This is a genomic window from Halomonas bluephagenesis (genome assembly GCF_054790765.1).
Window position 1 is genome coordinate 1,094,645 of the sequence record NZ_CP133631.1, and the last position, 57,671, is coordinate 1,152,315.

At 52.9% G+C, this 57,671-nt stretch carries 49 protein-coding genes (2 of these 49 running past the window's edge); 17 read left to right on the plus strand and 32 right to left on the minus strand.

Translation table 11 applies throughout. The features are described 5' to 3' along the window. Positions 1-294: the start of a N(2)-acetyl-L-2,4-diaminobutanoate deacetylase DoeB gene (doeB, locus tag REH51_RS04950; protein ID WP_498937018.1), read on the minus strand. Its footprint begins 738 nt before the window's first position; only the first 294 of its 1,032 coding nucleotides appear in the window; it begins with the start codon at positions 292-294; its stop codon lies off the left edge, out of view. A 27-nt stretch (positions 295-321) separates the two neighbouring features. Beyond that, on the minus strand, positions 322-1,521 hold the full coding sequence (gene doeA, locus REH51_RS04955) for an ectoine hydrolase DoeA (RefSeq protein WP_498937020.1): 1,200 nt from the start codon (positions 1,519-1,521) through the stop codon (positions 322-324). A 222-nt stretch (positions 1,522-1,743) separates the two neighbouring features. On the opposite strand from doeA, the gene REH51_RS04960 reads away from it, so the two are divergent. From REH51_RS04960 to REH51_RS04980, 5 genes are all read left to right on the plus strand, one after another. Beyond that, positions 1,744-2,679: a 2-hydroxyacid dehydrogenase gene (locus REH51_RS04960; RefSeq protein ID WP_009721363.1), complete on the plus strand. Its 936-nt coding sequence runs from the start codon at positions 1,744-1,746 to the stop codon at positions 2,677-2,679. Between the two features lie 88 nt (positions 2,680-2,767). Next, positions 2,768-3,505: a hypothetical protein gene (locus tag REH51_RS04965; RefSeq protein WP_009721362.1), complete on the plus strand. Its 738-nt coding sequence runs from the start codon at positions 2,768-2,770 to the stop codon at positions 3,503-3,505. Beyond that, positions 3,506-4,438, plus strand: a complete 933-nt coding sequence (locus REH51_RS04970) for a LysO family transporter (protein ID WP_009721361.1) — start codon at positions 3,506-3,508, stop codon at positions 4,436-4,438. 120 nt (positions 4,439-4,558) lie between these two features. Beyond that, positions 4,559-5,788 (plus strand): nucleoside recognition domain-containing protein, encoded by a 1,230-nt coding sequence (locus tag REH51_RS04975; RefSeq protein ID WP_498937022.1) that lies wholly within the window; start codon positions 4,559-4,561, stop codon positions 5,786-5,788. 59 nt (positions 5,789-5,847) lie between these two features. After that, positions 5,848-7,083: a DUF3422 domain-containing protein gene (locus REH51_RS04980; protein WP_009721359.1), complete on the plus strand. Its 1,236-nt coding sequence runs from the start codon at positions 5,848-5,850 to the stop codon at positions 7,081-7,083. Between the two features lie 8 nt (positions 7,084-7,091). On the opposite strand, the gene REH51_RS04985 is transcribed toward REH51_RS04980, so the two are convergent. From REH51_RS04985 to REH51_RS04995, 3 genes are all read right to left on the minus strand, one after another. Then, positions 7,092-8,102 carry an asparaginase domain-containing protein gene (locus REH51_RS04985; RefSeq protein WP_498937024.1) on the minus strand — a complete coding sequence of 337 codons (1,011 nt, stop codon included), beginning with the start codon at positions 8,100-8,102 and terminating at the stop codon, positions 7,092-7,094. Positions 8,103-8,141: 39 nt separating this feature from the next. Next, positions 8,142-9,605, minus strand: coding sequence for an alanine/glycine:cation symporter family protein (locus tag REH51_RS04990; protein WP_498937026.1), 1,464 nt, complete (start codon positions 9,603-9,605; stop codon positions 8,142-8,144). A 260-nt stretch (positions 9,606-9,865) separates the two neighbouring features. Beyond that, positions 9,866-12,049: an OsmC domain/YcaO domain-containing protein gene (locus REH51_RS04995; RefSeq protein ID WP_498937028.1), complete on the minus strand. Its 2,184-nt coding sequence runs from the start codon at positions 12,047-12,049 to the stop codon at positions 9,866-9,868. Between the two features lie 176 nt (positions 12,050-12,225). Here REH51_RS04995 and REH51_RS05000 point away from each other — a divergent pair, with 176 nt between their 5' ends. Next, positions 12,226-13,029, plus strand: coding sequence for a helix-turn-helix domain-containing protein (locus REH51_RS05000; protein ID WP_498937030.1), 804 nt, complete (start codon positions 12,226-12,228; stop codon positions 13,027-13,029). Here REH51_RS05000 and REH51_RS05005 read toward each other — a convergent pair. After that, on the minus strand, positions 13,026-13,634 hold the full coding sequence (locus REH51_RS05005) for a TetR family transcriptional regulator C-terminal domain-containing protein (protein WP_498937032.1): 609 nt from the start codon (positions 13,632-13,634) through the stop codon (positions 13,026-13,028). The genes REH51_RS05000 and REH51_RS05005 overlap by 4 nt on opposite strands. Before the next feature lie 218 nt (positions 13,635-13,852). On the opposite strand from REH51_RS05005, the gene REH51_RS05010 reads away from it, so the two are divergent. The 4 genes from REH51_RS05010 to REH51_RS05025 are packed head-to-tail and all read left to right on the plus strand — an operon-like array spanning position 13,853 to position 20,327. Further along, positions 13,853-15,055 (plus strand): efflux RND transporter periplasmic adaptor subunit, encoded by a 1,203-nt coding sequence (locus tag REH51_RS05010; protein ID WP_009721353.1) that lies wholly within the window; start codon positions 13,853-13,855, stop codon positions 15,053-15,055. Continuing rightward, on the plus strand, positions 15,052-18,150 hold the full coding sequence (locus tag REH51_RS05015; protein WP_009721352.1) for an efflux RND transporter permease subunit: 3,099 nt from the start codon (positions 15,052-15,054) through the stop codon (positions 18,148-18,150). The genes REH51_RS05010 and REH51_RS05015 overlap by 4 nt, the downstream gene beginning before the upstream one ends. Continuing rightward, positions 18,150-19,574 (plus strand): ATP-binding protein, encoded by a 1,425-nt coding sequence (locus REH51_RS05020; protein WP_498937034.1) that lies wholly within the window; start codon positions 18,150-18,152, stop codon positions 19,572-19,574. The genes REH51_RS05015 and REH51_RS05020 overlap by 1 nt, the downstream gene beginning before the upstream one ends. 33 nt (positions 19,575-19,607) lie before the next feature. After that, on the plus strand, positions 19,608-20,327 hold the full coding sequence (locus REH51_RS05025; protein ID WP_009721350.1) for a response regulator: 720 nt from the start codon (positions 19,608-19,610) through the stop codon (positions 20,325-20,327). A 44-nt stretch (positions 20,328-20,371) separates the two neighbouring features. On the opposite strand, the gene REH51_RS05030 is transcribed toward REH51_RS05025, so the two are convergent. After that, positions 20,372-21,286 (minus strand): alpha/beta hydrolase fold domain-containing protein, encoded by a 915-nt coding sequence (locus REH51_RS05030; protein WP_498937036.1) that lies wholly within the window; start codon positions 21,284-21,286, stop codon positions 20,372-20,374. 187 nt (positions 21,287-21,473) lie between these two features. Between REH51_RS05030 and REH51_RS05035 the strand changes: the two genes are divergently transcribed. Both REH51_RS05035 and betT read left to right on the plus strand, forming a co-directional pair. Next, complete coding sequence (locus REH51_RS05035; RefSeq protein WP_143759675.1) at positions 21,474-21,902, plus strand: hypothetical protein; 429 nt, start codon at positions 21,474-21,476, stop codon at positions 21,900-21,902. A gap of 204 nt (positions 21,903-22,106) precedes the next feature. Further along, positions 22,107-24,155, plus strand: coding sequence for a choline BCCT transporter BetT (gene betT, locus REH51_RS05040; RefSeq protein ID WP_498937038.1), 2,049 nt, complete (start codon positions 22,107-22,109; stop codon positions 24,153-24,155). Between the two features lie 110 nt (positions 24,156-24,265). On the opposite strand, the gene REH51_RS05045 is transcribed toward betT, so the two are convergent. The 3 genes from REH51_RS05045 to exaC all read right to left on the minus strand — a co-directional run bounded on the left by REH51_RS05045 (position 24,266) and on the right by exaC (position 27,814). Then, positions 24,266-24,880, minus strand: coding sequence for a methyltransferase (locus REH51_RS05045; protein ID WP_498937040.1), 615 nt, complete (start codon positions 24,878-24,880; stop codon positions 24,266-24,268). A gap of 263 nt (positions 24,881-25,143) precedes the next feature. Beyond that, positions 25,144-26,172 (minus strand): alcohol dehydrogenase AdhP, encoded by a 1,029-nt coding sequence (gene adhP / locus REH51_RS05050; protein ID WP_009721345.1) that lies wholly within the window; start codon positions 26,170-26,172, stop codon positions 25,144-25,146. A 121-nt stretch (positions 26,173-26,293) separates the two neighbouring features. Further along, complete coding sequence (exaC, locus tag REH51_RS05055; protein WP_009721344.1) at positions 26,294-27,814, minus strand: acetaldehyde dehydrogenase ExaC; 1,521 nt, start codon at positions 27,812-27,814, stop codon at positions 26,294-26,296. 119 nt (positions 27,815-27,933) lie between these two features. On the opposite strand from exaC, the gene REH51_RS05060 reads away from it, so the two are divergent. Then, the gene (locus REH51_RS05060) at positions 27,934-28,617 is read left to right on the plus strand and encodes a response regulator transcription factor (RefSeq protein WP_009721343.1); all 684 of its coding nucleotides are present in this window, start codon (positions 27,934-27,936) and stop codon (positions 28,615-28,617) included. Between the two features lie 14 nt (positions 28,618-28,631). On the opposite strand, the gene REH51_RS05065 is transcribed toward REH51_RS05060, so the two are convergent. The 11 genes from REH51_RS05065 to REH51_RS05115 form a co-directional block, all read right to left on the minus strand. Next, on the minus strand, positions 28,632-30,026 hold the full coding sequence (locus REH51_RS05065) for an ATP-binding response regulator (RefSeq protein WP_498937041.1): 1,395 nt from the start codon (positions 30,024-30,026) through the stop codon (positions 28,632-28,634). Beyond that, on the minus strand, positions 29,998-31,188 hold the full coding sequence (gene nosP, locus REH51_RS05070) for a nitric oxide-sensing protein NosP (protein ID WP_050801074.1): 1,191 nt from the start codon (positions 31,186-31,188) through the stop codon (positions 29,998-30,000). The genes REH51_RS05065 and nosP overlap by 29 nt, the downstream gene beginning before the upstream one ends. Beyond that, entirely contained in the window at positions 31,142-33,394 is a 2,253-nt protein-coding gene (locus REH51_RS05075; RefSeq protein ID WP_498937043.1) for an ATP-binding protein, read from the minus strand. Before REH51_RS05075 ends, nosP begins: the two co-directional genes overlap by 47 nt. Further along, positions 33,384-33,992: a putative pterin-binding protein gene (locus tag REH51_RS05080; protein WP_009721339.1), complete on the minus strand. Its 609-nt coding sequence runs from the start codon at positions 33,990-33,992 to the stop codon at positions 33,384-33,386. The genes REH51_RS05075 and REH51_RS05080 overlap by 11 nt, the downstream gene beginning before the upstream one ends. Positions 33,993-34,145: 153 nt before the next feature. Continuing rightward, positions 34,146-34,964, minus strand: coding sequence for a DUF2189 domain-containing protein (locus tag REH51_RS05085; RefSeq protein ID WP_498937045.1), 819 nt, complete (start codon positions 34,962-34,964; stop codon positions 34,146-34,148). 323 nt (positions 34,965-35,287) lie between these two features. Beyond that, positions 35,288-35,716 (minus strand): universal stress protein, encoded by a 429-nt coding sequence (locus tag REH51_RS05090; protein ID WP_009721337.1) that lies wholly within the window; start codon positions 35,714-35,716, stop codon positions 35,288-35,290. An 11-nt stretch (positions 35,717-35,727) separates the two neighbouring features. Then, a complete protein-coding gene (locus tag REH51_RS05095) occupies positions 35,728-38,322 on the minus strand; it encodes a TRAP transporter permease (RefSeq protein ID WP_039868373.1) in 2,595 nt (864 codons plus the stop codon). Between the two features lie 137 nt (positions 38,323-38,459). Next, positions 38,460-39,434 (minus strand): TAXI family TRAP transporter solute-binding subunit, encoded by a 975-nt coding sequence (locus REH51_RS05100; RefSeq protein WP_498937047.1) that lies wholly within the window; start codon positions 39,432-39,434, stop codon positions 38,460-38,462. A gap of 430 nt (positions 39,435-39,864) precedes the next feature. Then, complete coding sequence (locus REH51_RS05105) at positions 39,865-41,166, minus strand: TRAP transporter large permease (RefSeq protein WP_498937049.1); 1,302 nt, start codon at positions 41,164-41,166, stop codon at positions 39,865-39,867. Continuing rightward, the gene (locus REH51_RS05110) at positions 41,156-41,635 is read right to left on the minus strand and encodes a TRAP transporter small permease (RefSeq protein WP_498937051.1); all 480 of its coding nucleotides are present in this window, start codon (positions 41,633-41,635) and stop codon (positions 41,156-41,158) included. Before REH51_RS05110 ends, REH51_RS05105 begins: the two co-directional genes overlap by 11 nt. A 62-nt stretch (positions 41,636-41,697) precedes the next feature. Further along, on the minus strand, positions 41,698-42,708 hold the full coding sequence (locus REH51_RS05115) for a DctP family TRAP transporter solute-binding subunit (protein WP_498937052.1): 1,011 nt from the start codon (positions 42,706-42,708) through the stop codon (positions 41,698-41,700). Between the two features lie 246 nt (positions 42,709-42,954). On the opposite strand from REH51_RS05115, the gene REH51_RS05120 reads away from it, so the two are divergent. Then, on the plus strand, positions 42,955-43,821 hold the full coding sequence (locus REH51_RS05120) for a DMT family transporter (RefSeq protein ID WP_498937054.1): 867 nt from the start codon (positions 42,955-42,957) through the stop codon (positions 43,819-43,821). Positions 43,822-43,865: 44 nt separating this feature from the next. Here the strand turns inward: REH51_RS05120 and REH51_RS05125 are convergent, their stop codons facing one another. From REH51_RS05125 to puuE, 9 genes are all read right to left on the minus strand, one after another. Continuing rightward, the gene (locus tag REH51_RS05125) at positions 43,866-44,390 is read right to left on the minus strand and encodes a DUF192 domain-containing protein (protein ID WP_498937056.1); all 525 of its coding nucleotides are present in this window, start codon (positions 44,388-44,390) and stop codon (positions 43,866-43,868) included. Further along, on the minus strand, positions 44,387-45,577 hold the full coding sequence (locus REH51_RS05130; protein ID WP_498937058.1) for an ABC transporter ATP-binding protein: 1,191 nt from the start codon (positions 45,575-45,577) through the stop codon (positions 44,387-44,389). The genes REH51_RS05125 and REH51_RS05130 overlap by 4 nt, the downstream gene beginning before the upstream one ends. Beyond that, on the minus strand, positions 45,570-46,238 hold the full coding sequence (gene modB, locus REH51_RS05135) for a molybdate ABC transporter permease subunit (RefSeq protein WP_009721328.1): 669 nt from the start codon (positions 46,236-46,238) through the stop codon (positions 45,570-45,572). Before modB ends, REH51_RS05130 begins: the two co-directional genes overlap by 8 nt. After that, complete coding sequence (gene modA, locus REH51_RS05140; protein WP_009721327.1) at positions 46,238-47,005, minus strand: molybdate ABC transporter substrate-binding protein; 768 nt, start codon at positions 47,003-47,005, stop codon at positions 46,238-46,240. The genes modB and modA overlap by 1 nt, the downstream gene beginning before the upstream one ends. Before the next feature lie 3 nt (positions 47,006-47,008). After that, the gene (gene pyk / locus REH51_RS05145) at positions 47,009-48,493 is read right to left on the minus strand and encodes a pyruvate kinase (RefSeq protein ID WP_498937060.1); all 1,485 of its coding nucleotides are present in this window, start codon (positions 48,491-48,493) and stop codon (positions 47,009-47,011) included. 99 nt (positions 48,494-48,592) lie between these two features. Next, positions 48,593-49,441, minus strand: a complete 849-nt coding sequence (locus REH51_RS05150; protein WP_498937062.1) for a glutathione S-transferase N-terminal domain-containing protein — start codon at positions 49,439-49,441, stop codon at positions 48,593-48,595. A gap of 92 nt (positions 49,442-49,533) precedes the next feature. Further along, positions 49,534-50,025: an ureidoglycolate lyase gene (locus REH51_RS05155; protein ID WP_009721324.1), complete on the minus strand. Its 492-nt coding sequence runs from the start codon at positions 50,023-50,025 to the stop codon at positions 49,534-49,536. A gap of 98 nt (positions 50,026-50,123) precedes the next feature. Further along, on the minus strand, positions 50,124-50,948 hold the full coding sequence (locus tag REH51_RS05160) for a bifunctional allantoicase/(S)-ureidoglycine aminohydrolase (RefSeq protein WP_498937064.1): 825 nt from the start codon (positions 50,946-50,948) through the stop codon (positions 50,124-50,126). An 11-nt stretch (positions 50,949-50,959) separates the two neighbouring features. After that, positions 50,960-51,907 carry an allantoinase PuuE gene (gene puuE, locus REH51_RS05165; RefSeq protein ID WP_009721322.1) on the minus strand — a complete coding sequence of 316 codons (948 nt, stop codon included), beginning with the start codon at positions 51,905-51,907 and terminating at the stop codon, positions 50,960-50,962. A gap of 293 nt (positions 51,908-52,200) precedes the next feature. On the opposite strand from puuE, the gene REH51_RS05170 reads away from it, so the two are divergent. From REH51_RS05170 to REH51_RS05180, 3 genes are all read left to right on the plus strand, one after another. After that, positions 52,201-52,956, plus strand: coding sequence for an aspartate/glutamate racemase family protein (locus REH51_RS05170; RefSeq protein ID WP_498937066.1), 756 nt, complete (start codon positions 52,201-52,203; stop codon positions 52,954-52,956). Between the two features lie 170 nt (positions 52,957-53,126). Then, positions 53,127-54,497 (plus strand): NCS1 family transporter, encoded by a 1,371-nt coding sequence (locus REH51_RS05175; protein ID WP_009721320.1) that lies wholly within the window; start codon positions 53,127-53,129, stop codon positions 54,495-54,497. Between the two features lie 63 nt (positions 54,498-54,560). After that, positions 54,561-56,027 (plus strand): NCS1 family nucleobase:cation symporter-1, encoded by a 1,467-nt coding sequence (locus tag REH51_RS05180; RefSeq protein ID WP_498937067.1) that lies wholly within the window; start codon positions 54,561-54,563, stop codon positions 56,025-56,027. A gap of 93 nt (positions 56,028-56,120) precedes the next feature. Here REH51_RS05180 and REH51_RS05185 read toward each other — a convergent pair whose 3' ends face one another. After that, entirely contained in the window at positions 56,121-56,837 is a 717-nt protein-coding gene (locus REH51_RS05185; protein ID WP_498937069.1) for a GntR family transcriptional regulator, read from the minus strand. Positions 56,838-56,861: 24 nt separating this feature from the next. After that, positions 56,862-57,671: the 3' portion of a urate hydroxylase PuuD gene (locus tag REH51_RS05190; RefSeq protein WP_498937071.1), read on the minus strand. 390 nt of this gene lie beyond the right edge of the window; the window shows 810 of its 1,200 coding nt (coding positions 391-1,200); its start codon lies off the right edge, out of view; it ends in the stop codon at positions 56,862-56,864.

Genomic DNA, 57,671 nt, shown 5'->3' on the forward strand with positions numbered 1-57,671 from the left:
GTTCATACACGGCACAATAATTACCCGCCCACTCACTTCTTCCGCTTTCAACGTGGAAGAGAGCTTCAACAGCGACGTAATCCCCTCGTATTCATCGCCATGATTCCCACCGGTTAACAACGCCGTGGGGCCTTCGCCATTTTTGACCACGGTGATAGGTATCATCACCGCCCCCCAAGCAGACTCATCGGTTGAAATCGGTAGTTTTAAAAAACCGTGCTGTACACCATCGGCGTCGAAATCAACGGTGGCAGAAATAGGGCTTGGCCGCAGTTGGTTCGGTTGAAGCGTCATCGTATGTCCCTTGTATTGTTTAGACAGCTACTTAACAAACAGCTGGCGCGGAAAATTGGCCAGGGTTTCACAGCCTGTCTCGGTAATCAGAATGCTTTCGGTAATTTCCAACCCCCAGTCCTCTACCCACAAGCCGGGCATAAAGTGGAACGTCATACCTGGTTTAAGAATAGTCTCGTCCGAGGGGCGCAGACTCATCGTGCGCTCGCCCCAATCCGGCGGGTACGAAATACCAATAGGATAACCACAGCGCGCGCCGCCACGGTCAAAACCATACTTATCCATTGCCGCACCCAGCGCCATCGCAATATCCGCCGTACGATTGCCTGGCTTAGCCACTGCTAGCCCATTTTCAATACCTTCCAACAAGGCAGATTCCGCACGAATAAAGTCTGTCGGTGGCGTACCTAAAAACACGGTGCGTGACATGGGCGCGTGGTAGCGCTTGAACACCCCAGCAATTTCGAAGAACGTGCCTTCCCCTTTGCGAAATGGCGTATCGTCCCAGGTAAGGTGCGGCGCAGCAGCGTCTTTTCCGGTTGGTAACATCGGGACAATGGCAGGGGAATCACCACCAAACACTTTGCCGTTCTCGTCGATAAACCCTTCAATGCCCACGCGGTAAATTTCCGATACCAGCTTACTTTTTGGCAGCCCGGGCTCAATAACCTCCAAAATGCGTGTGTGCATACCCTCAACAATTCTTGCCGCCACGCGCATATAGGCAATTTCTTGAGGCGACTTAATCGCCCGACACCAGTTCACCAGAGCGTTGGCATCCATAAAGCGCGCATGAGGAAGTTCACGCAGCAAGCTTTGGTAGGCTTTAGCAGAGAAATAATAGTTATCCATCTCCATGCCCACCACACCGGTATGCCAGCCGCGGTCTGGCATAATCGATTGGGCAAGATACTCCATCGGATGCATGTCCGGATTTTGAACATAGTAATCCGGATAGTAGGTAATATTGTCGGGGTCTATCCAGCAGGTGCGCAGCGCGCCGTTGGCATCCATACGGCGGCCAAACCATACAGGTTCGCCTTCTAGGCCCACCAATACGCATTGATGAACATAAAAGGACCAACCGTCGTAGCCGGTCAACCACGCCATGTTGGAGGGGTCACTGACGATTAGTACGTCAATGCCTCGACCAGCCATTTCTGCACGCACCTTCCACAAGCGATTTGCATACTCTGCACGCGTGAAAGGCAGGGAAACCTCAGTCATCGGGCAACTCGCCATCAAAGATCACTAAGAACCAGCGCCATCTATTGTAGGTTAGGTACGCTGGGCCACAGGATCGACCTGGCCACCCCCGCAGTAGGCCTGCCAATGTCGTCTTAGGGCGATACTAGCACCGACCCTCGGTTGCCGGTCAAAGCCTTTATGACAAAAATTGCGGCAAGCCGTGGTAGCGTAACCATAGTTAACATACAGTCAGGAGGAAAAATGAAAATAGTCATCCATATTGACGATTCAACCCAGTGGCAAGCAGCACTGGAGAAGGCGTTGCCTCAGGCCACGGTACTAACGAGTGATGCACCAGCAGATGAGCGGAAAAACGCCGACTACCTCGCCATTTGGAAAGCACCAGAGCATTTACTGCAGGAACAAAGCCAACTTAAAGGCATTATCAATCTTGGGGCGGGCGTCGATTACTTACTGAAAACACCTGGCCTACCCAGCGATGTTCCTATCGTTAAGTTACGTGATGCTGGCATGGGCGAACTCATGGCTGATTACGTGCTATATGGTGTACTGCACTTCTACCGCAGCATGGACCGCTACGCTTCCCAACAGCAGAGCGCCACCTGGAAGCCTCAAGCCGTGCCTGAAAAAACACAGTGGCCAGTTGGAATATTAGGCCTTGGCGCAATCGGCAGTTTCGTCGCCTCCCACTTGTCGCAAGCTGGGTTCCCCGTACTTGGCTGGAGCCGCTCGCCTAAAGAGATTAATGGCGTGCGCTGCCTACACGGTGACGAAGGTCTTGATGAACTGCTTGCCCAAGTGCAGAGCGTGGTCACCATTTTGCCCGACACCGCGGCCACTGAGGGTATTCTTAACGCCGAGCGGCTAGCGAAACTACCCATAGGCGCCAGCGTTATTAACCCCGGCCGTGGCAGCCTAATCGATGAGCAGGCGTTGCTTGATGCGCTCGGTGACACGAAGAATCCAGGTCATCTGCGTGGTGCTCTGCTAGACGTTTTCTGCGAAGAACCTCTTCCTACCGGCCACCTCCTTTGGCAGCATCCAAACGTGATAGTGACGCCCCATATGGCAGCGCCTACGCCGCTGAATGACGCCATTGATCAAGTCATTTCGTATATTAAGGCATTTGAGGCGGGTGAAGCGTTAGCAACGATTAGCCCAGAAGCAGGCTACTGACGCTTCATCATGTGCACGCTATACTGCTCAGGGAACCAAGCGCTAGCTAAAGGCTCTTAGGAAAACACTTTAGAAGGAGGAAGGGCCTTTGCGTCATGTCACAATTGGCAACAGACAGCGTAAGTCTGCGAGCGCAATGTTGGGCGCTTGCATGCTTTCTCTGTGCGGCTTAGCGGCAGCAAATACTCATCAACAAGATGAGCAGGCTCTGCAAGCGCCACACCCCTTCCAGGCCCAATACCGCTTAGAAATACGCGGTTGGCCAGGTGCGACCATTACCCATACGCTCAGTAATGAGGGGCTTCACTGGTTAAGCAATATGAATTTTGCTGTCGCGATTGCCCGCGGGGAAGAGCGTAGCCGTTTTTCGATAGACGACACCACAACCCGCTCTTTGCTCTATAACAGCAGTTATTCACTATTGGGTGTAGGCGACAGCTACCAGCTCAATGAAAGGGATATTACTTCGCTTGATCGCCAAGCTGCTCTCTTTGACCTTTCCCGTCGCGCGGGTCATGAAAGCTGCACGATTAGTACCCCCTGCGATATCGAGTTTGTTGATCACCGCGGGCGTGACGAACACTTTCGATATTATGTCGATCAGCAGAATGCCAACGAGCCCAACACCATTACCGTACCTGCAGGTGAGTTTAAAGCCATGCGTGTCACGCTAATTGATAAAGAAAAGCCCGACCGGCACCTACAAATAAACTTCCACCCAGACTGGCCAGGACTGATCCTCTCCGCGGAATATCAAAAAGAGGGGCGCCGGCAAACTTACCTAACCATGACCCAATTCAACCCCGCTGGGGGTAACGCACCTTAAATGCTTTCTGGATTACTGATTGTTTTATTGCCCCTCTTGTTGGGCTATTTAGTACGCGTTCGTTCTCCCCGCTTACTTAATCTCATCAACCGAGCCGTTAATGGCTCAGTTTATTTGATTCTATTATTTATGGGGGTCAGCCTTGCGGGCCTTGAAAACCTGGGCAGCCAACTTTCACGGTTAGGGGGGAACGCGCTACTGCTGTTTAGCATTACCACGGTGCTCAACTTGGGCGCCCTATGGTGGCTATCACGCCGAGTGGCTTTGAAGGCCGGTGGTTCACCGGTGGTGAAAAATGCCCCTACCAGCAAACTCGCCGCCATGCAGGGCTCGCTAATGTTGGTAGGCGTGGTGGCAAGTGGCGTAGCGGTTGGGCTACTGCTCGGCCCGCTTATTGGGGAAGCGCTGTTTACCACCGCCGACTGGCTGGCGGAATGGGTGCTATACGCATTGCTGGTGCTGATTGGCTGCCAGCTACGCAACTCTGGCATGCCACTTAAACAAATTTTGCTCAATCGCCTAGGGCTTGCCATCGCGGTAACCCTTGCTCTGAGTTCGCTACTGGCCGGCTTGTTAGCCGCCCCACTTCTTTCGCTGAGCTGGAATGAAGGCTTAGCCATGGCGTCAGGTTTTGGCTGGTACTCACTTTCGGCTATTTTGATTGGCGACCAGCTTGGTCCGTTAATGGGCGGCGTGGCGTTTTTCAACGACCTTACGCGGGAACTGCTGGCCTTTATTATGATTCCGCTCGTTATCCATCGCCACACCGCGTTAGCCATTGGTTATGGCGGCGCTACCTCCATGGACTTCACTCTGCCGGTGATTCAACAGCACGGCGGTGTGGCCTGTGTCCCTATTGCCGTGGTCAGCGGATTTATCCTGTCACTGCTCTCTCCACCACTGATTCTGTTTTTTCTTTCACTGTCGGGTTAGCGATAGCAGGCAATCATTGGGTAGGATAAGCAGCGTTATTTGTTTAATACGTACTCTTTTTTTAAAAAGTACTCACTGTTAAAAACGCGACTGCTTCACTGCCCAGGATGCCTGCCCACCATGCTAAACGGAATTTGGTTAAGCTTTTTCATTGCTGCGTTTGCAGCGTCCTTGTGGCAGTGGCTAGTTGGTGGCGATAGCGAGGTTTTTGCTCGCTTAGTGCAATCGCTGTTCGATATGGCGCGGGTCAGCGTGGACATTATTTTAGTGCTATTAGGCACTATGACGCTTTGGCTGGGCTTTCTTTCGATTGCCGAGAAGGCAGGCATGATTCGCCTACTAGGCCGCGTGCTTGACCCGCTGTTTTCCCGCCTAATGCCAGAGGTGCCACGTGACCACCCCGCTATGGGGCTAATTAGCATGAACTTTGCGGCCAACATTCTAGGTTTAGATAATGCCGCCACACCGATTGGCATTAAAGCCATGCAATCGCTGCAAAGTCTCAACCCGAGCCGCGATACCGCCAGCAACGCACAAATTCTGTTTTTAGTGCTGAACACGTCATCACTGACGCTGCTACCCGTCACGATCTTCATTTATCGTGCTCAGCAAGGCGCGGCAGAGCCCACCCTGGTTTTTCTTCCGATTTTGTTGGCTACCAGCGCCAGCAGCCTGGCAGGACTTCTGGCCGTGTCGCTTATGCAGCGCTTAAAGCTTTGGCAGCCCGTAGTGCTGGCCTATTTAGTTGCCGCTGCGCTGGCGCTCGGGCTATTAATTACCACCCTGGCGGGCATGTCGGCCCAGGCACTAGCGGCAGCGTCAACACTGGTGGGCAACCTAACGTTATTCAGTATTGTCATGATGTTTTTAGTGGTCGGCGCACTGCGTGGTGTGAGGGTGTATGACGCTTTTATCGAAGGTGCAAAAGAAGGTGTCAGTTTTACTGTCACCCTACTGCCGTATCTTATTGCCATGCTGGTGGCGGTTGGTGTGCTGCGTGCTAGCGGCGTCTTGGATGCGGGGCTAAGCGGCATTCGCTGGTTGGTGGAAGGGATTGGCTGGGACACTCGTTTCGTAGATGCGCTGCCTACCGCCTTTGTAAAACCCCTTTCTGGTAGCGGCTCGCGGGCAATGATGATCGAAACGATGAACACCTTCGGTGTCGATAGTTTTCCTGGTTTGCTGGCCGCTACCCTACAAGGCAGTACTGAAACAACATTTTACGTGCTAGCGGTCTACTTTGGCGCGGTCGGCGTTACCCGTATTCGCCATGGCCTGGGCTGCGCGCTCATCGCTGACGCCGCGGGCATTATCCCCGCCATTGCAGTCTGCTACTGGTTCTTTGGCTAACGCCGCTTGGCAATTAATTTACAACACTCGTAACAACAATAGATCAGGTAATTTGCTTCATGCATGCTCAACACACGACATTACATAACGAGCTTCACGCGAGGCCTCCCATCTATTTTGAGGGGCCTGCTTGCCTTCATCACTACGCTTTTACGCTTGAAGGCGATGATGTTACTAGGTTGCTTGACCGCCTAGCAGAGGTAACAGAGGTCACTGTCACACCCGATCAGGTGCAACAAATAGTCAGTTGTCAGGGCTGCTCGGTGAAATGGGAGCGCCACACCGAGTTTTTTACGCTAACCATCAAGCACGACAACAACAGTAACCCTCGACTATGGCCAACACCGCCTACTTTTTTAGCCCGTGTGCTAGCAGACTTTGCCGATCAAATAATCAGTGCCAGCGTATTGCGTGTAGAAACTGCCAATCGTTGGGCAGGCAGTGTGGACGCCTATGGATTAGATCAGCCAGCGGGCTCCACGGTGGGCGGCGGTGATGCCACAGTTTGGAGCGATTTCAATCTGGATGATCAGCAAAGAAACCGATTGCTAATGGTTAACGATAATCTGGATAGCTATCGACTGGGCAGGATGGCAAGGCGCTTATTTGATATTGAGACTTACCGCATAATGGCGATGCTGGCGCTACCGGAAGCCAAAGCACTCAGCAGTGAGCTACAACACTATGAAACGGAGCTGTCTGCGCTCTCTCATCAACACGCCGAACAGCACACTTCGCCTGCTGAGCCGTTGCTTAACGCCTTGACACTGCTCTCGGCAAAGCTCGAGCGTTGTGGCGTACAAACACGCCAACGATTTAGCGCGACTGATGCCTATGCCAACATCGTGTTGGCGCGTATCAATGAGCTGCGCGAAGAACGTATCGGTAATTATCCTCGGCTTGGCATGTTTATTTTGCGTCGTTTTGAGCCTGCCGTGCGTTACTGCGATGCCATGAACCGACGCGTTGAAACGCTGGCCACCAGTGCCACACGATTAAACGACTTGCTGCGTACCCGCACTCAGGTCGAAATCGAGGGGCAAAACTACAAAATTTTGCAAAGCTTGGATGCCCGCGCTAGCAGTCAGCTAAAAATTCAAAAGGCCGTTGAAGGCCTTTCGATCATCGTCATCAGCTACTACATTTTCAGCTTAATGAAATTAGGGCTGGAAAGCTTAAGCGCACTAGGTGTCGATATTGAACCCAACGTTGCCGCCTCCGTCATAGCCCCGTTGAGTGCGCTTATTATAGCCATCTTAACCTGGCGAATTTGGAAGGTTAAAAAGCACAAGTAAGTAATTCGTTAGCTGCATTCGCCTCGTAGTGAGCCGCTAAGTGCCTTGCGTAGTGCAGGGCCGCTCACTCCACGGCCTAGCAGTACCGTGAGCTTCGCGACGGCGGCTTCCAGCGTGATATCGCCCCCCGCAATCACACCGGCTTGGTTCAGCGCCGCGCCGGTGGCGTAAGCTCCCTGCACGACCTCCCCTTGGGCACACTGCGTCACGTTGAGCAGTGCTATCCCTCGTTCATTACCCGCCGTTAACGCCTTTAGCAGCTCGCCTTCAAAGCTAGGCGGGTTGCCCACGCCGTAGCTATGCAGAATCAAGCCTTTTAGTCGTTCATCGGCCAATAGTGCCTTGGCGCGGCGCAGCGACATACCGGGATAGAGTGGCAATATCGCGACCGCTTCTTCATCCACCTCAATGGGGGCAAAGTTAGGGAGCCCGCTCAGCAGCGCAGAGGGCTGAGGGAAGGACATAGCGATGCCAAGCTCGGCAAGCCAGGGGAAATTGGGGGAGTCGAAGGCATCTAAGCCCTGAGTGCGCACCTTGCGTGCACGGTTGCCGCGCAGTAGTCGGTTATGAAAGGCCAGGCTCACTTCACAAGGTGTCGCGGAGTGCGCCACCAGTTGCAGTGCACTGACAAGATTATTCAGTGCATCGCTACGGGGCTCACCCAGAGGAATTTGGGAGCCGGTGAAAATCACCGGCTTATTTATCGCACCGAGCATAAACGACAGTGCAGCAGCGCTATACGCCATGGTATCGGTGCCGTGCAGCACCACAAACGCATCGTATGCTTGCCAGTGGTTTTCTAGCTGTGCCACTAAACGGTTCCAGGCGCCGGGCATGAGTTCGGCGCTATCAATCAGCGGCTGCATTTCCAGCACATCAAAGGATGGCAGCCTGTCGGTGGCGCCCAGCGCTAAGTGTGTGGCTAAACGCTCAGCCAACCCCGCGCAAGGTACGTACCCGTGTGGCGATGGCTGCATACCAATGGTACCGCCGGTGTAGAGCATGAGTACGCGGGGCATGGGCGCTCCTTTTCTTATCGCGTTGATACGTGTGCGGGCTTACTTAACAGGTGCGTTTTCCAGACGCTGCTTTAACGCTTCGGCCTCTTCAGGCTCCAGCTCCCAGGCTTTCGGGTCTAACTCAAGATCCGGGTGCTGATTGGCATCGAAGATCGGCTGCTTAATGCCCTGGCGACGCTGGCTATCGTAATCATTAAGAATGCGTAGGCCGCACTTGAACAACAGAATCAGCGCCACGAGGTTGACCACGGCAAGAAGGCCCATGGTGACATCGGCAAAGCCGAACACGGTGCCAAGATCTGTGGTCGCACCCCAGCACACCAGCAACACAATGGCGACACGGAAAGCGTTAAACAGATTCTGGTTGTCGCGGCTAAAGAAGTTGAGGCTGTTCTCGCCCAGGTAGTAGTTGTACAAAATAGTACTGAATGCAAATAGCAGCAGCGCAAGACTAACAAAGGTGCGGCCCCATTCGCCTACATGGTCGGCTAGCGCCGCCTGAGTAAGAGCGATACCTTCAACGCCAGAGCCTGCTGCAGGATCGTACACACCGCTTAGCAGGATCAGAAACGCTGTGGCCGAGCAGATAATCACGGTATCGATAAATACCGAGAACGCCTGCACGATACCTTGGTTGGCCGGGTGCGGTACATAAGCTACCGCCGCCACATTAGGTGCACTGCCTAGGCCAGCTTCGTTAGAAAACAAGCCACGCTTCAAGCCCATCATAATGGCAGCACCAATACCGCCACCGACCAGCGGCTCAAGGCCGAAAGCACTTTTTACGATTAGCGTGATAACACCAGGGATTTCACCAATGTTCATGGCGATGACCAACAGTGCAATGGCGATATAGCTGCCCGCCATGAAAGGCACCAGAAACTCTGAAATGCGCGCAATACGCTTGATGCCACCAAAAATAATCAGCCCGACCAGCATGGCCAAAGTAATTCCGCTGTAAAGCACCGGTACACCAAAGGCGTCGCCAAACGAGGTCGCTACCGCGTAGGATTGCAGCGCGGTAAAGGCGAAGCCAAAGGTTAACAACAATAGCACCGAGTAAAACGCGGCCAGCCAGCGCCACTGTTTGCCTAACCCTTTAACAATGTAGTACGCCGGGCCACCGCGATAAGTGCCATCGCCTTCCGCTTCTTTATAGGTTTGCGCCAGGGTACATTCTAAAAAGCTAGTCGCCATCCCCATCAGGCCCACCAGCCACATCCAGAAAATAGCCCCAGGGCCACCTAGCGTAATCGCGACCGCTACGCCGGCAATATTACCGCCGCCCACGCGACCCGCCACGGACAGAACAAGTGCCTGAAACGAACTTAAGTGGCCGTGTTTATTACGCTTAAAGGCCTGACCCGACCCCAATATGCGAAACATTTGGCCAAAATAGCGAAACTGCACAAAGCGGGAAGCAACGGTAAAACCGATGCCAACGCCCACCAGCAGCACTAGCAGTACCTTTCCCCAGAGGAGCTCGTTGAGCATATCAAGCATGTGATTTTCTCCGCGTTTTTGTATTAGCGTTATGTTGGAATTCGCGTCGTTTTATTTCGCGCCGTTTTAAAACCGCGCCGCGGAGAACGTTTTACCAAGCATGGGGCAGAAATAAATTTGGCGCAGCGGTGCAGTTGTGTGCACTGACTGCGCCAACCACTGCACCAAAGTGCATCACATAAAAACGGTGCGCGCCTTTGTCAGGCTGCGCACCGTTCTTTCACGACTGCTTTTGAAAAGGCTCGATAGAGGGACGCTTTTTATTTAATCGCTTTTGCTGCCCGAGCCGCATGGAGCTTTTTGTAACTTTCGATCAAGCGCTGATGGCGCTCCAGACCTTCTAACTGCATGTTAGTCGGCGTTAGGCCATGGAAGCGTACTTCGCCACTCACCGAACCCACGACAGCCGCCATGGTCGTTTCACTGAACATGCGCTGGAAGTTGTGCAGATAATCGTCAAGTTCCAGCTCATCATCCAATACAATTTCCAGTACCGCGTTCACTGCCTGATAGAACAGTCCGCGTTCAACGGTGTTGTCGTTGTACTGCAGGAACATCTGCACGCAGTCCAGCGCCTCTTCATGGCGTTGCAGCGCAAGGTAAACCAGCAGCTTCAGCTCTAGTATCGTTAGCTGCCCCCACACGGTGTTCTCATCGAACTCGATACCAATCAGCGTGATGATATCGGCGTGATCATCCATTTGGCTCTCTCCCAGCCGCTCGACCAGATCAGTGAGCTGATCGTCGTCGAGGCGGTGCAGGTTGAGGATATCCTCGCGGTAATCCAACGCCTTATTGGTGTTATCCCAGATCAGATCTTCGATGGGATACACTTCTGAATAACCTGGCACCAGAATGCGACAGACCGGTGCGCCCAAGTCTTCGTGTACTGCCATGTACACTTCGGCCCCCAGCTCTTCAAAGATCTCAAACAGCGTGTCGGCTTCTTCTTGGTTGCTGCCGGAGAAGTCCCATTCGCTGAACTCAAAATCGGGTTTGGCACTAAAGAAGCGCCAAGAAACCACACCCACCGAGTCGATAAAGTGCTCAACAAAATTGTTAGGCTCAGTCACGGTTTGCGAGTTAAACGTTGGTAGCGGAAGATCGTTTAACCCTTCGAAGCTGCGGCCTTGCAACAGCTCCGTCAAGCTACGCTCCAGCGCCACTTCAAAGCTTGGGTGTGCGCCAAACGAAGCAAATACGCCGCCAGTACGCGGGTTCATTAAGGTGACGCACATTACCGGGAACTGGCCACCCATGGAGGCATCTTTTACCAACACTGGGAAACCCTGAGCTTCCAAGGCGTTAATGCCTTCCACAATGTTCGGATATTTTGCCAGTACCGCTTGCGGCACATCCGGCAAGGTTAACTCCTGTTCGAGGATTTCGCGCTTCACCGCCCGCTCGAAGATTTCCGACAAGCACTGCACCTGGGCTTCCACTAGGGTATTGCCCGCGCTCATGCCGTTACTTAGGAACAGATTTTCGATTAAGTTGGAGGGAAAATAGACCGTTTTGCCATCGGACTGACGTACAAACGGTAGCGATACAATGCCCCGATCTTCACGCCCGGAGTTGGTATCAATCAGATTGGAGCCACACAGCTCGCCTTCCGGGTTATAAATAGCCAGACAGTGTTCGTCGAGGATTTCAGCGGGAAGCTCATCGTTCGGCCCCGGCTGAAACCATTTTTCATTGGGGTAGTGAACAAAGTCGCTGTTGGCAATTTCTTCACCAAAGTACTGGTCGTTGTAGAAGAAGTTGCAGCTCAAGCGCTCAATAAATTCGCCCAGTGCGGAGCACAGCGCGCTCTCTTTGGTAGCCCCTTTGCCGTTGGTAAAGCACATAGGAGAGGCGGCATCGCGAATATGTAGCGACCAGACGTGGGGCACGATATTACGCCAGGAGGCGATCTCAATTTTCATGCCCAGGTCAGCCAGCATCGCGCTCATATTGGCAATGGTCTGCTCCAGCGGCAAATCTTTACCTGGGATGTAGGTAGCGCTGCCTTCCGGCGCCCCCATCAGCAGCGCCTGGGCGTCCTCATCGATATTCTCTACCGTTTCAATCTGAAACTCGGGGCCGGTTTGAACAACCTTCTTCACCGTGCAACGGTCGATGGAGCGCAAAATACCCTGGCGATCCTTTTCAGAAATATCTTCCGGCAGCTCGACCTGGATTTTGAAAATCTGCTTATAACGATCTTCCGGGTCGACGATATTGTTCTGGGACAGGCGAATATTCTCGGTAGGAATATCTCGCGCGTTGCAGTAAACCTTGACAAAGTAAGCCGCGCACATCGCCGACGACGCTAGAAAGTAGTCGAACGGACCAGGGGCTGAGCCATCGCCTTTATAGCGAATCGGCTGATCGGAGATAACCGTAAAATCGTCGAACTTGGCCTCTAAACGGAGGTTGTCGAGATAATTGACTTTAATTTCCATGAATGGGCATCCGGAGCAATGAGTGTGCCTCGGCTGTTGAAAACATAAGCCGGTAGGCGGATTTCTGTCCATTATCCAGTTTTTCACCCGCTTCGTCTTGGGAAGCATTGCACTGACCGCTCCAAGGCCTCACATTAGCCTCACCGTCGCCTTCTGAGAACGTTGAAACCATCCCCATGCATGATGATTTTGTGGCTAACTTACGCCTGCTGTGCAGCTATTACCCGTCTATTGCGGACGTTTGCCGTCGCTTATCCATTAACCGTGCCCAATTCAACCGCTACCTCAGCGGGCGCTATTATCCAAGCCATGCCGCGCTGCAGCGTATTTGCCACTTTTTTGGTGTCTCGCCAGAAGATATTGCCCTGCCTCACCACGACTTCCGAGCGCTGGTGCAAACTGGCCAACTCAATGCGGACGCGTCACCAAGCACACTACCCTGGCCCAATGCGTTGATTCAGCGGGGTAGCGAAGGCATGGAACGTTATCTGGGTCGCTACTTCGAGCTTTACCACTCGATGTCGCGCCCAGGGCATTTGATGCGCACGTTGGTGTGCCTAGAAGCCAGAGAAGGAGGCGTGGTGTACCAGCGAACCGAACGTATGCAAGTCGCTCTGGGAAGACGGCCCTGCCATAACCGTTACGTAGGAACCGCCGTTAAACTTGCAGACCGGCTATTTTTGGTTGACCACGAGACACTCAACGGCCACGAAATCACTCAAACTATTCTGTTTCCCAGCTTTCAAAGCCAAGTCACACGCTTAACCGGATTAAAAATGGGGGTTGCCGATAATAGTGAGCGGATGCCCTGTTGTGTGCGAGTGGTGTATCAGCGCTTAGATGAACAAATAAGTCTGCGATCTGCGTTGGCCCAGTGCGGCCTGCTACCACTGAATGACCCATCGCTAGATGATTCACTGCTGGCAGCCCTGCGCAACGATGTGGCTAGCGGAGAGCACCACTTTCGCGCACGTCACTAGCGGCTTGCTTCGCAGAGCGCCGATGGTGTCAGCACATGGGCAAATAAAATCGACTCGAAGTGCTCCATGGGAGTCACCGACTTAAGCGTTTTGGCACGAAGTATAGCGCCTTCCCACCCCGACAATATAAAGCTAGCAAGGGCCTCTGGAGCAATTGCTTTATCGATATTCCCCTGATGTTGCGCTTCTTTCAGACAAACGATAAAACGTTTTTCCCAGCGCTGAAACACCAGATTAAGCGCATCGCGGAAGGTGTCGCTTTGACCAGAAAGCTCCTGTCCCAGGTTACCAATCAAGCAGCCAGTGGTGTGGTCGCAGTCCAACATATGCTCACGCCCTGTGGCGAAGTAACGCCGTATGCGCTCTAACGGTGGTAAGGAGACGTCTTCAAGCAGTGCTGCCAGGCTTTCATCGTACTGGCTGGGAAAGCGCTCGATCACCGCCAGCCCAAAATCTTCTTTGCTGGAAAAGTAGTGGTAAAACGACCCTTTAGGCACGCCGCAGGTTTTTAAGACGGCATTAATACCTGTCGCATTGTAGCCCTGCTGGGCAATCAGCTCGGCACCGGTATCAATTAACTTATCGCGAGTAGCGGTGTTTTTCATGACGTCACATTAACCAGTGAGTTTAGTGCTTTTCAAAATAATAATGACAGGTATTGTTAGGCCCATCAGCGGTTAGACAGCACGATGCAGCGATGCTTGATGGGTTGCACGCTATTTGCACATTGCTTACCTAATCATTGCTTGCGTATCGGTGATGCTAGCATGATACGCCATTTTCTCTGGAATTTTCGCCCTCAGCCAACGGATGCCGCGCGGTAATGACCTCCTCTCACTCTTACGCTCCCTCTCAACAAGGCCGTGTCGGTTTCGGTGCCTTGGCAGCGCTACTGGTCTTCGTTGGCGGTTTAGCCTTGGCTTGGTGGATTATCAGCCAGCCACCCCGCGTTGAGCGACGGCCCCCCCCCCCCGCCGCACCACCCTTAGTAGATATCATTACGGCTGAAGAGCGCCTTCAAGCTCCTATGCTTAACGGCTTTGGGCGAGTAGAAGCTGAGAAATCCACTATGCTAGCCAGCCGGGTTGCTGGTCAGCTAGAACGCTTTGGCGAAGGCGTTCTCCCAGGCCAGGTCGTTGAACAAGGAGCACCGGTTGCTTATATCGATCAGGCCGATTTACGCCTTATTTTGGAAGATGCCGAAGCGCAGTTGGCCAACGCTCAAGCACAGTTAGCGCTAGAACAAGCGGAGCAACAGCGCGCCCGAAGTGAGTATGAATCTTTTGGCCGCCAACTTAGCGCTGAGCGCCGTGCACTGGTGCTACGTGAACCACAGCTACGCCAAGCTCAAGCTCAACTAACACAAGCACGCGTGGTGCGAGACCAAGCGGCGCTTAATCTTGAACGTGCCACGTTAGCTGCCCCTTGGCGGGCGATGGTGCAAGACCGTTTGGTCGGTGCGGGCAGCCTGTTAAGCCAAGGTACTGAAGTACTCAGCTTGGTCGGCGTCGAACAGTTTTGGGTTCGCGCTTCGTTGCCGGGGGATATTTTGGGTTGGCTAACGCCAGGCAGCCGCGTCACGCTTACCAGCCAAGGCTGGCCGGAAGGAGCAAGCAGAGAAGGTAACTTAATTTCTATTCTGCCAAACCTGGAAGAGAACGGCTTACAGGCGCAGCTTTTGATCGCCGTGAATGACCCGCTGTCGCTAGAGCAAGATGGCCCTGCGCTGCGTCTTGGCGATGTGCTGCGTGTTGCCTTTCATAGCACAACCCAGGAGCCGCTCATCGCCTTGCCTTCTGCCGCATTGCGTCCCGGCGAGCAGGTATGGTGGGTAGATGATGAAGATCGCCTACGCAGCACCCATGTCACCCTGGCCTATCGCGGGCAGGAAACGGCGCTAGTACGCAGCGGTTTAGTACCCGGACAGCGGGTGGTTATTGCCGGCTTGGCTCAGCCTCGTGAAGGCCAACAAGTCCGTATTCGCCAGCGGGGCGATACGCCAGCCAGTGATGAGGAAAGCCCATGATTCGCCGTGGCCCACTCGCCTGGATGGTCGACCATGGCGTTGCCCCTAACCTGATGATGGTGCTATTTATCGTCGGCGGTTTAATGGCATCCCTGGCCATCAAGAAAGAGGTTTTCCCGGAATTTGAAACGGAAATCATCCAAGTTAGCATCAGCTATCCTGGTGCCACGCCGGAAGATGTTGAGCAAAGTTTGCTGCTACCAGTTGAAGCTGCCATTGCCGACGTGGAAGGCATCGATGAATTAACCGCCAGCGCTGGCGAAGGTAGCGGCGTAGTCAGCGCCACGCTGATCGATGGCGTTGACGTGATGCGGGCCTATCAGGATATCCAGCAAGCCGTGAATGCCATCACGACTTTGCCTAACGCAGCGGATCCACCGCGTTTTACCCTAGCTGGCCGCTCTCGCAGCGTGGTGAGCCTACAAGTGTATGGCTCGGTGAGTTTAGCCGCACTTCATGACGCCGCCGAAGATGTGCGCGCCGAGCTACAGTCTACTAGCGGCATTTCTCGCGCAGAGCTCTCCGGCAATCGCGAACGTGAAATCCAAGTGCTTTTGGATGAGGAAGCCATTGAGCGCTTTGGGTTAGATCATCAACAACTTGCCAGTCGAATTGCCGCAGAAGCACTTGATCTTGCCAGTGGCCAGCTCACTACCGCCGAAGGCGAGTGGTTGATTCGCTACCAAGGACGCCGCAACAGTGCGGATGAGTTTGCCGCACTCCCCATTCTCACCACCGCCCAAGGTTCTCCCGTTGTACTGAGCGATATTGCGCGCGTAAGAGAAGGCTTTGCCGAAACCGATCGCGAGGAGTTTTACAACGGCGAGCCGGGCTTATCGGTAGATATTTATCAGATTGGCGATCAAACGCCGACCAGTATCTCACAAGCCGTCTACGGTGAGCTGGAGCGGCTGCGCGCCAACCTGCCCAACGGGGTACGCCTGGATATTTCCAGAGACAGCTCAGAAATCTACGAAGATCGCCTGAACCTGCTGCTCAAAAACGCCTGGATGGGCTTAGCACTGGTACTGATTCTCATGGCACTGTTTCTTGAGGCTCGGCTGGCCTTCTGGGTAACGCTGGGCATTCCGACGGCATTTTTGGGTGCAATGCTGTTTCTACCTTGGATTGGCGTCTCACTCAATATGATGTCGATGTTCGCCTTTATTATCGCCCTTGGCATCGTCGTGGACGATGCCATTATGGTCGGTGAGAATATTTACAGCTACCGGGAGCAGGGCTATTCCCTGCGCGATGCCGCGGTGAAAGGTGCTCAAGAGATCGCCACACCGCTTACCTTCGCGATTCTGTCCAATATTGTTGCATTCCTGCCGCTACTGTTTTTACCCGGTTTTTTAGGGCTTATTTTTGCTACCGTGCCGGTAGTCGTTATCACGGTATTTATTATTTCTCTCGTGGAAGCTCTGTTTATACTGCCCGCCCATCTCGCCCACGCCAGCAAACCCCGCAAAACACCCGTATGGCAGCGCCCCATTGAAGCCGTTCGTTTACGTATGCAAAAGGGCCTGCATCACTTCACTTACCAGCAGTTTGAACCGTTTTTACAGCGTGCGCTTAATCAACGCCTGCTGACGGTCTCCCTGGGCGTTGCCTTGCTATGCGTCGCGCTGGCCTGGGCAATGAGTGGCCGACTTGGCTTTTCACTCATGCCCAGGGTGGAATCTGACCAAGTTCAGGCCAGCGTTACCCTACCGATTGGCAGCAACATTAGCGTTAGCCGCGAATTGAGCCAGCAGTTGCTGAATGCCGCCGAGCAACTTAGCGAACGCGAGGCAACCCTCAGTTTTAGCAGTACCCGCAGCCGCTTGGATGGTGAAAGCTTGCAAGTGCGTTTAGATATCGCCAGAGAAAGTTTAGATGCCTGGCCTCCATCTCGAATTGCCCAGGAGTGGCGCGACTTAACGGGTGATTTAGTCGGCGCGCAATCTGTGCGCTTCGAGTCAGACTTCGGTGGCCCTGGTAGTGGTGCAGCGCTGAGCCTGCGTTTATCCCACCCAAACACCCAAGTGTTAGAAGCGGCTGCTGCGCAACTGGCTGAACTACTAGCCGAATATGGTTTAACCGATATCGATAGCGGACTGGGAGACGGCAAACCGCAGCTTGAAATGCGCCTATCTGCCGAAGGGCGCGCGTTAGGGCTAACAGGGAACGACCTAGCCCAGGCGCTACGCGGCCCGCTACAGGGTGCCACTGCCATAGAACAATTTATTGGCCGTCGAGAAGTCAGCGTTGAGGTACGCCTGCCAGAGCAAGATCGCGACAGCCTCAATGAGCTTTATCGGCTGCCGATCCAGACGCCTGACGGCCTAAGCGTCCCGTTATCACGCGTGGCAGATATCACGTTGAGCCAAGCTTCTAGCAGTCTTCAACGCATCGATGGTCGGCGGATCATTACGGTTACCGCTGACTCGGAAGGAGACCAAGCGATTAATCAAGTGCTAGCCACGCTGCAGGAAGATGTTTTCCCCACCCTTAGCAATACCTGGTCAGGGCTTGAAGTGAGCATGGGTGGGCGGCAACAAGATACCGCCGACAATTTAGCCACGCTACGCAATGCCATGTGGCTAATGCTGGCCGCGCTGTATGCGCTATTAGCTATTCCTTTCCGCAGTTACCTTCAGCCACTACTGGTACTAGCCGCTATTCCATTTGGTATTGTCGGGGCCGTTGCAGGTCACATGCTCATGGGGTTCGGGCTATCGATTATCAGCCTACTCGGTATGCTGGCACTTTCCGGCGTGGTGATTAACGATGCCCTAGTACTGATTGACTATGCTAACCGTAAGCGTCGTGAGGGCATGGATGCCCGCGAAGCAATCGTCGCCGCGGCGACTCGCCGCTTACGGCCAATTATGATGACGACACTCACCACGTTTTTAGGCTTGGCACCGATGATTCTAGAAACCTCTCGCCAGGCGCGCTTTATGATACCCATGGCCATTTCGCTAGGGTTCGGAATGTTATTCGCCACGGTCATCTTGTTGCTGGTAGTGCCCTGCCTCTACCTGGGTTTAGAAAACCTGCGTGAACGACTCAGCAAGCCACCCCAACCAAGCCATGAGGGAGTCAGCTAATGCAACTGCTCGCTTCGCTACGCCAGTGGCGGCCCTCCCGACTGGGTCTCAAGCTTTTTGTGGCTATTTTAAGCGTTAACGTAGCCATTGCAGCGAGCGTGTTTTTAGCGGTGACTTACAGTATCGATCGCGGTTTTTTAGAATATCTAAATCAAGCCCAAGAGCGGCGCGCTACGCTACTGGCAGATGGGCTCATTACTCGCTGGGAAACCCAGGGCAGTTGGGGGTGGTTGGAGCAATCCCCAGAACGCTGGCCCTATATTGTGCGCTTTGAGCTTGGCCAGGAACACCGTGACCGCCCTCCCCCCCTGGGGGAGGCTCAGGACTTTGCTTTACGCAATAGCGACGGCCGCTTTGTTGTCCCTCCTGTTGATACTGCTCGGGGATCAAACGGTTGGCGATGGCTCACCCTGTATAGCGACATGACCCCAAGCGGTAACAGTGAACCAATTGGTGAACTCGGCTTTCGCCCTCCGCAAGATATGATGGAGCGCATGGAAAGCCGCTTTTTAGAACGCCAACAACGCAACTTAGTGCTTATTGTTGTTTCACTTGGATTAGCATCGCTCTTACTAGCGGGCGGGCTTTCTTGGTGGTTAGGGCGACGCACCCGAGCATTAGCAGGCGCAACGCTACGCTTGACCGAAGGCGATTATCACACCCGGTTGTCAGAACGCGGTCGCGATGAACTTTCCAGTTTAGCGCGCGACTTCAACGTCCTGGCGGCCACCTTAGAAGCTAGCCGCGACGCCCGAGCACGATGGGTGTCTGACACGGCGCATGAGCTGCGCACCCCGTTGGCAGTGCTGCGTGGCGAAATCGAGGCAATGCAGGATGGCATTCGCCCGTTAAACCAGGAAAATCTTGGCTCACTTGCCCAGGAAGTGGCACAACTGGAACGGTTAGTTACTGACCTGAGACTGCTTTCTCAAAGTGATGCAGGCGCATTAGATATTCAGCTAGCCCCAATGAACCTCAGCGAAAGCTTGAAAGGCCGTTTATCCGACGCCGACCGCTGGCTAGAAGAGAGCGGCCTGACACTGTCAAGCCAGCTTACCCCCGGCATCATGATACAAGGGGATGCCCAGCGCCTGCGACAGCTATGGAGCAACCTGCTAGATAATAGCTGCGCCTATACACAGCCCCCAGGTGAGCTACGTGTTTCGTTAACCTGCGTATCTGGCCACGCCGTGATTACCTGGGAAGACAGCTCCCCAGGCGTGCCTGAAAGCGAGCTTTCACGCTTAACCGAACGCCTGTATCGCGTGGAAGGCTCACGTAACCGCGCAAGTGGTGGCAGCGGGCTGGGACTCTCCATTGCCAGCGCATTAGTTAATGCCCATGGCGGCATACTTTCGCCTGGCGCCTCTGAGCTTGGCGGCTTGAAATGGACGCTGCGCTTTCCGCTGTTTATTGCTTCTTAACGTCAATTACTTCCTAACCCAAGCGAGCTGACTATGTCTGAGAATATCCCACCCCAGGACGCCTCACTGCTTATTGTTGAGGATGAACCTAAAATTGCCCGGCTAATGGCGGACTACCTGGAAAACAATAATTTTGCGGCAACCATTATTGCCAACGGCAACGACGTTATGCCCTGGCTTACCCAGCACACCCCGGCATTAGTACTGCTAGATGTGATGCTTCCAGGTAAAGATGGACTAACGTTGTGTCGAGAAATTCGTCAACAGTGCCCCAACCTGCCAATTATTATGGTGACCGCGAAAGTCGAAGAAGTTGATCGTTTACTAGGCTTGGAGCTAGGTGCAGACGACTATGTTTGCAAACCCTTTAGCCCTCGCGAAGTGGTTGCCCGCGTAAAAGCCGTACTACGCCGTAGCCACGCCGCGGCGCAGGCCGATGACGCGCACGACTTCACCAAACAAGCGCCGGTGACACTCGATGAAGAAGGCTGGCAGGCGCTTGCTAATGGGCACGACCTCGGCCTCACCGCCGTAGAATTCCAACTGTTGCGCGTTATGATGCAATCTCCAGGACGTATCTTCAGTCGCGAGCAGTTGATGGATCACATGTACCGGGATAACCGCATTGTCTCGGAACGCACCGTGGACAGCCACATTAAGAAGCTACGCAAAAAAATCCATGAAGCGCTCCCCGAGCTGGAGATCATCCGCTCCGTTTACGGAGTCGGTTACAAGTATCAACCAGAAGGATAAACCGTCTATTTGCTATCTTTTATGTACTATCTTTTATTTACTATCTACGGCTGAACCTGACGATTCAAAAAGGCGATACCGGCTTTAATAGCACTGCCGCGAAGTAGGAAGCTGGCAAAATGGCCGTAGCCACGCTGTAAGTAAAGCTCACTTTCGGTGCCCTGAGCCTGGAGTGCTTGATAGAAGTCAGTCGCATGATCAACGGGTACTAGCTGATCCCAACTGCCATGAAACAGAAAAAACGGTGGCGCCTGAGGGGTGATTTGCCGCGCAGGTGAAGCCAGTGCATAGGCCTCTGGTTTTTCGGCGCGGGTGCCGCCAATAAAGTCGACCACCAAGCGACCGTCATCAAACTTCAGCAGGTCACTGGGTAGACCGCCTACTAACACGGCCGCCAACTGGGCTTGCTCGCCGCCATAAGGATCGCCAAGCGGGCCTTTATCGTCAGCCAGGGCAAGGAGGCTTATCAAATGCGCGCCTGATGAAAAGCCAACGCCTACGATACGGTTAGTATCCACCTGCCAACGCTCAGCGTTGCTGTGAATCCAGGTCATTGCCTGCTGTAAATCATGCAGTTGTTCAGGAAATCGGTACTCGGGTGCAAAGCGGTGTTCAATATTCACAGTCACATATCCCTGCTCTGCTAACTGCTCCGCAATACTCTCCATGTCGTCAGGACCACGATTGCGCCAGCCACCACCATGGACAATGAGTGCGGCAGGTCGCCGCTTTGCGTCTGGTGTATTCGGCAGCAGCACCTGGGCGTTTAATGCTTGTGCCCAATCATCGGGCGTATAACGTTGGGCAGGTAGTCGGGTGAACGTCTGCGGAGCATTCAATGCTCCCTGTTCAATGGCAGGTAGGCCTTGGCTGACTTGGTGCGTTGCACCACAGCCGCTAATTAAGAGGGCAAGTGCGCTTAGGCTTAGGTATCGACGCATAACGCGTAAATCTGGCATTCAAAACTCCTCAATACGACTTTTCAACACGTGTTTTGAAAACAACGGCCCCTCACCCAAGCAATTGTGACCGCGTAAGCTACGATAAGGTCACGGTTGTTGCACACTTTGTGCAAACGTTTTACACCAAGCCCTAAGATACTGACATCGACAACTTGCCACTTTTTAAAATGTTCCGAGGTCTGCTATGAACATGACATTACGCCAACTATTTGCTCCTGCACTACTTACCGTTGCTCTGATGCCGTTAGCCTTCAGCGCCCATGCAGATCACCACAATAGCGCTAGTATTGACCGCGAAGCGATGCAGGAACGCATGGAAGAGCGCCGCCAGGAAGTTTATCAGCGCGCCGGACTAAGCGAAGAGCAACAAACTGCCTTAAACGAAGCACACGCTGAACATCGTGATGCCATGCTGTCGCTACGCGAAGAGCATCAGGCTCAGGTGGCCGAGATCCTCACCGAAGAAGAGCAACAGGCACTGCGCGATGCCATGCGCGACATGCATGCTGAGAAGCATGGCGAGCGCCGACATGGTGAAGGCAGTCATGGCAAGCGCGATCATGAGCGTCGCGGACACCACGACGAGTCTGCCGAGGAAAGTACCGCAGAGTAAGCGTTTATTAAACGTCAAACCCCGCTCTAACGCCCGGCTTAGCCGGGCATTTTTGTTTCTATACTCCTGGGAAACGCTCTAATTGTTGGGCTGAAAGCTTCACGTCGACTTGAAGTGAGCACTTAAACCGCGTATTTTATTTGAACGTTCATTCAAAAATAACGCTGTTTTTAATCCTTGTCTTAACAACAGGAGTCCGCCTCCATGGCGAAAGACAACCCCAACCTCCCCTCACGCGACCGCCTCAATCCCGTGGTTTTCCACGGGAGTGTGGCGGGCATTCTCGTCTTCTTGGTTCTTACCATGGTGTTTACCGAGCAGGCCGGCGCTTTTTTCGATGCAGGGCTTGCCTGGGTAAGTAAAACCTTCGGCTGGTACTACATGCTGGCGATTGTGGCTTATCTGGTATTTGTGGTGATTATTGGCATGTCGCGCTTTGGCAGCATTCGCCTTGGCCCAGATCACTCTCGGCCTGAATTTTCGCTGCTGTCATGGTCAGCCATGCTGTTTGCTGCGGGTATCGGTATTGCCCTGCTGTTTTTCAGCGTTGCCGAGCCGGTTGCCCACTATCTGGCACCGCCCGACTTAACGCCAGAAAGCCAAGCTGCCATGCGTAACGCCGTTGTTCAAACCTATCTGCACTGGGGGCTCTCCGGCTGGGGGCTGTACGTGTTGATGGGTATGGCTTTGGCCTACTTCAGCTACCGCCACCGCTTGCCGCTGGCGATCCGTAGCGCACTCTACCCAATTTTGGGCAAGCGTATCCATGGCCCGATTGGTAACGCAGTGGATATCACCGCCGTGATCTCCACCGTGTTCGGTATTGCCACTAGCCTGGGTATTGGGGTGATGCAGCTCAATTACGGCCTCACCTATATGTTCGGCGTGCCAGAAACTCTTACCGTGCAGGTTATTTTGATCGTACTGGTCGTGGTTTTGGCAACTATTTCCGTGGTGACCGGCGTTGAGAAAGGCATCCGCCGACTCTCTGAGTTCAACATGCTGCTCGCGCTGGCACTGATGCTATTTGTACTCTTTTCAGGTGATACGCTGGTATTGCTAGATAAAGTGGTTAATAACGCCGGTGACTACCTCTCGGGCTTTGTAGGCGCTAGCTTTGACACCTACGCATTTGCCGATGAAGGCGCTCAAGAGTGGAAAATGTGGTGGACTATCTTCTTCTGGGGTTGGTGGATTGCCTGGACACCGTTTGTCGGCCTGTTCTTGGCACGCATTTCACGTGGCCGCACCATTCGTGAATTTGTCGCCGGTGCGCTGTTTATTCCACTGGCCTTTATGATGGTGTGGATGTCGGTATTCGGTAACAGCGGCATTGAACTGGTGGCCAACCAAGGTGTGGTTGAGCTGGGTGAACAGGCGCTCAACACTCCGCAAACAACACTTTATACACTGCTTGAGTACTACCCTTACGTAGGCCTTACCGCAGCGGTGGTAACGGTATTAGGGATTGTGTTCTTTATTACTTCTGCAGACTCCGGTGCGCTGGTACTGGCCAACTTCACCTCTATTTTGAGTGATGTTAACCACGATGCCCCGATACGCCTGCGTATTTTCTGGTCGGTGGTGATTGGCTTGATCACCATTGCTCTGTTGATGGCTGGCGGCCTAAACGCCCTGCAAAGCGCCGTGGTGATTACCGCACTGCCTTTCTCATTGGTAATTTTCGCGGTCATGGTGGGGATGTATAAAGCCCTGAAGCTAGAAGGCAGCAAGGCCGATGCACGCCGTATGATTGCCGGTGGCGCGCCTGGCGGCGACTGGCGCGAGCGTTTGGATCGTGCGCTAGATACCTCTAACCGTGCGGGTGCCGCGGCAACCATTCAGCACTCTATTCGCCCAGCGATGACGCAATTTGCCCAAGAGCTTGAAAGCCGTGGCCAAACCGCCAACGTGACCGAGGAGCATCTTGATGGCGAGTCGCTTCCCAATCTGACGCTGCAGGTCGATCTAGGCGACGCGACCAGCTTTGTCTATCAGGTATGTCCGCACCGCATGCGTACACCAAGCTTCATACCTGCGGATGACGACTTCTATGTACGCTTGGACGTGTACTTAGCTGAGGGCGGTCAAGATAAAGACCTGAACGGCTATACCCGTGGCCAGGTGATTGGTGACCTCGTAGCAGAGTACGAACGCCACCTGCACTTCCTCACCCTGGCAGGCCAACAGATGGGCCATGTACAAGCAATGCCTGGCACTATCGGCGAACCGCCGGAAGATTCTCAGATGTAACGGCGTTAGCCTTTAAGTGAAACACGAAATCCCGGCCTACGAGCCGGGATTTTTTTATGCGTCAACGACTCCGCGATGCGCTTTCTCCTAGTCTTTCCGGCTGGTGTTTCTTAATGGTGCCGCTCGAAAGCTGCCAATTGGGTAGGCTGACCAAGTAGGGGGGGCCATTCCCCAATGCCACTAAAACGCACGCGATAACCGTTACGGCGTGCTACGCCATGGGCCCAATCACGAAAACGGTCGCGTGACCATTCAAACTTGTGGTCTGGATCACGAAATTCACCGTCGGCCAAATCGAATAGCGGGTTGTATTCACTATTCGGGGTAGTCATGACTAAGTAACCAGGGCGTAATCCGCCAAAAACCCCCAACTCAACAGCAGATAAACGCTCAGGCGGTATATGCTCAATGGTCTCCACCATCGCTGCGCCCGCGAACCCGATGAGTGCAGGATGATGTTCAGTATAAGAACCACACACCAGTTCTAAGCGCCCTTGGCGAGCTTGCGGCAGTTGCCCTAATCGAAATTTTGCCTGAGCCAGTAGTTCTCCGCTCAATTCCAGGCCTACCAGTTTCTCGAACTGTGGCTGGTGAAGTAAATATTGCAAAAGCCCACCCGAACCACATCCTAGGTCCAGCACTTTCCGAACACCGCTAGCGCGCAGCAGATCCATCACGTGAAGAAGCCGCTGCTGATGTAAATCCGGTGCCTCTATATCGCTCATGGCCTGCCTTGTATTGGGTAAAGGCACTATGATGAAGCAAACCATTGCAGCCTTATAGCAATAAGGTGCAAAACGAGGGGGTGAAGCAAAAAAGTGCGAGAAAAGCTGTTAGCCCGCTCAGACACACAGCCTGAGCGGGAGTAATGACGTTTAGAAAAACCAGTAGGTTTTTACTTTGCGGTTAGTGTTCAAGCGCGATTTTAGGCACTCACTAAATCAGTGACCCGCTATTTTACTGCGCGTAAGTGCTGCATAGACATATTTTAGCTCGCCATATCCAGCACGATGCGGCCTTCTATCTTGCCGTCAATCATACGCTGGAAAACGTCGTTAATATTGTCTAGTGTGTCGGTCGCCACGGTCGCTTTGACTTTGCCTTCGGCGGCGAAATCCAGCGCTTCTTGAAGGTCACTGCGCGTTCCCACGATAGAGCCACGAATGGTAATACCGTTAAGCACCGTGCTAAAGATCGGCAGCGGGAAGTCACCCGGTGGCAAGCCATTGAGCACCAGAGTGCCACCACGGCGCAGCATGTTTTGCGCTTGATCAAACGCCTTCGGCGATACCGCTGTGACCAGTGCTCCATGGGCACCACCAATGGTTTTCTTCAGATACGCTGCTGGGTCGGTTTTCATCGCATTAACCGTCACCGTGGCACCTAGCCGTTCGGCTAGGGCTAATTTACCGTCGTCAATATCAACAGCAGCGACGTTCAGCCCCATTGCCTTTGCGTACTGCACCGCCATGTGCCCCAGGCCGCCGACGCCTGAAATAACCACCCACTGGCCGGGGCGGGTATCGGTCATTTTCAAACCTTTATAAACCGTCACTCCCGCACACAGTACTGGGGCTATTTCGATGAAATCAACGGCGTCCGGTAGACGACCTACATAGCCTGCATCCGCCAAGGTATAGTCGGCAAACCCGCCGTTGACCGAGTAACCGGTATTTTGCTGGGACTCGCACAGGGTTTCCCACCCGCCCAAACAGTGTTCACAGTAACCACAAGCAGAGTAGAGCCACGGCACGCCTATACGGTCACCCTCTTTCACATGAGAGACGCCTTCACCCACCGCCACTATATGTCCTACCCCCTCATGACCTGGGATAAAGGGTGGTGACGGTTTCACCGGCCAATCGCCGTGTGCTGCATGTAAATCAGTGTGGCAAACGCCAGAGGCCGCCACCTTCATCAGCACCTCTCCCCGCTTGGGGCGAGGCACGCTTACTTCTTCTATCGTTAGTGGCTGGCCGAACTCACGTACGACTGCCGCCCGCATTGTGTTATCCATGATGCGACTCCTGATGGTTTTCGATGTGGCAACTTGTGATTGCTCTTATCGGTAGAGTAAGCGTCAGGGGAGTAGCAAAACGCCCGGCAGCGGCCGGGCGATATCACTGCAGAATAGCGTATTAGAAGAAACCTAGCGGGTTAATATCGTAACTCACTAGCAAGTTCTTAGTTTGCTGATAGTGCTCAAGCGCCACTTTATGGGTTTCGCGACCTACGCCTGATTTCTTATAACCGCCAAACGCAGCATGGGCGGGGTACTGGTGATAGCAGTTAGTCCATACACGACCTGCTTGAATGCCACGGCCCATACGGAAGGCGACGTTAATGTCACGGCTCCACACGCCTGCACCCAGGCCAAACTCGGTATCGTTGGCAATGGCGAGCGCTTCTTCTTCATCTTTGAAGGTGGTAACAGCGACCACAGGACCAAATATCTCTTCCTGGAAGACGCGCATCTTGTTGTTGCCTTTGAGCAGTGTCGGCTGGATGTAGTAACCGCCATTGATGCTGTCATCCAAGCTCTCTTTATCACCGCCAGCAAGGAACTCGGCGCCTTCGTCGCGCGCGATGTCCATGTACGACATGATTTTGTCGAACTGTTCTTGAGACGCCTGAGCACCTACTTGCACGTCGGTATCCAGCGGGTTGCCACGTTTGATTGTTTTAGTCCGCTCAACCACCTTGGCCATAAACTCGTCATACATGCTCTCTTGAATCAACGCACGAGAAGGACAAGTACATACTTCGCCTTGGTTGAAGAATGCCAGCACCAGGCCTTCGACGGCTTTGTCAATAAACGTCGGCTCGGCGTTCATGATGTCAGCGAAATAGATATTGGGCGATTTACCACCCAGCTCCACTGTCGAGGGGATAATATTTTCTGCGGCACATTTAAGAATGTGCGAGCCAACCGGCGTCGAGCCAGTAAAGGCAATTTTGGCAATACGCTTGCTGGTGGCGAGTGCTTGGCCAGCTTCTGCACCAAACCCATTAACAACATTCAGTACGCCGGGTGGCAGCAGGTCGCCAATAACTTCCATGACTTTCAAGATAGAGGCAGGGGTTTGCTCAGCTGGCTTCAGTATGACGCAGTTACCAGCGGCAAGTGCAGGACCAAGCTTCCAAGCAGCCATTAAAATCGGGAAGTTCCAGGGAATAATTTGGCCAACAACGCCCAGTGGTTCATGGAAGTGATAGGCAACTGTGTTGGCATCGATATCCGCAGCCGTGCCTTCTTGCGAACGCAGGCAGCCAGCAAAGTATCGGAAGTGGTCAACGGCAAGCGGAATATCCGCGTTCAGGGTTTCGCGGACCGCTTTCCCGTTGTCCCAGGTTTCGGCGACAGCCAGCATTTCAAGGTTTTGCTCGAGGCGGTCGGCAATCTTAAGTAGGATGTTACTGCGCTCTTGAACGGAGGTTTTACCCCAGGCAGGTGCTGCTTTGTGAGCTGCATCCAGTGCTTTCTCAATATCTTCAGCGCTAGAGCGGGGAATTTCGCAGAATACTTGGCCGTTCACAGGGCTTATATTGTCAAAGTACTGGCCGTTGACGGGGGGAACAAACTCACCGCCGATATAGTTGCCGAAGCGTTTTTCAAAGGACACAACGGAACCAGCATCACCCGGGTTGGCGTAGATCATGGTAAAGCTCCTGAGTATTATGATTATTAAATAAGGTGCCTACCCAGTGTTGGCTACACGCGCCATTTACGATATAGCCCGATGGCAGGACGCACCCTCATCCCTTGGTAGGAGACGCCATGTACTCGTTGTTAGTGGCAGATGACCATCCGCTGTTTCGCGATGCCCTGAACGCGGTGATTAGCGCTGGATTAACAGATACCCAACTGTTGGAGTCGGACAGCTTGGCGGGGGCTATTAACACGATAGACACCCACGATGAGCTTGATCTGCTATTACTCGATTTAAGCTTGCCCGATGCCGATGGACTAGAAGGGCTGACAATACTTCGAGAAAGGTTCCCATGGCTTCCCGTCGCCATTGTCTCGGCACATCAGGAACGCCAGTTGGTGTTAGACGCAATTACCCAAGGTGCCGTTGGCTATATTCCAAAATCAACCCCCCGAGAGCAGTTGTTAGCGGCACTTAACCAAATTCTTCAGGGACAACTTTATCTGCCTGCGGATATTATGCGCCAGCCTCCCCCACGCATGGAGTCATCAGCATTGACGTCTTCATCGGAGGTCTCGCGAGAACGGCTAATACGCTTAACCGACAAACAGTTAGATGTATTGAGCTGCATGGCGCTAGGGATGTCCAATAAACAAATCGCGCGAGAACTGTTCATCGCTGAAACTACGGTTAAAACGCATGTCTCGGCTATTTTACGTAAGTTAGGCGCAACCAGTAGAGTGCATGCCATCGTCATCGCAGGCGAAGAGGAGCTAGGTGCTTATCTTGCCAGACGCACCTCCACCAACTAGTCACCGACCTCCCGTTAAGCGTGGTTCTCTAAGAGCGTTCCCAATAGCATCTTTAAGCGAAGTGGCTTAAGTGGTTTTAATAAACAGTGCATACCTGCTTCGCGTGCAGCCCTCTTCAAGGAGGCTTCATGATTGGCAGTAATGACCACTGTGGCTAACCCCGGGGAACGACGGCGCAGTCGTGCAGCTAGATCGATCCCATTTTCGCGGTGATCTCCAAGGTGGTAATCCACCAGCAGTACGGCCGGGCGTTCACCATCACTCGCCGCTTCCAACGCACTCACTGTAGCAGCCGCCCTCACTCGGCATCCCCAACTGCCCAGCAATGCCTGCATCCCTTCTATAATCGCGGGATCATCATCAATCACCCATACGACGCAGCCTTGTAACGGATCGTCCTGCCAACGTTCAGACGCAGGTAATGCTTTTTGAGCATGCGTAACGGTCGATGCGCCAGCGTTTGGAGCTGCATAAGGTACTAACACAGAAAATAGCGAGCCACGTCCAAGCTGTGAGGTAAGCGACACAGGGTGCTCCAACATGGTGCTGATTCGATCGACGATCGCTAGTCCCAATCCAAGCCCTCGGCTGTGGCTACTCTGGGACTGGTTGGCGCGGCGAAATTCCAGAAAAATCGCCTGACGCTGCGGCTCTGGTATACCTGGACCGGTATCGCCCACCATAATTTCAAGGCCGTTGGCGCGTCGTCGACAGCCAAGCAGTAAATGGCCATGCTCGGTGTAACGCACGGCATTGCTGAGGAAATTGCGCACGACACGCGCCACCAACGCTAGATCTGAATCGACCACCACGCTCGACGGTACATAGTGAAGCGTCAGCCCACGCACGGCAGCCACTTGCCGATACTCTTCTGCCAAGGCATCTAACAGTGTGCTCACCGCAAAAGGAGCTTTGTCCGCGTGGAGTACCCCTGCATCTAAGCGGGAAATATCCACCAGTGTGCCTAAGAGCCCTTCGACATCTTTTAACGAGCGCCCTATGTGCCCTACTAAGACTTGAGAGGACTCGGGTAACGCATGTGTTTCTAAGGCACTGGCGAATAACCGGGCAGCGTTTAACGGCTGAAGCAGGTCATGACTAACCGCCGCTAAAAATTTCGTTTTAGAAAGGTTAGCCGCCTCTGCTTCGGCGTTCGCTGCCAGCAGTCGTGCATTCACTTGGCTAAGTTCGTCTAATGTGCGGTGAAGTGCATCAGTGCGTTCGCGCACTTGCTCTGCCAGCAGCACCGAGCGCTCAAACGCTGCATAGGGAGCGCTGTTGGGGCTTGCTCCGGACTCCACACGCTCCATCAGCGCCTGGCAAACCTTACGCAAACGACGGTTTTCCTCGCGCAGCGTGGCATTATCCTGCGCTGTATCGCTATCCGCCGCTAGTTGGAAGAGCGCCAAAGGCCACCCCCGTAAAAGTTTGGTTTACGTGCATGCCATGATGCTGTTCGCCATAGGTATTAAACCCCACCACCCGTGCCTGACGAAGCAGCGCTGATGCCTGACCCAGCTGTTGCAATGACTCAAGCGCCATGCGTCGTAAAAAACAGTCGCAACCTATAATTGCAGGCGCTGTTGCACCCAGGCGTTGTTGCACGCGCTGTAACATCACCTCTAGATCTAAGAGTAACGGCGTAGGCCGCATCGCGGTTAGCACGATGCCCGTTTCTACCGCACAGTAGAAGGTTAAGCTAGCATCTTCATTCACACGCTGTATTGAACGGATATAGTGTTGACCGCCGATATAAACCGCCAGCGGATGCTGGGCAAAAATGGATGGCGATAGCGCATCAACAGGACAGTCGACTAACGCTGCATAAACCTCTGCGGCGGGCAAACCGTTGAGTTCTAACACTCGGCGCTGTTCCCGATCAGCGTCTGTCACTACTAATTTATGGGCAAGCGGCTCAAGATGATGGGTAGAAAACACCTCAAACGGCAGCCGCGTGTTAATCATTACCACCACGGCGGCGCGGGTATGAAACTGTCCATTCGCATAAACATGGGTGTGGGCAAGATGATTATCATCACCAGCCGAGCCACCAAAGCTGGGAATACGACCAAGAGCGGCATCTAAGGTTGCTAAAACCTGTTCTTCACGGCTGGACAAGCCATCTAGCAAGGTGAGCGCAAAGCTATGCTCGTTCACCGGTGCTACAGCCTGCTGCCGGCAACGCTCCAGCAAGGTATCCACGAGGGGTTGTGCACGGCTAAGGTCAAAGTGTTCAAGGTCGTCTACCAGTGCGGTTTCAATCGCAAACACGCGGCGATCAAAACCTATCGCTACTACAGAGCCTCGGTCATAGCCTTGCGGTGTAATTTCGCCCGCCGTCGTGCAACCACTCATCGGCACCATATCAAACGCACCGCCAAGGGCGGCGGCTAGTTCCTCTAACGGATACTCAGCACTGCAAAAAAATAACACAAAGCCTAAGTGCTCATGGCCTAGCTGTTGAGCCAGCTCACGGGCGGCTTGGAAGGGATTTAGCTGATTACTGGCGGCGGTCTGAATACCGCTATTCTTCGGTGCTATCGTCACGGCGCCATTTCTCCAACGCTGCATGAGTTCGCGAAGCGGTTTGTCTCAGCAGGCTCAGGGTTTCATTAAAATCCTGCGGTGAAGAATCGCTGCTACTGGCGATTATTTCGAGCCGTTTGGCCTCGGCGGCCAAACGTTCTGCCCCTACGCCGAGCGATTCGCCGCGCAGTTGGTGTGCTAAGCGCGCCACTTGCTTGGTTTGCTCCGCCGTTAGCAATGCCGTGCTTCTCAGGTAAGCAGCCAACTGAGCAACGTAATCACTTACTTGCTGGTGATATAGCATGATGAGTTGATCGACACTTTCAGCCCCCAACGACACAGCTAGTGTCTCTAGTGTTTCACGGTTAATCAGTGGCTGGAATTCATGCTGCTCCAGATCTGAAGGCAACACCGGCAAGGCGTATGGGCGCGAAACCGTAAACAGCTGCAGTGACAGCACATTGCTAAGGGTAAGTAAGGACAGCGGTTTAGTAATATAATCACTCATTCCCGCTGCAAGGCAGCGCTGGCGAACACCTTCTACGCCCCCAGCCGTCATGGCAACAATAGGCACATCAGCCAACCAACCACCTTGAGAGCGAAGCCGTTTAGTCACGGTAATGCCATCGATATCCGGTAGCTGGATATCCATAAAGATGAGATGCACTTGCTGAGCCTGCACCATGTCTAGAGCATCCTGGCCATTTTCAGCACAGACTACGTCGCAACCGAGACGAGACAGTAGCCCAGTGGCGACTTTACGATTGACGGCATTATCTTCCACCAGCAGTAAGGATATGCCCGCAAAATCTAGCATCGGTTCAGACGGCAACGGGGCGTTGACGGGGCTAGCTTCTACCAGGGGCAACTCACACCAAAATGTGCTGCCCTGTCCAGGAGTGCTACGAACCCCTAGTCGTCCTTGCATAGCTTCGCTCAGACGTTTACAAATCGCCAAACCTAATCCAGTACCGCCGAACCGGCGAGCAACGGACTCATCCGCTTGCTGAAATGGTTCAAATAGTGACGCCTGTTGCTCCTCATTCAAGCCACAACCGGTATCACGAACGTCAAATGACAGGCACTTTACCGTGGAATAAATACATATATTGACCTCACCATGGTCAGTAAACTTAATAGCGTTGGCAATAAGATTAAGCAAAATCTGGCGCAGTCGGCTGGCATCGATCATTACCCATCCAGGTACTAAAGGATCGATATATAACGTTAACTGCAGGCCTTTAGCTTTAGCGCGAGGCTCAAATAGCGATATGACGCTGTCGACTAATGGTTTAAGGGCAGTGGGCGAGGTTTCAAGCGTTAGGTGCCCCGCTTCGATCTTTGAGAAATCAAGAATTTCATTGATCATCGCCAGCAGTTGATTAGCGCTGTCATGAATCGTGCGGGCATAGTCTTCTACTTGCGCAAGGCTAGATGGCTCTCGCAGTAACTCACTCATACCAATAACCCCGTTGAGTGGCGTGCGAATTTCATGACTAACCATCGCTAAAAAGTCTGATTTAGCGTGATTTGCAGCCTGTGCCTGCGTGGCAGTGACTTCAAGTTGACGGCTCAGTTGCTCTTGCTCACGACGAGCGGCGGCGCTTTCTCGCATTTCGCGCACGAGAAATACAATTACCAGCAATACCGCCAAACTCATACCGACCAATAACGACATTAAAAGCTTATATAAAACACTTAATAGAACTCGCTCTTCAGTCGCAGACTCCGCTAGATAACCATTAATAGCGATAACAAATCGCTCTGTAAGCCGGGTGAGCACCAGCAGCTCTTCCTCTAGCTCAGTAATCGGTAGTTGAGTTAGCGACGCGTAAGGCTCAAACATGGGATCTAGCGTATCTAGCTGCTGCTGAATTTGAGCTAATAATGCTTTTGCCATGCTGATATTTTCTAACAGAAGGCTCACTTCGCCCTCTTGCAACAGCATAATTCGGCTATACAGCAGTTCGAAACGCAGATTTAAATCATCTTGATCGGAAGGTGAAAGCGGGCCGCGAGTGGTCGCAAGTAAATGGTTGAATAGCTGAATCGCATCGCGATCAAGCTTATAGGCTACCCAAGCCGTATCTTCTCTCAAGCTTTGCGTCAAATTATCCTGACGCCAAGCTGCTAAGGCTGCCACTACCAGTGCTGCTGCGAACAGCAGAACGGTAATCATGGCAACCACTTTAAAGCGACGCGGATAACGCAGCAGGCGGGGCGCTCGAGAAATAGACCGACTAACGGACATTTATCTGCATGACTTGCCAAACAGCTCTAAAACGCATTTTTTCGCTCAAAAGAGCCTCATCTTGGCTGAAAGGATAGAGCACCCACAAAGGGCCATATTCACGGATAGGGATGCTTTGCCCATTCCGCTCTAATGCTAAGATCACATCGTACTCATAAAAATCACTGACCGGTATTTCCGCTTCGAACCCGTTTAAGGCAGAAACGTAGACGCTATTTCCAGAACCATTTCCAGAACCATTTCCAGAACCATTTCCAGAACCATCTTCAGAACCAGTCAGTCCAACATGCTCTAATAATGTTCGCATTAACGGTCCGCTATATGCACTGCTGCCTTCTGTCCACGGCGTGCCCGTTTCAAAGGAGTGCTGTGGCAAGGCTTGTAACATGGCAAGATCAAAGCGCGCCTCCTGGGCTGCGTTGAAATGTGTTATGCCACCGTTAATTGTCAGAATAACAGGCCCATCTGGCAACTCTAGAAACCCTCTTTCCCGCTCATGACCCGCCAGGGGAATGCTGAACACCAGCATAATACACCCCAATAACAACGCTTTCACAACGGTTACCTCACGACACAATGCCCTGAAAATATGGCCCATTTCTGCCAACCCTCAGGACAAGCAGGACTCTGGATAAAAAAAGAGATAGCGCAAAGGTTACGCTATCTCTTCTACCGGGTCAGGTTAAATGCTTTTTTGCTTGATGCCTAACGTGAGTCTCAACGTTTCCGTAGCTCTTACCTCTTACTCGCTCTAGGTCTTAAGTTCTTCGACTGGCTCAATACGAACTAGATCCTCATAGGCATGCCAGCTTGCATGGCCTAGCACGGGCAGTATTAGCGCAAAGCCAATGTAAAAGGTCATTACGCCTACCAGTACACAACCGGTGAGAATAACGGCCCACAGCAGCATTGGGCGGAAGTTGCTAGCCACACAACGGACACTGGCTTCGATGCCTTCCATAAAGGTCAAGTCATGATCCATCAACGTGGGAATCGCCACTGAACTAATTGCAAACGCACCAAAGGCGAGTATACCACCTGCAACCGTGCCTACTGCAATCATCCCCAAGCCTTCAGGCGTGGTTAGGAGTGATGTATAAAGGGTGGCTGGGTTAGGTACTTCAAATCCAAAGAACAGCGCAAACAGTAGTGTTGCCAGACGAATCCAGGCGAGGAAGAAAATCATCATCATCACCCCCATCATTGCCAATTGGCCTGCATGTGGGCGCCAACTTCCGAAAGCATCTCCCAAGTTAGGTACTCGCCCATGTTCAATAGCGCGACTAATACCATAGGAACCGACTGCAACGAGTGGACCAACAAACATAAACCCAGCGATCATGGGTAATAACCAGTACCAATAGCCAAGTGTTACTGCGCCCGCAGTAATGGCTATGCTCAATCCCACCCAAAACATGCCGTAGGTTAAACTAATAGCTGTTGCACGACGAAAATCCTCAACCCCCGCGGCAAGCCATGCACGCGGCCGATCCATACCAACCTTATTAATAGTAATTTTCACGTTAGACATATCTGCTCGGTCGTGCGTTTTTGTTGTAGCTGCATTCATGGCATGACTCCTTAGATTTACCCCACTGCAGCGGTGGCCTTTTAAACCCAGGTCAGGTTGGAGTAACGCTTACCGAATACCTGAAAAGAGTTGCCACATGCATGAGTTCGTTAACCATGAGTTAATGGCTTAACGTACCTTTAATGTAGCTGAGCATTGACAGGCTGGGGCCGTCTAAAGACATCGCGTACAAAAAATCCTGCTTTCATGCCATTAACGCCAATTTATTCGATGCGTTAGCCAACGTTAATATAACCCCACAAACAAAAACTCCAGGCCAAATGGCCTGGAGTTCGTTTAACAAACAACTCGGTACTGAAACGTCAGCGCACGATCATTACCGATACCTTAGAATGATGAACCACATGTTCAGCATTAGGCCCCAAGACATAATCTACAAATTTACGCTTGGTATGTGATGCCATAACGATCAGATCCACATCCAGTTTCTTACCAGCCTTGATAATCCCCTCCCATGGGGATCCATCCACAGTGACACTTTGCACCTGAATGTCCTCAGGCACTTTCTCCTTAATGAAGTCATGAAGTGCCTCGGTTATCGCTGTGTGCGCCTTTTTAGCGAAGTCCTTGGGAAAATAGGAACCCACCATAGGCATACGGTAATCCGGCAGTACCGTAACCACATGTAGCGAAGCACCAAAAGTACGACATAACGTCAGGGCTGTAGGCAGTGCCTTTGACCAAGAAGCTTCCTCATTCAAGTCCACCGGCAACATGATCTTGCTGTACATGGCATTCTCCTTCATGCAGCAGCGGTAGCTGACGTGTTATTACGACGCCGGCGCTGCATCAATACAATCAGCCCAAAAACCAGGAACGCAGGAATCCACATCAGTTCTTTAGTCCAACGGTCAACAGGAGCCAATACCTCGATGATTTCTTGATCGAAATCTAAGCCGAGATCTGCTGCTTGGCTGCCATAAGCCACCATATCAACAGTCGCTGTTCCATCCTCAATAAAAAGCTCCATGCCAAGGTTATCGAGCCGCTCTTGTCCTGTTTCCCCCTCTGGCACCGGAAGTATCATGTAGGTCGTCATCGGATCGCCGTAGTCATCAAGACCTGCAATCTGCAAACGCAGAGTAGAGTCTTCGTCGACACTGCCAAGCACTTCAACGAATTGATCGGGAGGTATCGACTCATAGGGGTCATGGATCATATCCATCCAGAAACCGGGGCGGAACAGCGTGAACGCGATCAGCAACAGAATGATAGATTCATACCAACGGTTGCGTGTAATCATGAAGCCCTGGGTCGCCGCAGCGAAGATCAGCATGGCGATAGTCGAAACGACAAAGATCAGAACCCCCTGAAGAAAGGTCACATCAATTAGCAGCAGATCGGTATTAAAGATGAACAAAAACGGCAATGCCGCGGTACGAAGGCTGTAATAGAAAGCCTGGAAACCTGTCCGAATGGGATCGCCACCCGATACTGCCGCCGCCGCAAAGGACGCCAGTCCCACCGGCGGCGTAACATCCGCCATGATGCCGAAATAAAACACAAACAGGTGCACCGCAATCAATGGTACTAGCAGGCCATTTTCAGCACCTAAGCTGACGACAACTGGCGCCAGTAACGCCGATACTACAATGTAGTTAGCCGTCGTAGGCAACCCCATGCCAAGAATCAAGCTGAGCACTGCTGTAAGCAGCAAAATCAGCATCAAGTTACCCATGGCAAGCGTTTCCACTACCTCAGCCAGTACCAGACCCACCCCGGTCTGCGATACAGCACCGACAATGATGCCGGCGGTGGCAGTGGCGATGCCAATACCAATCATGTTGCGGGCACCAGTGACTAAGCCGCTCCACAGATCCATAACGCCTTCACGCAAATCCGCAGCCATATCGCCGCGACCCCTGAAGATCGAAGTGATGGGACGTTGAGTAAGAATGATGAAGATCATGAAAACAGTGGCCCAAAAAGCCGACAGCCCTGGCGACAAGCGCTCGACCATCAGACACCAGACCAACACAATGACAGGCAAAATGTACTGCAAGCCAACCAGCACTGTAGGCTTCGTCTGCGGCAGCGAATAGATTGGTTGGTTAGGATCATCAAGCTCAAGTTCGGGGTAACCTGCCGCCAGTTTGAGTAGTGCAATATAGATCACTGTCAGCCCAACGGCCACCACCCAGGGAGTAGCGTCGCCCAGTACTGGTTTGAGCCAACCAAGGCCATAATAGACCCCTAGAGCGGTAATCATCATCAGTAGCAAACCACCGAGAAAACCGATCACTTTATTGACCATCGGCTTAGGCGGATTGCTACTCTGAAGCCCCTGCATATTGGCCTTCAGGGCTTCCAAGTGAACAATATAGACCAGTGCGATATAAGAGATCAGTGCAGGCAAGAAGGCATGCTTAATTACTTCGACATAAGAAATACCTACATACTCGACCATCAGGAAGGCAGCAGCCCCCATCACCGGAGGCATAATCTGTCCGTTGACCGATGACGCCACTTCGACAGCGCCCGCCTTTTCGGAGGAAAACCCTACCCTTTTCATCATTGGCACCGTAAAAGTACCGGTGGTCACGACATTGGCAATCGAAGAACCGGAAATCAAACCGGTCATTGCAGAGGCGACTACAGCAGCTTTCGCTGGACCACCGCGATAGTGACCAAGCAGCGAAAATGCAACTTTTATAAAGTAGTTGCCAGCACCAGCCTTATCTAGCAAAGCACCGAACAACACAAATAGAAACACGAAGCTAGTTGAGACCCCCAGAGCGATACCGAAGACCCCCTGAGTCGTCAACCACTGGTGATTAATCAAACCGAATAGACTAACGCCACCATGTGAAAGAATGCCCGGCATCCAAGGGCCAGCCAAGCTATAGATAAGGAAAACTGACGCCACAATCATCAACGGCGGGCCAAGCGCACGACGGGTCGCTTCAAGCAGTAGCAGTATCCCTGCGATACCAATAATAACGTCCTGCATTATTGGCGCGCCGGGGCGCTGGGATAGCTGCTCGTAAAACATAAACATGTAAGCGCCACAAAAGGCTGCCGTTGCTGCAAGTATCCAATCCTGGATCGGAATACGGTCACGAGGCGAACGCTTGAGTGCCGGATAGGCCATGTATGCCAGAAACAGCGCAAAAGCTAAGTGGATAGAGCGGGCTTCAGTGGCATTAAAAACACCAAACCCCAAAATGAAGGGCACTGGAGAAGCAATCCACAATTGAAACAGAGACCACACCGCTGCAATGCTCACCAGAAGCTTACCGGGCATGCCGCTCGGTTTACGGGCTCCCGTGTCACTGGAGGCTACCATATCCTCCAAGTCTACTCCGGCTCCCGAAGGTCTATTCTTATCTTCAGTCATATGCCTGCCCTTCTCCGAGACGATTGACGCCTAATTGCCATATCGAAATGCCCTATAAACATTCTAAGCTAAAATGCGCGGTACCCTGGGGTAGCCGCGCATTTCTTACCAAGGTAACAGTACGTCAAGCTATACGGTTACTCGATCCAGCCTTGTTCACGGTAGTAACGCGCTGCCCCATCATGCAGAGGTGCAGAAACCCCCTGAGTTACCATTTCTTCCGGATCAAGATTCTCGAAGGCCGGATGCAGGCGTTTGAAGCGATCAAAGTTGTCAAAAACTGCCTTGACGGTCTGGTAGATGACGTCTTCATCAGCCTCAGCAGTTGTTACAAACGTAGCCGCCACACCGAAAGTTTCGACATCTTCGTCGTTACCACGATACAGCCCCCCCGGAATTACCGATGTTGAATAGTACGGGTATTCATCAACGATGCCCTGGATGTCTTCGTCATTAAGCGAGATCAGGCGAGCATCAACGGTGGTGGTAGCTTCTTGGATGGAACCATTGGGATGGCCCACCACATAAACCATGGCATCAATGTTATTATCGGAAAGAGCTGCCGCTTGCTCTGCGGCATCAAGCTGAGATGCTAAGGAGAAGGTATCTTCAGTCCAGCCTTTCGCATCCATCACCACTTCCATGGTGTTGCGCTGACCTGAACCTGGATTACCAATATTGACGCGTTTTCCTTCTAGGTCATCGAGTGTTTCGATTCCTGAGTCAGCACGCGCAAGCAGAGTCAAAGGCTCACCGTGAACACGGAACACAGCCCTAAGCTCTTCATAAGGCTCCCCTTCGAAATTCCCAGTGCCATTGTAAGCTTGGTACTGGACATCCGACTGAGCAACACCCATGTCCAATTCGCCAGACTTGATGCCATTAATATTGGCAACAGATCCACCTGTGGAAGGAGCATTACATTTGATATTTGCGTCTTCCAGACGGTTCACCAATCGACAGATCGACTGACCGACTACGTAGTACACACCTGTTTGGCCACCGGTGCCGATAGTGATGAAGCGTTCCTGTGCACCCGCCGGAGATGCAAACGTAGCGGCCGCAATCAGCGCGCCAGAGAAGGCGGCAGTGGAAAATACATGGCGTTTCATGGACACACCTCTTTATCTTGATGTTGTGAGCGTTATACGCTTTAACTCCACCTGCTAAACGATTCCCTCAGGTGTTTTTTTGCCAAAACGTTTTCAAGACAATCTGTTATCAACGTCGACTAACACAGCCGACACTTACTACTTTAGCGAAAAAAAACCTACTTGGCGAAGTACACGGCAAGTCATTATGGGTTTATCGCTTAGATACTTCCTCGTGCTTGCTATTCAGTCCCTCTGCTCAGCAAATACACTTAATGCTTAGTGGTAGTGCACAAAAAGCATGGCATCACCTACCACAAGCAGCTCAAACAACAAATTCAGATTACTCATGTACAACGTTTAGTTACCGTTAATTACCATGCCGTATTTGCATAGCGTATAGCGGGTAGAGCATCTTAGGGTCAATTCAGGGCACGAACTGAGGTGTGCTTCAGATGTTATAACCAAGTACCGATGGCAACCACAGAGCAATACTCGGAAAAATAGCCACCAGGGCTAAAGCACACCCCATCGCCAAAACAAACAAGAATGCCCAGCCCAGCGTCTCTTCCAAGCGGATTTTTGCAACCTCTGTCGTTACCATCAAATTCACCGCAACCGGCGGAGTAAATTGCCCAATAGCGATGTTCATAGCCAAGAGAATGCCGAACCATACGGGGTTCCATTCAAAGTGCTGCATCACCGGAATAAGCACAGGCATCATGATGAGGTAAATAGAAATAGCATCAAGCAACATGCCAGCGACCAGTCCCGCCAGCATGACAAGCACCAGCAGCAAAACACCGTTATCCGTTAAGCTAATAATCCACTCTGCCAAATGGCGGAAAGTGCCTAGCATCGTACCGGCCCAAGCAAAAATACCCGCCAGGGCGATAATCAACATCACCACCCCAGAAATAATCGCGGCCTCTCCTAACAACTCCCACAGGTCACGTAACGAGAGCTCTTTCGTCAGAAATAACCCCACGACGGTGCCATAAGCAACCGCCACTACGGCGGCTTCGGTCGGGGTAAATAGGCCTGAACGCAGCCCTCCTAAAATGAGTACCGGAGCAAACAAGGCGGGTAACGCCTGCCGGAACGTCGTGCGAACGGTCAACGTTTCAGCACCCTCTACTGGCGTCCCCTCCCAGCCATAGCGCTTAGCGACAATCATTGCAGGCACCAGCAGCGCCAGCCCTGCCAAAATGCCGGGAAAGAGGCCTGCTGCAAATAACGCGCGTAGATCAACGCCAGGTACCACAATCGAGTAAAGAATTAGCGCCACGGAAGGTGGGATTAGGATAGCGGTGGATGCCGATGCGGCAATGAGTGTTGCGGAAAATGGCTTTGGATAGCCCGCTTTTGTCATGCTTGGAAGCATTACCATGGCCACTGCAGCTGCATCCGCAGGGCCTGATCCACTCATGCCCCCCATAATCATGCACACCAGCACCGCAACCAGCGCCAGACCGCCATGGCGAGGCCCAATAAGCGCCTGCGCAAAGCGTACCAAGCGTAACGCCACACCAGAGCGCTCAAAAATCAGACCTGTCAGTATGAATAGCGGTATCGCGATTAAAGGATACTTGGCAATGCTGTTATAGGTATTGGTGCCCAGCGTTGCCAACATATCTGGCGAAAGCCCGGCCACAATACCCACTGAGCCAGCTAACGCGAGCGAAAATGCAACTGGCACACCCGCTATCAAAAATCCGGCAAAGGCGAGAATCATCCAGACATCAGGCGTCATCAATTAGCCCTCCCTTTAATCGATCACGGGTTTGCTGAACGAGACGCCATACCATGGCAGTTGATAATACCGGTAGCCATACCAAGTACCACCATTGGGGGAGCCCTAACCCTGGCGATAGCGATTCCCACTGATACTCTTGCCAAGCCAGCTTTCCACCGTACCAAGTGATTAAGCCCAGAACGGTAAACCCACACAGCGCTTGAAATAGAATAAGTGCACTGCGCCAACGCCTAGGCAGCGCTCTCTCTAAAAAACCGATACGAATATGGCGGGTTCGCCTAAGCGCCACCGATGCTCCTGCAAACGTTAGCACTACCAGTAAGAATACGGAAAACTCTTCGGTAAACGAAAATGAGCCGCCTGTTAGATAACGCGTGACCACATTTCCCAAGCTAATCAACGAAATAACAATAAGTGATAGCGCGCCTAGCCAGCGCTCAGGGCGTGCATCGGGAAAGCCTTTCATGGCAGCCTCACAACAAAAGCTACCGGCCCTGAAGGCCGGTAGTTAAAACACCAAAGGAGTTATTAACGTGCGTCGATAGCCGACTGAGCCGCGTTAACCACATCTTCGCCAATCCGCGGAGCCCATTTTTCATACACGGACTGGGTGGCTTCAACGAAGGCTTGGTACTGTTCATCCGTTAATTCGGTAACCGTCACACCGCGTTCTTGAATAGCCGACAGGCGCTCGCTTTCTTCCTCACGAGTCATGGCGATTTCCCACTCTCCCGCTTCAATTGCCGTTTCACGTAACAGCTCTTGTTGCTCTTCATCGAGCGATTGCCATACCTGCTGGTTAACCGCAAAAATCAGCGGATCATTCATGTAGTTCCAGAGCGTTAAATGTACTTGCCCCACCTGATCAATACGCGCAACATCAAACACTGAAAGCGGGTTTTCCTGCCCATCAACCGCGCCAGTGGTTAACGCTGGCTGGGCGTCCGTCCAGCTCATCTGCGTTGGGTCTGCGCCAAGAGCAGAGAAAGTGTCCTGGAACAGTGGCGAGCCAACCACACGGATTTTCAGACCATCCAAATCCCCTGGCTGACTAATCGCTCCACGAGAGTTCGAGACCTGGCGGAAGCCATTTTCGCCCCATGCCAGAGGCATAACACCACGTGATTCGATCGCTGCAAAGACCAATTCCCCCGCTCCCCCACCGGTAACGGCATCCACAGCGGCCTCATCGGGAATAAAGAATGGCAAAGAGAATAAATTCAGTTCAGGTACCTGGGGCGACCAGTTAATGGTCGAGCCTACTGCAGCGTCAATTAGCCCGGAACGCATAGCCGAAAACTCACGGGTTTGGTCGCCCGATACCAACTGGGAATTCGGGTAGACCCGCAGCGTTAATTCACCACCACTGCGCTCCTCCACCAACTCCGCCCATTTTTCCGCCGCCTGCCCCCAAGGGAAAGCGTCAGACAAGACAGTGGAAACCGAGAGCTCACGAGCTTGCGCAGAGAGCGAAGCAGATAGTAGGGCAGCACCGGCCAAGCCTGCCGTTAAACGAGCCATAGAGCGTGTCAGCGTCATTATTGTCGATCCTTTTTTATCAGTTGGTATTCAGCGATAGCTATTATTCACCCTCAGTCCGCCGCTGCTTGCTAAAAAAGCGATAAAGCGGACAACGCTCCATTGTAGGCACTCATGCGTTTAAAGGAAGCCAATCGTTAGCCTTTCGCAATCAACTTTGGAGGGATGAACATCGAGTTATTACGCTGCAGTAGCGCTTACTGATATGCTGAAACCACTTTTTATTTATTACCAATGGACATTAACGTGCCACTACGCGACCTGTTGTTAGGCCTATTTGTCATCGCTATTTGGGCGCTGAATATCATTGTTATCAAAATCGGCGTAGCAGAGTTTCCGCCGCTACTGATGACCACCCTGCGCTTTATGCTGGTCGCTACCCTGTTGGTGCCATTCTACCCTGTCGCCCGTGCTCAGTTGCCTTTTTTGCTCTTGCTTTCGTTTACGTTTGGCAGCCTGCATTTTGCACTGCTATTTATTGGCTTAGGCCAAGCAGAGGCAGGCACGGGCGCACTTCTGGTGCAGATGGGCACGCCTTTTGCCACGCTGCTAGCGGTGGTGTTTCTCAAAGAAAAACTGGGGGCAAAGCGCATCGCGGGGCTGTTGCTCTCTTTCGCTGGCGTCATTGTGCTGGCCGGCGGGCCAACGCTACCCTCGCCGCTGCCGCTGACCATTCTTTTGTTAAGCGCCTTGGGCTGGGCAGTTTCCCAGCTGTTGATTAAGCGCGGCCCGCCTATTGCTCCATTAGCATTAGCGGGCTGGGTAGCGCTGTTTGCGATTCCCCAGGTCGCGCTAGGGTCTTGGCTATTTGAAACTGGCCAGTGGCAAGCCATTCAACAAGCGAGTTGGCGGGGGTGGGCGGCGATGATTTACACCGCCGTGATGTCATCAATTATCGCTTACGGCATTTGGTACGCCTTACTACGCCGCCACCCTGTGAATCGCGTGGTGCCAATGACCTTGCTGGTACCGGTACTCGCTGTTGGCTTTGGCGCGCTGTTAATGGGCGACAGCCTAGGTATCCATAAGCTGTTAGGCGGCGGGCTCGTGGTTGCCGGTATTGCCCTGATCGTGCTCAACGTTGGCAAACGTCCTCCAGCAAAGGCCCTTTAGCAAGTTGATTTCGGCGTCCTGTTTCTAAGTGCTCGTTATAAATGCTATACATCAGGACGGCAAAACCCTGCCAGCGCAGGAACTGATACGCAGTCACCCACCTGAATACCACGCTCAGCAAAGTAGCCTGCGTTAACTTCCAACGCGGCATGGTAAGACGCACCGGCTGGGGAAGCGGGGCACTCGCGGGGCGTATCAGATGCGCAGGGTTGCATGGTGTTAATCGCTACAATGCGACCTTCACCGTTGATAAAAGCAATATCCAGCGGGATTAACGTGCGGTACATCCAGAAGGCATTGCCAGCGGGCTGTTCGCTCTCAAATCGAAACAGCATGCCACGCGCTTCTGGCAGGTGCTCACGTTCCATCAAGCCCCGCTGTCGCTGAGAGGCGGTCTCGGCCACTTCAACATCTAATCGGTGAGGGCCTTCCTGGCTGTGAATCGCCAGCGGTAATGTGGAGGTTTGGCGAGACTCATCCGCCCAAGCGTTCAACAGCGGCAACGGTAAGCTCGCCGCTAGCGAAACCCCCAAAGACGTCTTCAGTAGCTGACGGCGCGTAACGGTCATGACAGGTTCCTTTTATGATGAGAAGACGTGTTATCGGAAGACAGGCTGTTTGAAGGCATATGGCGTGACGGCATAGCAACATGCTTTCCCGACATAATATGAATGCCTTCAGCAAGCAGCGACACATATACCTGCTCCCCCAGCGCTAACTGGTTGCGCCGAGCGGCATGAGTAGCGATATCGAAACGTAGCACATCGCCATGAGTAACGCGCAGCGAGATCGAGGTGATACCGCCAAGTACGACCATTTCATGCACCGTAGCAGCCACCGGATTTTCGCGTTCACCTTGTGAAGGTCGGTCACGTCGGTGGAGTACAATATCGGAAGGCGGTAAGTACCAAGCCACTGTTTCGCCTAACGGCAGGGCCACTAGGCCTTCGGCAACTTCTAAGTGGTACTCTCCCCACTGCAACCGTTGCTGGCCATTAATGCTGGTAATTTCACCCTCAAAAATATTGTGACGGTCTAACAGCCTCGCCACCAACGGCGAAGCAGGCCGCCGAAACAAAGCTTCAGGGCTACCCTGCTGTAGGCTGACGCCGTTATGCAGCACGCAAATTTGATCTGCCAACGCCGCCGCTTCTTCCAAGTCGTGAGTAACCAGAATAATCGGGATAGAGATCTGCTGACGCAACAATGCTAGCTCTCGCTGCAGTCGGCGTCGGGTCACTTGGTCAACGGCTGAGAAGGGTTCATCTAACAACAATACCTGCGGCTCGCGGGCTAAAGCGCGTGCAAGCGCCACGCGTTGGCGTTGCCCGCCAGACAGCTCGCTGGGAAAGCGTTTTTCCAGCCCTTCCAAGCGCACATTGGCAAGCCACTGTTTCGCACGGAGCGGACGTTCGGAGTGAGGCAGGTGCCCCATGGCGAGGTGGACATTCGCTAGCGCATTGAGATGGGGGGACAATGCATAGTCTTGAAACACCATGCCGATTTTGCGCTGCTGGGGAGTAAGAGAGTGGCGCCGCTCAGTAGCCAACCAAGTGTTGTCCATACACGCCACATGGCCCAGCTCAGGCTTGTACAAGCCAGCAATGGTTCGCAGTAGCGTGGTTTTGCCACTACCGGACGGCCCCACCAACGCCAGAAGTTCGCCCGCCGGACAGCTAAATGACGCGTCCAGCGGTATCGGGCCGCGCTGCTTGGCCATCACCTCCAGTCCACTGTCCGAGATCACCTTAACCACGCACCCACCTACGTCTGCCTGCAAGCCCATACACCAGGCCCAGGGTCGTTAACGACACTAGAAGCAGCAGTGCCGACATTCGTGCAGCCCCCTGTTCATCAAATGCCTGTACCCGATCATAAATGGCAATCGCTAGGGTGCGAGTTTCACCATCAATCGCGCCACCGACCATTAAAATCACCCCGAACTCCCCCAGCGTATGAGCAAATGTTAATGCCGCCGCAGAGAGAATGCCCGGCCACACCAGCGGTAGCTCAATGCGTAAAAATGTTTGCCAAGGGCTCAATCCGCTGCACCAAGCAGCTTCACGCAAGTTAGTCGGTACGTTTTCAAACGCACGCTGAATAGGCTGAATCGCAAAAGGCAAATTAGCGATTAACGAGGCTAGCAATATACCGCTAAAGGTGAAGTTGAGTCCGCCCCCCGTGAGCGAGGCCCAAACACTTCCCAGAGGCGCATCGCGACCAAATTGCTGTAGCAAATAAAAACCGAGCACGGTGGGCGGTAACACTAACGGCAACGCCACTAACGCTTCGCAAAGTCCTTTACCTCGAAAGTGTGCAGTGGCCAACGTTCGGCCTAGCCACACGCCCACAGGCAGTAAAAAGAGGCAGGTCAAGCCTGCTAAGCGCAGCGATACCGAAAGCGCCGTCCAGTCCATTAATCTGTATTAAACCCGTACTGTTGGAAAATAGCCTGCGCGTCTGCTTGCTGAAGCCATGCATAGAAAGCCTGCGCTACTGCTCCTGCCTGAGGTGTTAATACCATGCGTTGGTGCAACGGCGTGTGCCACGCTTCAGGGATCAACACAAACTCGCTACGCTCACTAAGTGCTGGAGCAAGCACCAAAGAGTACGCTACCAACCCACCGCGGGCATCATCCGAAAGAGCAAACTGCAGCGTTTGCGACACATTTTCACCTTGAATGCGCAGCGGCTCAGAAGCTTGCCATAAACCAGCGTTTTGCAGTACTTCTTGGGCAGCAACCCCGTAAGGAGCGTGTTCTGGGCTGGCAATGGCAATACGCTGACGCTGCCCGGCGTCACGTGCGGCGATGGCCTCATGCACACCAGCAAGCGGTGTCTGCTCATCAGGTGGTGAATACTTTCCTTTAGGCTGCGCCCACGCCAGTCGACCACGGGCGTAAATAACGCCCTCGTTATCGACATGGCCCTCTTGATAAAGCGCTTGTACAAATGTTTCGTCCGCCGAAAGAAACAGCTCAAAGGGGGCCCCTTGAGCAATTTGGCGGCGAAAATTTCCGGAGGAACCAAAATTGAGGCGCAGAGCATGTCCCGTTTGCTGAGTAAAGCGCTCCGCGGCCTCTTCCAATGCAAACTGCAGATTAGAGGCTGCCGCAACGATAGGTGCGCCTGCAAACGCAGGCGCAGTAACAAGCAGTAACCACGTTAATAGCAGTATTCGCATCGATCAGCGCTGCGCTTGCTCAACATGCTGTTCGGTAATTGCCATTATTTTCATGGTATTGGTGCCACCATGGGCATTCATATGATCACCTCGAGTCAGAATCACGTGATCGCCAAGCGTAACGACACCCTGTTTGACCAGCAGTGTCAGTGCTTCGTCATTCAACTCTGTGGCACTCATTTCAGAGGTATCAAACGGCAGTGACACGACACCACGATAAAGCGCCATACGACGCTGGGCAATGGGAGTATGGGCAAGCCCAACAATAGGTAAGCCTGAGCGAATACGCGAGGCAATTAGCGGCGTATAACCCGAGGAGGTCATACAGGCAATCGCAGTAACGCCTTTCATATGGTTAGCAGCATACATTGCCGAAAGTGCAATGGTTTCGTCTGGCCGCGAAAAGCCTTCGTGAATACGGTGCCCTGACTCTTGGGCAGTTTTCTCACGCTCGGCGCCTAAACATCCCCGCGCCATAGCCTCTACGGTTTCTAGTGGGTAGTCGCCTGCGGCTGTTTCGGCGGAAAGCATTACTGCGTCACTACCATCCAGCACCGCATTGGCAACATCAAACACCTCTGCGCGGGTAGGCAGTGGCGCTGAAATCATGCTTTCCATCATTTGTGTGGCGGTAATCACGGCGCGGTTAAGCGAACGCGCGCGTTTGATCATACGCTTTTGCACGCCGACCAGCTTGGCATCACCAATCTCAACACCCAGATCGCCACGCGCCACCATGACCGCTTCCGACGCTTCGATAATGCCGTCAAGGGTTGCCTCATCTGCCACGGCTTCGGCACGTTCCACCTTGGCAACTAAGCCAATATCCTTGCCTGCTTCACCGAGTAAACGGCGCGCTTCAAGCATATCTTCCGCATGGCGGGGAAAGGAGATAGCCAGGTAATCGACACCAATCTCAACAGCGGTTTTTAGGTCGATTTTATCTTTCTCGGTCAACGCGGGAGCAGAAAGTCCTCCGCCCTGCTTATTAATACCTTTATGGTTGGAAAGCTTACCGCCTACGACCACGTCGGTGTGCACCTGCTGGCCCTCTACACGGGTTACATCCAATACCACACGGCCGTCATCTAACAACAGGCGGTCACCGGCTGCCACGTCTTCCGCCAAGGTTTTATAGTCGCAGCCCACTTGGTTAACATCACCCGCATCGCCATCAAGCGCCATATCGAGGACAAACGACTGGCCCTCTTGAAGAACCACAGCACCCTCTTTGAAGCGTGCGATACGAATTTTAGGGCCTTGAAGATCGCCCAGCGCCGCTACGCTTCGGCCCAGTTGGGCGGCGATTTCCCGCACGCGCACTAAGCGTCGACGATGATCGTCTGCGGTGCCATGAGAGAAGTTTAAACGCACCACATCAACACCCGCCGCTAGCATGGCTTCTAAGACACCTTCCCGGTCGCTGGCGGGCCCAAGGGTGGCGACAATTTTAGTACGACGGATCGAAGAGAAGTGCAGTGCGTTCATAATTTTCCTAATTATTAATAGAATGAGAATAAAAACTTATATAAGCGTTCATCAGCGTGGGGACGACTACCTCTGGCGCGTCACCATTTTACAGGGCAACTACTGTGTCAACGCCTGCTGGATGAACATCTCGCAATGCTGCCGTGCAGGACGGTTTTGCAGCCCCGCCCAGTAATGTTCGAATTCAGGACGGCGTGGCAGGGGTCCAAACTGCATTCCCCATCCAATGTGGGAGCCGACATAAACATCGGCGGCGCTAAAAGCATCACCAGCGATGTAGCGGCGTCCATTGACGGCCGCAGCCAGAGCCTCAATCACCGTCGCAAAGTCGCCAGAACCTAGCCGCATCCGCTGCTCTGCATTAGGTTGGAAGCCCAAGCTATTAAGCGAGGCAGCAGCTTCTAGCGGCCCAGCAGCGAAGAATAGCCAGCGATAATAGTCGTCTCTTGCTGAAAGCGGCGGTGCCAAACCCGCCTCGGGGAAGGCATCGGCAAGATAAGCACAGATAGCGGCAGCCTCCGTGACCACTCGCTCACCGTGGCGAATAGCCGGCACCTTGCCCATCGGGTTGATGGCTAAATAGTCTGGCGAATGCATTGTGGCCCCGTACTCCAGGACCACTAAGCGATAAGGTACACCCAGCTCTTCAAGCATCCAGTGCACAATGCCTCCCCGCGAAAGGGGGTGGGTATAGAAAATCAGTTCGTCAGACAGTGCGTTGGTCGGTTCGCTCAGCGCTGGGGGAGGTAATTGAGCGCTAGGCGGGAGCACATAGCCTTGGCCTGGTTCACTAACAATCTCGACCCCAACGGCTCTAAGCACAGCAATATCTTTGTAGAGAACACTCAGCGGTATACCTAGCGCTTCAGCCAGATCCGCACCGCTGACTGGATCGTCGTAGTGACGCAGCATTTTGAGTAGTTTTGGCAAACGGTGGGCTTGTGACATGCTGGTCTCCTACGCGCAATGTGCGCTCTATTTTTCTCGTTCAGTCAAAAGCTAACCTGAGCAAGATGACAACCGTATGCTGTTAGCGCAAGTTATTCGCCTAGAGTAACGGTAATATCAAGCGAGTACTCATCGCAGTTATTGCCATCCCCTCCCCTATCCACCACTAAAAACTCGCCCTCACGCTCAAGCACCGACTGAATAGCGTGCCAAGTACCTGCACGGTAATTGACGCCCTGACGACCATCAGTGACAAAAGCGCGGACATTCGCTGCGTCAATTGTGTCTCCAGGGGGGGCTACCACCACAATAAAGCGCTCTTGATGTAGCGGCATAAAGGCCTGGCTACCCTGAGGGTGGCGCTCTAAAAAAGTTAATTCCAACGGTAACGTAATCGGCTGGCTGACAAAAATATTAATCAGCGTATGGGCGTTGTCACCTAGCGTTTCTACACGTGCTAGGTCGTGGTGACGCTGGGTACGACCTGCATTAATGGGAAACGACGCTGACGTGCGGGCATCAATCACATCGCCAAAAGGCGCAAACGCCTCGGCTGTTAGCGGTTCGGCTATCAGTTTAATCATTATAAAATCCTAAAATAGTCTGCTTCGCCGAGTAAGCACACAGCGAAGCAGCCAACGCCAGAACTTAAATACCAGAACTTAAATACCAGAACTCAACGTTAGAGCTTAAGTGCGGCGTGGCGATTGACGTCTTTGTACAATAAGTAACGGAATGGCCCTGGGCCGCCGGCGTAACACGCCTGGGGGCAGAATGCGCGTAGCCACATAAAGTCACCAGCCTCTACCTCAACCCATTGCTGATTAAGGTGATACACAGCTTTCCCTTCCAACACATAAAGCCCGTGCTCCATTACATGGGTTTCGTCAAAGGGAATTACGCCGCCCGGCTGGAAAGTCACGATATTGACGTGCATGTCATGGCGCACATCAGCAGGGTCGACGAAGCGCGTGGTTGCCCAGCGGCCTTCGGTTCCCGGCATTTCGAGTGGGGCAATGTCTTGCTCATTGGTGACAAAGGCCTTCGGTACGTCTAGCCCTTCCACAAACTCATACGCCTTGCGAATCCAGTGAAAACGCACAGGAGAAGACGACTCATTGCGCACTTGCCAGTGGCTACCTGGAGGGATAAATGCATAGCCACCGTGGCGCATCGTGTGGCGCTCGCCCGCCAGAGTAAGCGTTAACTCGCCTTCCACAATGAACAGCACGCCTTCGGCTTTGGGGTCTAGCTCCGGCTTTTCGCTGCCGCCCTCAGGCTGAACTTCCATGATGTATTGAGAGAACGTTTCAGCAAAACCAGAAAGCGGACGCGCCAGCACCCATAATCGAGTGCCTTCCCAGAAAGGCAGGTTGCTAGTGACAATATCCCGCATCACGCCTTTGGGAATTAACGCATACGCTTCTGTGAATACGGCACGATCAGCGGTTAGCTGGGTTTGCGGCGGGGGCCCCCCCGTAGGGGCGTAGTAAGGAGATTTATTCATTATTTTGCCTTTCAGCGGGTTGGAGCGGGATGGTGTTCTGCCCAATGGCGAGCAATATCCACACGACGAGCTACCCATACGCGGTCATGAGCCTCGATATGGTCTAAAAAGCGCTGCAGAGCACGGAAACGTCCAGGACGTCCTAGCAGTCGACAGTGCATGCCAATAGAGAGCATTTTGGGCGACTCATCTCCCTCAGCGTAAAGCACATCGAAGGCATCTCGCAGATAGGTAAAGAAGTGATCCGCCGTATTAAATCCTTGCGGGGCAGCAAAGCGCATATCGTTAGTATCTAGGGTATAAGGCACGATGAGATGATTATGCTCACTACCTTGGCTATCGGTCACAGAGGTCCAAAACGGCAGATCGTCACCGTAATAGTCGCTATCGTAAAGGAAGCCGCCTTCCTCCAGAATCAGCCGCCGCGTATTCGGGCTATCGCGCCCGGTATACCACCCCTCAGGCTTTTCACCGTAAAGGCGCTGGAAGATGTCCACGGCTTTCTGCAAATGCTCTCGCTCGACATGCTCGGAGACTTCTTGGTAATGGATCCAGCGATAGCCGTGACAGGCAATTTCGTGACCCAGTTCTTTAAACGCTTGGGCGACATCAGGATTACGTTCTAATGCCATTGCCACACCAAATACCGTCAGCGGCAAGTCACGCTTTTCGAACTCCCGCAGAATCCGCCAAACGCCAGCTCTAGAACCATATTCATAGATCGATTCCATACTTAGATGGCGATCTGGATAGCTGGCCGCGCCAATAATCTCAGACAAAAACTGCTCTGACCCTGAGTCACCGTGAAGTACGCAGTTCTCCCCGCCTTCTTCGTAATTCAACACAAACTGAACAGCAATCTTAGCGTTGCCTGGCCAGTTGGCATGAGGGGGGGTGCGGCCATAACCCGTCAGGTCACGAGGATAAGCATTCGATGGTCGATCAGATGAATGGGACATTCAACGGCTCCTTTAGTGGTTGCAGAGCATTTTATTGGTATTAAAGATCTACAATACAGGAAATAATTGTATACAAAATAGCGCCTTTATAGAACAACCGCAATCCAACAGCCGCTTAATTAGCTGAGATGATTAGCATTTTAAAACAAGCAAGACGCTAACCTGTTGAAACTTGAACACCTGGTAAAGCCGTACCTACATTTAAACAACGTAAAAAGGCTTGCGATCCACGCAAAACCGCCCTATTTTCGTATACAAGATGCTCAACTTTGTCTACCAGCGAGCGATTCAACATGCATATCCGCATTATCAATCCAAACACAACAGCCTCTATGACGGCTGCCATTCATCAGGCCGCCCAGCGACAGGCAGCGGCATCGACAACCGTTACCGCCACCCAGCCCGATGCGGGGCCAGTATCCATCGAGAGTCATTTCGACGAGGCCATTAGCGCAGTAGGCGTTGCCGAAGAAGTTCTTAAAGGTGAACGCGAAGGTGGCATCGATGCTTACGTGGTTGCCTGCTTTGGCGATCCAGGCTTATTAGCAGCCCGAGAGCTAACCCGTGCGCCAGTCATTGGCATTGCGGAAGCAGCCTTTCATCTGGCCACGCTCGTCAGTACCCGCTTCTCAATTGTAACGACGTTAGGGCGTACCGGCATTATTGCAGAACACTTGCTCGAACAGTATGGGTCCCGCCACCACTGCCGCCGCATTCGCGCTGCAGAAATTCCGGTTCTCGATCTTGAACATCACCCTGATGCCGCCTTTACCCGCATTGTTGAAGAGTGCTGCCGTGCCCGCGATGAAGACGGCATTGGTGCCATCGTTTTAGGGTGTGGCGGAATGGCGAACTTAACTGAAGAGATCAGCCGTGAGGTTGGCGTACCGGTGATAGAGGGCGTTAGCGCTGCATTAAAGCTTGCGGAATCCTTGGTTAGCCTAGGTCTCCACACCAGCAAACACGGTGACCTGGACTACCCCCGCCCGAAGGCATTTACCGGCAAGTTCTCTGCACTCTCCGACCTCAAACTCCCCTCACCAAGGTAAACATAACTTAAAAAAACACACTAATAATCCTGACCTTAAAGACACACCCTAAAAACAATAACCTCAAAAAATAACTGCATTCCCGTTAGCACGCCATGCCGCAAGCATCCCTTGAGCGCGTAATGCGCTCAAGCTGCCAATAACACCGATAATCTTGCGAGGACGGAAACATGAGCAACTCCAACCCGATTCTTACGTCAGAAGAATCGTCTGATGCGAACGTCGCAACAGACAGCAAAGCACCAGGCGCTGAAAGCTTAGCACCGCAAAGCACGCGAATTATGGGGCGAACCTCCTACTTTTTAGCCTGGTTTGGTGGGTGTGTCTCAATTGGCACCTTCGCCATGGGTTCAAGCGTGGTGGGCACCTTAAACCTACTGCAAGCCACACTAGCTATTGCGATTGGCTGCTTTGTAATCGGCATTGCACTAGCGATTAACGGTGCAGCTGGCTACAAATATGGCATTCCTTTTATGGTGCAGGCACGTAGTGCCTTCGGCTTTACCGGCACCCGTATTCCTGGTCTTGTAAGGGCTGTGCCTGCGGTAGTGTGGTATGGCTTTCAAAGCTGGATTGGCGCAGGTGCACTGAATATGGTGTCTGCCACGTTGTTCGGCTTCGATAATTTAATTTTCTACTTTATTACCTTCCAATTTCTGCAGATTGGTTTGTCGGTGCTGGGCTTTCAGGGCATTAAATGGCTTGAGAATATCGGCAGCGTCTTTATTTTGCTTTCGCTGATGTATATGTTTTACGCCACAGTACAACGCTACGGCGATGAACTGTCGGCCAGCATTTTGACCATGGAAGGCTCTTGGGGCTTGCCGTTCTGGAGTGCCACCATGCTGTTCCTGGGCATCTACAGCACCATGATGCTCAATGTCAGTGACTATTCACGAGAGCATAAGAAAGGTACCAAACAGAGCCTGTTAACCACCATTTACGCCATGTCGATTTTGCCGTGTACGCTGTTTATGGGCTTGATTGGCTACATGGTGTCAGAGGCAACGGGCACAGCAGACCCCATCCAAGTATTTGCGAACGCCGTGGACAACACGCCACTACTAATGACCACGCTGCTATTCATCGCTTTTGCGCAGGTAACCACCAACGTGCTTAACAACGTGGTGCCACCCACCTACATATTGATGGACGTATTCAAACTTAAATTTCCGGTCGCTACTATTATTGTTGGGTTACTGGCATTTGCCACCTTCCCTTGGAAGCTTGTTCAGCCTGAGTCGGCTGCTGGCCTACAACTCTTCGTACAAACGTATTCGGCGTTCCTTGGTCCTATCTTTGCCATTCTCGTTGTGGATTACTACATCATCCGCCGCCGCACGTTAGATATCAGCAAGCTTTACGACCCTTCCGGCCCTTATCAGGGGCTCAACATTGCCGCCTTAATTGCTACAGTGGTGGGCATTATTGCCGCGCTGACATTCTCTTCAATCTCTTGGTACGCAAGCCTGATACCCGCAGGGCTGACCTACTACCTACTGATGAAACATTGGTCTGCCTGCCAGCGTTTCACTCAGTAAATATGCCTTGTACCTGCCTGCCCACTATGTGTGGCAGGCACACATTTCGACAAGAGAGCATTGATGATGAATAAACCGTCTGACAGTGAGCTCGACATACAGCACATTGACCCCACCCTTTACAATGAAGATCTTGCGCCCTTAAAACCCCAAGACCGTAACTGGGGAGCGTTTGAAATCTTCAACGTGTGGTCGAACGATATTCAAAGCCTGTTTGGCTACACCCTAGCGGCGTCACTGTTCCTGTCCTATGGACTGAATGGCTGGGCGGTCATGACCGCGATCATTCTGGCCGGCGTCATTGTTATGTTTTTGGTTAACCTGACCGGTAAACCAAGCGTCAAATACGGCATCCCTTTTCCTGTTATGGTTCGCGCCAGCATGGGAGTGCGAGGGGCTAACTTGCCAGCGATGTTACGCGCCATCGTTGGCATTTTTTGGTATGGCGTACAGACCTACTTTGCATCGACGGCTGTGGCGCTGCTCATCACGGCACTTTTGGGGGCAGGCAATGGCAGCACTTTTCTAGGCCTATCAGGCGTTGCCTGGGTGTCGTTCATTATCGTCTGGTTATTTCAAATCGCCATTTTCTGGCAAGGCATTGAGCGCATCAAGCACTTTCTAAACTGGGCAGGCCCGCTGGTTTACCTAGTGATGGTCGTACTCATGATCATTGTGTGGTTCCAGGCAGGCAGCGAACTACTTCCCGCAGTGAGCACTATTTTTAGCGGCAGCGGTGAGTACAGTGGCAGCAGCCTTGGCGCGTTCCTGGCGATTGTTGGCACCATGGTGGCCTATTTTGCGGCGGTAGTGATTAACTTTGGTGATTTCACCCGTTTTGTGAAAACAGAGCGCCAAATGAAGCTTGGCAACTTGCTCGGCCTGCCACTGAACGTCGCGTTTTTCTCATTTATTGCGCTGATCATCACTGCCGGAACATTGGTGCTGTTTGGGGATGCACTGACCACCCCCGCTGATATTGTTGAACGCGTTGACTCTCTGCCATTGACCATTGTGGCCGCACTCACGTTCTTTGCCGCGACGGTAGGCATTAACCTGGTGGCTAACTTCATCCCCCCGGCTTACGACCTTGCCAACCTGTTTCCCAGCAAAATCAGTTTTAAAATGGGAGGCCTGATTACCGCAGTGATTGCCTTCTTTGTGGGCGCGCTGTGGATCTCAGTGATTAGCCAAATCGGCGTGCCTGGCTTTGTGAATACCCTGGGTGCAATCGTTGCGCCGTTCTACGGTATTATCGTGGTGGACTACTATCTCATTAAGCGCCAGGAGCTCAATATGCAAGAGTTGTTCTCCTCCGCTCCCAGTAGCGCCTACTATTACGTAAAAGGCTGGAATACCCGCGCACTGATTGCCTTCAGCGGTGCAGCGCTGTTCTCGCTTTCTACGGTCGTCGTGCCCGCGTTCGAAAGCCTTGGCGGTTATGGCTGGCTGCTTGGCGCGGGGTTAGGAGGGCTATTCTACTTTGGCTTAATGCGCCAGTTTAAGACTGCGCCCGCTCCTGCGGTATAAACACTCAAACAGCATTTACTACCTACCTTCACAAAAAAGCCCAGGCCTTCAGGTCTGGGCTTTTTCACTGCCTATTTTCACCACTGAATAGACTTAACCACCAAAAATCTGCTGCAAGTCTGGCACATTCTCTTCTTCTTCAACCATTGAAAGTGAGGCTTCAATCGCTTTGAGATGGCGGCTCATAAACGCTTTCGCTCGCTCGCCGTTACCCGCCTCCAGGTAGCCGATCAAATCATCGTGATCGTGGGATTCACAGCCTAAGTGGCCGCGATGACCGTAAACCGCCAAAATCAATGATGACCGTGAACACAACCGCTCAACAAACTCGGCCAGCGTTGCGTTACCCGAAAGCTGGGCAAGGCGCACATGAAAATCCGCAGACAAACGGATGGCGATGCTCTGCTGGCCATTGCGCAACGCCTGACGTTCTTGGCGAGCCATCTCACGCAGTTCAGCGGCTTTTTTCTCTCCGATCCGCCTTGCCACGTCAGGCATTAGTCCACACTCAATCATCTGGCGTGCGTCGAACACATCCTTAGCCTCTTCGGCAGTAGGCCGTGTCACGCTGGCTCCACGACGTGGCGTGAGCGTCACTAATTGCTCTAACGCTAAGCGCTGCAAGATTTTACGAATGCCGGTACGGCTGATGCCAAAGACATCAGACAAGGCGTCTTCGCGCAGCCGAGCACCCGGCTTTAGCCGCTGCTCTACAATGGCGTCGCTAACCGCACGATAGATTGACTCGTGACGCTCCTCGCCTTCTTTTTCCGAGGGTCTTTGCTTTAACGCCGCCTGCGCATCACTCATAGGGTCTCCTGTCTGCGACTTTAATCACTCCTCCCACGCGGCAATGATATCGCGCTCTTCATCACTCATGTTGGTGATATTGCCAAGTGGCATATACCGACTCGCGACGACTTGCTGGATTTGCGCCTGATGGCCCAGGATTTCATCCCAAGTATCAAATGCGAAGCCTGCGGGCGGCGCTGAAAAACCAGCATGTTCAGGGTTACGAGCATGGCATTGAGTACAATGCTGATCAATTAACCCCGAAATTTGAGCTTGGCTGGGCACGCCCGCGGCGCTTGCATTACCAGCATTGGAGCTAGGTGCTGCCACCCAGAATGCTAATAGAATAAGCCCTATCCCAACGGCAGGATAGGCAGGCTGCGTTTTTCCTGCATGCATTAATACAAAGAATTGCCTAATAAGGGCTCCGGCAAAAATAAACAGCACCATCACTACCCAGGAAAGCTCGTGGGAGTAGATGAAAGAGTAGTGGTTACTCACCATCAACAGCACTACCGGCAACGTAAAGTAGGTGTTGTGCACCGAACGTTGCTTGCCCCGCTTGCCATCTAATGGGTTAGGCGTCTCGCCTGCCTTCATGGCTTTCACCATGCGGCGTTGGCCGGGAATAATCCAAAAGAACACGTTGGCCGACATGGCAGTGGCCATCACAGCCCCTGTTAATAAGAAAGCGGCACGCCCGGTAAACATCTGGGTGCTTAAATAAGCAACCACGATCATCATCACCGCAACTGCAACGCTGAGAAGACCATCACGGTTCATGTTAGGGCTTATGCGTTTACATAGCTCGTTGTAGACCACCCAACCACCGAGCAAGAAAGCCAACGCAAG

Excerpts from the sequence above, each read along its gene's own strand:
- doeA (WP_498937020.1), bottom strand. The coding sequence starts at position 1,521 with ATGACTGAGGTTTCCCTGCCTTTCACGCGTGCAGAGTATGCAAATCGC.
- REH51_RS04960 (WP_009721363.1), top strand. The coding sequence starts at position 1,744 with ATGAAAATAGTCATCCATATTGACGATTCAACCCAGTGGCAAGCAGCA.
- REH51_RS04970 (WP_009721361.1), top strand. The coding sequence starts at position 3,506 with ATGCTTTCTGGATTACTGATTGTTTTATTGCCCCTCTTGTTGGGCTAT.
- REH51_RS04975 (WP_498937022.1), top strand. The coding sequence starts at position 4,559 with ATGCTAAACGGAATTTGGTTAAGCTTTTTCATTGCTGCGTTTGCAGCG.
- REH51_RS04980 (WP_009721359.1), top strand. The coding sequence starts at position 5,848 with ATGCATGCTCAACACACGACATTACATAACGAGCTTCACGCGAGGCCT.
- REH51_RS04985 (WP_498937024.1), bottom strand. The coding sequence starts at position 8,102 with ATGCCCCGCGTACTCATGCTCTACACCGGCGGTACCATTGGTATGCAG.
- REH51_RS04990 (WP_498937026.1), bottom strand. The coding sequence starts at position 9,605 with ATGCTTGATATGCTCAACGAGCTCCTCTGGGGAAAGGTACTGCTAGTG.
- REH51_RS04995 (WP_498937028.1), bottom strand. The coding sequence starts at position 12,049 with ATGGAAATTAAAGTCAATTATCTCGACAACCTCCGTTTAGAGGCCAAG.
- REH51_RS05000 (WP_498937030.1), top strand. The coding sequence starts at position 12,226 with ATGCATGATGATTTTGTGGCTAACTTACGCCTGCTGTGCAGCTATTAC.
- REH51_RS05005 (WP_498937032.1), bottom strand. The coding sequence starts at position 13,634 with ATGAAAAACACCGCTACTCGCGATAAGTTAATTGATACCGGTGCCGAG.
- REH51_RS05010 (WP_009721353.1), top strand. The coding sequence starts at position 13,853 with ATGACCTCCTCTCACTCTTACGCTCCCTCTCAACAAGGCCGTGTCGGT.
- REH51_RS05015 (WP_009721352.1), top strand. The coding sequence starts at position 15,052 with ATGATTCGCCGTGGCCCACTCGCCTGGATGGTCGACCATGGCGTTGCC.
- REH51_RS05020 (WP_498937034.1), top strand. The coding sequence starts at position 18,150 with ATGCAACTGCTCGCTTCGCTACGCCAGTGGCGGCCCTCCCGACTGGGT.
- REH51_RS05025 (WP_009721350.1), top strand. The coding sequence starts at position 19,608 with ATGTCTGAGAATATCCCACCCCAGGACGCCTCACTGCTTATTGTTGAG.
- REH51_RS05030 (WP_498937036.1), bottom strand. The coding sequence starts at position 21,286 with ATGCCAGATTTACGCGTTATGCGTCGATACCTAAGCCTAAGCGCACTT.
- REH51_RS05035 (WP_143759675.1), top strand. The coding sequence starts at position 21,474 with ATGAACATGACATTACGCCAACTATTTGCTCCTGCACTACTTACCGTT.
- betT (WP_498937038.1), top strand. The coding sequence starts at position 22,107 with ATGGCGAAAGACAACCCCAACCTCCCCTCACGCGACCGCCTCAATCCC.
- REH51_RS05045 (WP_498937040.1), bottom strand. The coding sequence starts at position 24,880 with ATGAGCGATATAGAGGCACCGGATTTACATCAGCAGCGGCTTCTTCAC.
- adhP (WP_009721345.1), bottom strand. The coding sequence starts at position 26,172 with ATGGATAACACAATGCGGGCGGCAGTCGTACGTGAGTTCGGCCAGCCA.
- exaC (WP_009721344.1), bottom strand. The coding sequence starts at position 27,814 with ATGATCTACGCCAACCCGGGTGATGCTGGTTCCGTTGTGTCCTTTGAA.
- REH51_RS05060 (WP_009721343.1), top strand. The coding sequence starts at position 27,934 with ATGTACTCGTTGTTAGTGGCAGATGACCATCCGCTGTTTCGCGATGCC.
- nosP (WP_050801074.1), bottom strand. The coding sequence starts at position 31,188 with ATGCAGCGTTGGAGAAATGGCGCCGTGACGATAGCACCGAAGAATAGC.
- REH51_RS05075 (WP_498937043.1), bottom strand. The coding sequence starts at position 33,394 with ATGTCCGTTAGTCGGTCTATTTCTCGAGCGCCCCGCCTGCTGCGTTAT.
- REH51_RS05080 (WP_009721339.1), bottom strand. The coding sequence starts at position 33,992 with ATGGGCCATATTTTCAGGGCATTGTGTCGTGAGGTAACCGTTGTGAAA.
- REH51_RS05085 (WP_498937045.1), bottom strand. The coding sequence starts at position 34,964 with ATGAATGCAGCTACAACAAAAACGCACGACCGAGCAGATATGTCTAAC.
- REH51_RS05090 (WP_009721337.1), bottom strand. The coding sequence starts at position 35,716 with ATGTACAGCAAGATCATGTTGCCGGTGGACTTGAATGAGGAAGCTTCT.
- REH51_RS05095 (WP_039868373.1), bottom strand. The coding sequence starts at position 38,322 with ATGACTGAAGATAAGAATAGACCTTCGGGAGCCGGAGTAGACTTGGAG.
- REH51_RS05100 (WP_498937047.1), bottom strand. The coding sequence starts at position 39,434 with ATGAAACGCCATGTATTTTCCACTGCCGCCTTCTCTGGCGCGCTGATT.
- REH51_RS05105 (WP_498937049.1), bottom strand. The coding sequence starts at position 41,166 with ATGACGCCTGATGTCTGGATGATTCTCGCCTTTGCCGGATTTTTGATA.
- REH51_RS05110 (WP_498937051.1), bottom strand. The coding sequence starts at position 41,635 with ATGAAAGGCTTTCCCGATGCACGCCCTGAGCGCTGGCTAGGCGCGCTA.
- REH51_RS05115 (WP_498937052.1), bottom strand. The coding sequence starts at position 42,708 with ATGACGCTGACACGCTCTATGGCTCGTTTAACGGCAGGCTTGGCCGGT.
- REH51_RS05125 (WP_498937056.1), bottom strand. The coding sequence starts at position 44,390 with ATGACCGTTACGCGCCGTCAGCTACTGAAGACGTCTTTGGGGGTTTCG.
- modB (WP_009721328.1), bottom strand. The coding sequence starts at position 46,238 with ATGGACTGGACGGCGCTTTCGGTATCGCTGCGCTTAGCAGGCTTGACC.
- modA (WP_009721327.1), bottom strand. The coding sequence starts at position 47,005 with ATGCGAATACTGCTATTAACGTGGTTACTGCTTGTTACTGCGCCTGCG.
- pyk (WP_498937060.1), bottom strand. The coding sequence starts at position 48,493 with ATGAACGCACTGCACTTCTCTTCGATCCGTCGTACTAAAATTGTCGCC.
- REH51_RS05150 (WP_498937062.1), bottom strand. The coding sequence starts at position 49,441 with ATGTCACAAGCCCACCGTTTGCCAAAACTACTCAAAATGCTGCGTCAC.
- REH51_RS05155 (WP_009721324.1), bottom strand. The coding sequence starts at position 50,025 with ATGATTAAACTGATAGCCGAACCGCTAACAGCCGAGGCGTTTGCGCCT.
- REH51_RS05160 (WP_498937064.1), bottom strand. The coding sequence starts at position 50,948 with ATGAATAAATCTCCTTACTACGCCCCTACGGGGGGGCCCCCGCCGCAA.
- puuE (WP_009721322.1), bottom strand. The coding sequence starts at position 51,907 with ATGTCCCATTCATCTGATCGACCATCGAATGCTTATCCTCGTGACCTG.
- REH51_RS05170 (WP_498937066.1), top strand. The coding sequence starts at position 52,201 with ATGCATATCCGCATTATCAATCCAAACACAACAGCCTCTATGACGGCT.
- REH51_RS05175 (WP_009721320.1), top strand. The coding sequence starts at position 53,127 with ATGAGCAACTCCAACCCGATTCTTACGTCAGAAGAATCGTCTGATGCG.
- REH51_RS05180 (WP_498937067.1), top strand. The coding sequence starts at position 54,561 with ATGATGAATAAACCGTCTGACAGTGAGCTCGACATACAGCACATTGAC.
- REH51_RS05185 (WP_498937069.1), bottom strand. The coding sequence starts at position 56,837 with ATGAGTGATGCGCAGGCGGCGTTAAAGCAAAGACCCTCGGAAAAAGAA.